The organism is Paraburkholderia sp. PAMB 6770, from assembly GCF_057748135.1.
Genome location: NZ_CM173239.1, coordinates 860,306 through 917,976, shown reverse-complemented (window position 1 = coordinate 917,976; position 57,671 = coordinate 860,306). Strand labels below are relative to the sequence as shown.

Below are 57,671 nucleotides of genomic sequence, written 5' to 3'. Positions count from 1 at the left end.
GGGCCGGGTCGTGCGCGACGCGCCCGTCGCACGCTCCAGCGAACCGCGCCCGTTGGGCGGTGCGCCGGCTGCGACGCCGGAACCGGGCCCATCCATTCGGGGATTACCGCTATGACACTCCTACGCGGGTCAGTGCTCGCGGCCTGTGCCGCGCTGACCTTCAGCCAGGCCGCGCACGCCGCGCTCGGCGGCAACACGCAGTCGGTCGAGGCCGACGTCCAGCAGATGAACGCCAGCACCGCGACGGCCGCCCAGGTGCTGGCCGCCGGCCAGCCCCAGTACACGACCCAGACCATGACGCTCGAACGCGGCACCGTGGTGCGCGAATACGTGTCGCCGTCGGACGTGGTCTTCGCTGTCACATGGCGCGGCCCGCAGATGCCCAACCTGGCGCAGCTTCTCGGCAGCAGCTATACGAACGCCAGCACGGCCGTGCAGAACTATCGCGCGCAGCACCCCGGGTTCGGCCCGCTGGCGGTGTCGGCGAACGGCCTCGTGATCGAATCCTCCGGCCACATGGGCTTCTACGTCGGGCGCGCGTATCTGCCCGCCGCCGTGCCTGCCGGCGTCAATGTCAGCGAACTTCAGTGAGGGCGCCGGGTATGCGTAGCACAATGATGCTGATGCTGGCCGCGCTGGCCATCGTGACGGCACTGGCCGGCTGCGGCGGAGGCGGCGGCTCGGGCAACACCACGCAGACGGCGGCCACGTCGCCGTCGACCTCGACGCCATCGTCGACGCCGGCCAGTTCCACCACGCTCGCGTCGAACCAGGTGCCGGTCACGGTCGACTACGGGCTGTACGGCACGCCGAACGTGCCCACCACCAGCGTGACAATCTGCGTGCCGGGCACCTCCACGTGCCAGACCATCAACAACGTGATGATCGACACCGGCTCGTACGGGCTGCGCCTGTTCGCATCGCAGGTCAGCCTGAGCCTGCCCACGCGCAGCGCGACGGCCGGCGGCACGCTGACCAACTGCGCGTACTTCGGCTCGGGCATCGCGTACGGCAGCGTGCGCACGGCCGACATCCACCTGAACGGCGAAGTCGCGAGCAGCACGCCGATCGAACTGATCCAGGACCCGGACTTCGCGACCGTGCCCAACACCTGTTCGTCCGCGGGCCTGAGCCAGATCACGCAGCCGAGCCAGCTGGGCGTCAACGGGATTCTCGGCATCGGCGTCGAGCCGATCGACTGCCCGGCCTGCGAAACCACCACGGCCGCGAGCGGCAACGTGTACTTCGGCTGCACCAGCAGTTCGTCGTGCACGCCGAGCACCGCGCCGGCGTCCGACCAGGTGACCAATCCGGTCGTGAACTTCCCGGCGGACAACAACGGCAGCGCGATCACGCTGCCCACGATCGCCACGACGGGCGCGGCGAGCGTCACCGGCACCCTGACGTTCGGCATCGGCACCGAGAGCGACAACACGCTCGCTGCCGCGACGATCTACACCGCGGTGCCGCAGGAAGCGCTATTCGCGACCACCTTCAACGGCACGGCCTATGATGCGCTGCTCGACAGCGGCTCGAACGGCCTGTTCTTCCCGGACGCGTCGCTCACCGGCTGCACTTACGACGTGGGGTTCTACTGCCCCGGCTCCACGACGTCGCTGAGCGCGCAGATGAGCGGAAGCGTCGGCACCAGCGTCGGCACCAGCACGCAAAGCTTCACGATTGCGAACGCGCAGTCGCAGTTCGCGACCGGCAACGTCGCATTCGACAACGTCGGCGGCTCGATCACCGGCCTGTTCGACTGGGGCTTGCCGTTCTTCTACGGACGCACGATCTACTTTGCGATCGACGGCCAGTCGACCTCCGGCGGCAGCGGGCCGTACTTCGCGTTCTGACGCGCGCCGACGCGGTGCGCGGCGCGTTTCGACGTACTGATGTGCGCCGATGTGCTCCGATGTGCGCTGACGTACTGATGTGCTGACGTACTGATGTGCTGACGTACTGATGTGCTGATGTGCTGATGTGCTGATGTGCTGATGTGCTGATGTGCTGATGTGCTGATGTGCTGATGTGCTGACGTACTGACGTACTGACGTACTGATGTGCTGATGTGCTGATGTGCGCTGACGTGCTCTGCCGTGCTCCGACCTTTCAACGCGCTCTGCCTCGAGCGCGCAGACCGCCGACAGCCGCCGCGCACGCCGCGCACGCCGCGGCCGCCGCGCACGCCGCGGCCGGCGCGGCCAGGCAACGGCGACGCGCCCCGCCGACGCCCCGCCTCCAGCCGCCCCGCCCCCTGCCCGCCTCAGACCGCCGTCGCCGGCAGCCACGCGACCCGGCTGCTAGCCGTCGCGCCCGGCGCGAGCACGCCGCCGCCCTTGTGCGCCGGCGCGGCATCCAGATTCAGCCAGTCGGTCGTGTTGCTGACCGGCTCCGCGCAGAAAAACGGCTCGCCGGCCGGCGTATACAGCACGAAGAAATCGAGCGGCGCATCCGCGCGCAGCGTCAGTTGCCGGTGCTCGTCCGGCCAGCGGATCACCGCCTCGCGGCTCCAGCCCACGAAGTTGTTGTCGAGCACATGATCGTGCGGCGCGAGTCCGCGCCGCAGCGCATCGACCGCCGCGGCGGCGCCGAGCGCGGCCGGCAGCAGATCCGCGTCGGCATGCCACATCGCCTGCACACGGGTTTCGATCAGCGTCTGCGGCGAGCGCGGGTAATACGGGTGATGGCCGAAGCCGAACGGCATCGGCTCGCGGCCGGTGTTGCGCACGTCGAGCCGGATCGAGAGGCCCTGCGGCGCGAGCTCGATGCGCTGGCGCGCCTCGTAGGCAAACGGCCAGCCCGGCTGCGCGGCGCTGCCCGCGCCCTGCGGCGGCGCGTAGCGCAGCACCAGATCCACCGCGCGCGCGCTGCGCCCGTCGACCTGCCACGGCGTACGCCACGCGTGCCCGTGCAGCGCGTGGCGCAGCGGGCCTTCGCCCATCGGCAGATGCCAGGTCCTGCCGCCAAACTGGAAGCGGCCGTCGCGAATCCGGTTGCAGTACGGCAGCAGCGGGAAGCTCGCCAGTTGCAGCGGATCGCCGGCGGCCAGCGCCGCGCGGCTGGTCGGGCGCAGCCAGTGCAGCGGGCCGCGCGGCGTATCGTCGTAGAAGGCCGCGAGCGAGCCGCCGAGCGCCGGCGCCACCACCGCGCAGCGTGCGCCGTCGCGCAGCACGACGAGCGCGGGGTCCGCCAGCACCGCGGGATCGTAGCCGCTTGCGGCCGCCGGCGCGCGGCCGTCGGCCGCGCCAGATGAAATCGCGATGTCCCGGTTCTTCAACACACTGGCTCCAGAAAGTTCGATCGGCGGCGCACGCTTCGGCCATTGCGCGGCAGGCGCCGCCAAATTATTAATAATATTACTCCTATTACCCGAATTATCGCTGAAATAACCGCTCACGAGAGGCGATATGTGCGGATTGCGGGGGTCGAATATTAGTGCTACCGTGACTCGGGCCCGCGCTCGCGTGACCCTCGCCTACCCGCTTATCCAATGAAAAAATCCACCCAGCGCCGCCCCACCATGACCGACATCGCCAAGGCCACCGGCGTGTCGCAGTCCACGGTTTCTCTCGTCCTGAACGGCGCCGTCGGCGCGAAGTTTTCCGAAGGCACCCGCAAGAAGGTGCTGAAGGCCGCCGAGGCGCTCGGCTACCAGTTGCCCACGCGCGCGAGCGCCCCGGCCGCGCCGGGCGAGCGCAACCTGATCGTGTACGTCGCCGACGAAATCTCGACGAGCCCGCACCCGGTCGTCAACATCGACGGCGCGCGCGACGCCGCATGGAACAACGGCTGCCTGCTCGCGGTGTACTCGACGCACGGCAACGCCGACATCGAGCGGCGCGTGCTGCAGCAGACGCTGGCGAATCCGGCCGTGCTCGGCGTCGTCTACGCCACCGTCTACACCCGCAAGGTGAGCGTGCCCGCCGCGCTGCTGAAGGTGCCCACGGTGCTGCTGAACTGCTACACGGCCGATCACGCGCTGTCCTCGGTGGTGCCCGCGGAGGTCGCGGGCGGGCTGACCGCCACGCAGCACCTGACCACCGCGGGCCACCGGCGGATCGGCTTCATCAATGGCGAAACCTGGCAGGACGCGGCCAAGGACCGGCTCAAGGGCTACCGCCAGGCGCTCGCCACCGCCGACCTGCTGTACGACGAACAGCTGGTGCGCGACGGCGACTGGAGCTCAGGCAAGGGCTTCGAACTGACGCTGTCGCTGATGCGCGAGCCGAACCCGCCCACCGCGATCTTCTGCGCGAACGACCTGACCGCGATCGGCGCGATCGAGGCGCTCAAGCAGCTCGGCCTGCGCGTGCCGGAGGACGTCTCGGTGATGGGCTACGACGACCAGGAAATCGCCCGCCACACCCACCCGCCGCTCACCACCGTCGTGCTGCCGAACTACGAGCTCGGCCGCTGGGCCGTCGAAACGCTGCTGCAGGAAGCGGAAAACCGCGGCGCCGGCGCGCCGTACAAGCGCCGCATGATCAAGCTCGACGGGCCGCTGATCGAGCGCGGCTCGGTGTGCGCGCCGCCGGTCGCCGGCGCGGGCGGCGGCAGCGCGCCCAGCCCGGCCGGCACCGGGGATACCCTAAGTAATATTTTTTGAGTATGACTGGTAATATTAACTGTGAAGCCGGCGTCAACGCGCGCGGCGGGACGGCGCAGCATGGAACGACGCAGTCGCCAGCACCAGCAGGTGTTCACAACTACGGAGACACGCATGTCATCAGCAAAGCTGCAGCACAAACTGGCCGCGCTCACGCTCTGCCTTGCGGGCGCATGGTCGCTCGGCGCGCACGCGCAGGACAACGGCGCGCAAAAGGTGCAGGACACCTCGTCGGCCACCTGTACCAATCCGAAGCCGGGCAACGTGAAAATGAGCGATCTGGTGGTCGGCTTTTCGCAATCGGAGAACGAGCAGAATCCGTTCCGCGCGACCGAGACCGCGTCGGTGCGCGCCGCCGCGAAGGCGGCCGGCGTGAAGCGCCTGCTCTACACGAACGCGAACGACAACCAGGCCAAGCAGGTCGCGGACATCGAGAGCATGATCAACCAGGGCGCGCAGGCGCTGATCGTCGCGCCGAATGATTCGACCGGCCTGCAGCCGGCGTTCGCGCAGGCGCGCGCGAAAGGCATCCCGGTCGTGACGATCGACCGGCAGACGGCGGGCACGTTCTGCGACGACTTCATCACGTTCCTCGGCTCCGACTTCTACGAGCAGGGCAAGCGCGCCGCGCAGGCGCTCGCCGACGCGACCGGCGGCCACGCGGTGATCGCCGAGATCCAGGGCGGCTACGGCAACACGGTCGAAAGCGAGCGCACCGACGGCTTTGCCGAGGTGCTGAAGAAGTACCCGGGCATGAAGCTGGTGGCGGCGCAAACCGCAAACTGGTCGACCACCGAGGCGCAGAAGGTGATGGAGCAGATGCTGCTGTCGCATCCCGACATCAACGCGGTCTACACGCACGCCGACGTGATGACGCTCGGCGCGATCACCGCGCTGCGCCAGGCCGGCAAGCTCAAGGGCGTGACGATCGTCTCGATCGACGGCACCAAGGACGTCGTGCAGGACATCGCGAACGGCACGGTGGCCGCCGACGTCGAGACCAACCCGCGCTTCGGTCCGCTCGCGTTCAAGTCGCTCGAAAACTGGTTCGCGGGCAAGCCGGTGCCGCAAAAGCAGATCATGAAGGACGCGCTGTACGACAAGCACAACGCGAAGCGCTCGCTGGCGGCGGGCGCCGTCTACTGATCCCGCGTCCCACCTCCACAGGGCTGCGCATGAGCGAACCGCATCACACCGCCCCGCCGCCGGATGCCGCCCGCGACACGGCGCATCCGGTCGTGCTCGAAACGCGCCGCGCGTCGAAGACGTTCGGCGTCGTGCGCGCGCTGCGCGACGTGTCGCTCGCGCTGCGCGCGGGCGAGGTGCACGGGCTCGTCGGCGAGAACGGCGCCGGCAAGTCCACGCTGATCAAGATCCTCACCGGCTTCCATCAGCCCGACGACGGCGGCGTGCTGCTCGACGGCGCGCCGGTGGCGTTCCCGAACCCGCGCGGCGCGCAGCAGAACGGCGTGTGCGCGGTGTATCAGGAGATCAACCTGATCGCCGAGCGCAGCGTCGCCGAAAACATCTTCATCGGCCACGAGCCGAAACGCTTCGGTGTCCTGATCGATCGGCCGCGCATGAACCGGATGGCCGGCGACATCCTGCGCCGCTACGGGCTCACGGTGGACCCCGCCGCGCGCCTCAGCGCGCTCGGGCTCGGCGCGCAGCAGATGGTGTCGATCGCGCGCGGCGTGTCGCTCGGCGCGCGCGTGCTGATTCTCGACGAACCGACCTCCGCGCTCTCCGGCGCCGAGGTCGAAGTGCTGTTCGGCGTGGTCGAGCGGCTGCGCGCCGACGGCATCGCGCTGCTGTTCGTGAGCCACCGTCTGTCCGAATGCTATCGCCTGTGCGACCGCTTCACCGTGATGCGCGACGGCGCCATCGTGAAGACCGGCACGCCCGCCGAACTGCCGCGCAACGCGCTGATCGCGGCGATGCTCGGCAACGACACGAAAGGGCTCGGCGGCCGCGCCGGCCCGCGCGCGCTCGACGATGCGCGCGCCGGCGGCCCCGCGCTGCAGGTCGAGGGGCTGCGCTGGCGCACGCGGGTGCGCAACGTCTCGATGCGCGTCGCGCCGCGCGAGATCGTCGGGCTCGCGGGCCTGCTCGGCTCGGGCCGCACCGAGACGCTGAAAACCGTGTTCGGCGCGCAAAAGGCCGATGCCGGCGCGGTCCACGTGAACGGCGCGCCGCTCGGCCATACCGTGCCGGCCCGCTCGATCCATCGCGGGCTCGCCTTTCTGTCCGAAGACCGCCGCTCGGAGGGCATCTTCCCGGGCCTGCCGGTGCGCGACAACATCGTCGCGTCCGCGCTGCCGCAGATCTCGCGCTTCGGCTTCATTTCGCGCCGCAAGCAGGACGCGCTCGTGCAGCACTACATCGAGCGGCTCGGCATCAAGACGGCCGGCCCCGGCGCGCTGATCTCGACGCTCTCCGGCGGCAACCAGCAGAAGGCGCTGATCGCGCGCTGCCTGTCGACGGACCCCGCGGTGCTGCTGCTCGACGATCCGACGCGCGGCATCGACGTGGGCGCGAAGGAAGAAGTGCACCGCGTCGTGCAGGCGCTCGCGGACGACGGGCTCGCGGTCGTCGTCACGTCGTCCGAGATGGAAGAGCTGCTCGAACTGACCGACCGGCTCGTCGTGCTCAACGAGGGCGCGAGCGCCGGCGAGGTCGCCACGCACGGCGCAAGCCCCGACGACGTGCTCGCCCTGCTCGCGAGCGCCGCGCCGCCGGCGTGACGCCGGCCCGCGCGCCCTGGCCGGCCACGCGCCGCCGCCCACCCTGAAAGAACGAGGATCGATTGAATCAGCCGAACTCTCCGGCCCAGCACCCGCAAGCGGGCGCATTCGCCGCGCGCGCCGGCCTCGCGTGGGTGCGCGAGCACAGCGTGTATGTCGCGTTCGTCGTGCTCGTGCTGTTCAACCTGGCCGTCACGCCCGGCTTCGCCAGTCCGCTCGCGGCGCGCAGCCTGCTGTTCGAAGCCGCGCCCGTGATCCTGATCGCGCTCGGCCAGAACCTCGCGATCGCGACGCGCGGCATCGACCTGTCGGTCGGCTCCGTGATGGCGCTGTCGAGCGCGGCGATCGCGGTCTGTCTCGGCTACGGCACCGGCGTCGCGATGCTCGCCGCCGTCGGCATCGGCCTCGCCGCCGGCATCTTCAACGGCGCGCTGGTGTCGATCGTGCGGATCGATCCGCTGATCTCCGGCCTCGCGCTGCTCGTCGCCGCGCGCGGTCTCGCACAGGCGCTGCTCGGCGGCTCGCGCGTGGACCTGCCGTCCTCCGACGCGTTCGACCTGCTCGGCATCGGCGCGGTGGGGCCGATTCCGGTCGTCGTGCTGATCGGCATCGCGCTCGCGCTGCTGACCGCGCTGATCGTGCGCCGCACGACGTTCGGCCGCTATACGATCCTGATCGGCGCGAGCCGCGATGCCGCGTATCTCGCCGGCGTCCCGGTGCGCCGCACGCTGTTTCTCGTCTACGCGGCAAGCGGCGCGCTCGCGGGCCTCGCCGGCCTGATCGCGTCGGCGCGCCTCGGCGCATCGGATCCGAACTACGTCGGGGTGAACTTCGAGCTCGACTCGATCGCCGCGTCGGTGATCGGCGGCACGCCGCTGTCGGGCGGGCGCATCTCGATCGTCGGCACGGTGTTCGGCGTGCTGCTGCTGCAGGTGCTCGACGCGAGCTTCATCATGAACAACATCAGCTTCACGTATGCGCAGATCCTGAAGGCGGTGTTCATCGTCGTGGCGCTGTATCTGCAGCGCCAGGGGGCGTAACGTGAGCACGGACACCCGCATGAACCCGCACGGCAACCGCCCCGCCCCTTCCGCCGGCGACACAGGCCACGCAGACCCCGCGGACCACGCAGGCAACGCGGACCACGCAGCCGGTGCGCGCGGCGGCGCGGCGCTGCGTTCGCGCAACGAGCGCCGCAACCGGATCGTGCAGCTCATCCAGGCGCGCGGCGCGATCGGCATCCTGATCCTCGTGTGCCTGACTGCCGGCGCAATCTTCCCGGACTTCCTGCATGCCGCGAATCTGGCCGACATCGTGTCCGCCGCGTCGTTTCTCGGCCTGATCGCGATCGGGCAAAGCCTCGTCATCATCCTCGGCGGCTTCGACCTGTCGGTCGGCTCGCTGGTCGGACTCGGCACCGTGATCGCCGCGTATGCGGCGCCGTTCGGCTGGCTCGCGGCGCTCGTCGCGCCGGTGGCGGTCGGGCTGCTGGTCGGCTTCGTCAACGGCGTGCTGATCGCGCGTGCGCGGATGGCGCCGTTCATCGTGACGCTCGCGGCGCTGCTCGGGCTGAAGGGCCTCGCGCTCGTGCTCGCCAGCGAGGACCTGCTGATTCCGAATGCGGCTGCGTTCACGCGCATCGCAAACGGTTCGCTGCTCGGCGTGAGCAACCTGATCTGGATTCTCGCGCTCGCCTATGCGCTCGGCGCGCTGGTGCTCAACTGCACGTCGTATGGCGCGTCGGTGTTCGCGATCGGCGGCAGCGAGGAAGCGGCGCGCATGCTCGGCGTGCGCGTCGAGCGCGTGAAGATCGTCACGTACGGCGTGAGCGGCGCGCTCGCCGGGCTCGCCGGCGCACTGCTCGCGGCGCACCTCGATTCGGGGCTGTCGGGCGCAGGCGCGGGGTACGAACTGCAATCGATCGCGGCCGCGGTGATCGGCGGCGTGCTGCTGACCGGCGGCGTCGGCACGATGCTCGGACCGCTAGCCGGCGTGATCCTGCTCGGCGTGATCCAGAACGTGATCAATCAGGTCGGAACCCTGAGCCCGTACTATCAGAATCTCGCGAGCGGCGGGTTCCTGCTCGTCGCGGTGATCGTGCAGACGCTGCTGACGAGCACGCGCAAGCATTAGCGGAGCGGCGCCGCGGCAGGCGCGACGGAGGGCAGGAAACGACCGGCAACCGCCGGAAAGCCGCCAGGCGCTGCCAGGCGCTGCGGAAGACAGGCAAAAAAATACCCGCCGCGAGGGCGGGTTCAATCCACATCAGGAGAAGACATGGAGGAGACGATTTGAGTATAGCCGCTCGCGCAACATCCGCAAGCCCTGTGAGCAGACGTTGTGCCGCGGCAACGTGTTTGCGCATACGTCACGCGATTGCATCGGTTATGCCGGTCGTCGACATAATCAGTAAAACTACATTATTCGCTTGACCCGACGATTGATGCGGATCACGCATGGACGGGATGACCCTCGTCCGTCGTCACGACCCCCGTGACATGATCGCGTCATCCGTCATGCTAGATTGGCGACTTCGTCGTGTGATCGAAACGGACAGGATGAACGATCCCGCCACCAGCCCTCACCTGCTCGGCCGCTACCTGAAAGACCGGCGCACCCGGCTCGACCCGGCCGCGTTCGGCTTTTCGTCACAGCGGCGCCGCACGCCGGGCCTGCGGCGCGAAGAAGTCGCGCAGCGGGCCCATATCAGCGCGGCATGGTACACGTGGCTCGAACAGGGCCGTGGCGGCGCCCCGTCCGCCGACGTCCTCGACCGGATTGCCGAAGCGCTGATGCTCACCGGCGCCGAGCGCGAGCACCTGTTCCTGCTGGGTCTCGGGCGCCCGCCCGAAGGCCGCTATCAGCAGAGCCAGGGCGTCACGCCGCGGCTGCAGCGCGTGCTCGACGCGCTGGATCCGAGCCCCGCGCTAATCCGCACCGCAACGTGGGATGTCGTTGCATGGAACCGCGCGGCCACCGTGATGCTGGTCGACTACGGCGCACTCGCGCCCGGGCAGCGCAACGTGCTGCGTACGATGTTCCTCGATCCGGACGCCCGCACGCTGCAGTACGACTGGGAGAGCGTCGCGCGCTTCGTCGTGGGCGCGTTCCGCGTGGACGTCGCGCGCGCGGGCGCGGCCAGCGCGGTGGCGGACCTGGTCGACGAGTTGCGCCGCACGAGCCCGGAGTTCGACGCGATGTGGCGCGACAACCCCGCGCCGGCGCATCACGAGGGCGTCAAGCGGATCCGTCATCCGCGCTTCGGCGCGTTTGCGTTCGAGTACTCCGCTTTCGCGGTGGACGGACGGCCGGACCTGACGATGGTCGTCTACAATCCGGCCACCGACGTGGAGCACGGCAAGATGCGCGCGGCCCTCGCGACAGCGTCGGATTGCGCGCCAGCGTAAGCGCGTGCATCCTCGGTCGACGGCCGCGCTCTTGATAGACTGGCGCGTCGAAAAAACAAACGGGAATCCCCTTGAGTCTCGACGAAAGTCTCGCCGAATACTACCGGCGGCTGGAACTGCCGGTGACGGCCTCCCCCGCCGACGTGAAGCGCGCCTACCGGCGGCTGCGCGCCAGGTATCATCCGGACCGCCACAAGGGCCGCGAGGCGAGCGTCGAACCGGTATTCAAGCGCATTCAGGAAGCGTTCGAGATTCTCGCCGGCAAGCGCGCGGCGCCCCCGCCGACGGTCTCCGGGTCGCCCGAGCCGTCCGCGCCGCCGGCGCGCGCCCGCCCCGACGACACTGCCGACACTGCCGACACTGCCGCCTCGCCCGTGCATCGCGGTCCGCCGCTGCGCGGGGCGAACTGCGCGGTCGAACTGTTCGTGCCGCTCGAAGCGGCGCTGCATGGCGGCGACGTCGAAGCGGGCTACGCGGTGAGGGGGCCGTGCCGCACGTGCCGGGGCCGCAGCGCATCCTGCGCGCGCTGCGGCGGCAGCGGCCGCACGCCCCCCGGCACACGCTGCGGCGCGTGTGCCGGAACCGGCCGGCCGGTGTCCAGGAGCGGCTGCGCGGACTGTCTCGGCAGCGGCATCGCCGCGGCGCGCGTCACGCGCAGCGTCGCCGTCGCGGCGGGCGCGTGGGACGGCCAGCGGCTCGTCGTCGAAGGCGCCGGCCATCCGGGCGTGAACGGCGGGCCGGCCGGCGACGCGATCTTCACGGTCGCCATTGTCTGCGGCCCCGGCGTGCGCCGCGACGGGCTGAATCTCGCATGCGAGCTGCCGGTCGATTTCGTCACCGCGACGCTGGGCGGCCAGTACGACGCGCAGGTGCTCGGCCGCGCGCGGCGCCTGACGATTGCGCCGAACGCGCAGCCTGGCAGCACGCTGCGCCTGATCGGCGCCGGGCTGGCCGATCGCAGCGGCGCGCGCGGCACGCTCACGCTGCACCTCGTGCTCGCGATGCCCGCCGGCGTTGCGCATCTGAGCGCAGACGAGCGGCATCAGTTGCGCGAGATGTTCGCGCAAGCGCAGCGGCGCGCCGCACGCGGCGATCGCGACGGCACGCCGCGTCAGCGCTGAACGTCAGACCGACTTCACCTCGCCGCCATCCATCCGCAGCGTCGCGCCGGTCATCCAGTGCGCGGCCGGCGACACGATGAACGCCATCAGTTCCGCGATTTCCTCCGGCGTGCCGTAACGCGCAATGCCCGCTTCGAGCGGAAACTTCGCGGTGGCCTCCTCGACGCTCATGTCGTGCAGCGGCGCCCAGTGCTCCAGGTAAGAACGCCGCCGGCCGGTCATCACCGCACCGGGCAGCACGCTGTTCACCTGCACGCCGTCCGCGATGCCGCGCTCGGAAAACGCCTTCGCCAGCGCAACGATCGCCGCGTTGATCGTGCCGACCGCCGCATAGGCGGGCTTCGGAAACAGCGCCGAGTTGCCGGACATCATCACGACCGAGCCCGAGGCCGCTTTCAGCGCCGGCCATGCGGCGACCGTCAGCCGCCGCGCGCCGTGCAGCTTCAGCGCGAGGCCTTGCTCCCACGCGTCGTCGCTCATCTCGAACACGTCGATCTGCGGGACCGCGCCCGCAATGTTCAGCAGCGCATCGATGCGCCCGAAGCGGGCGAGCGTCTGTTCGACGACCTGCTGGGCGAGCCCCGGTTCGGCGAGGTCTCCGTCGATCACGAGCGCCTGCGCGCCTGCATTCGTCACGTCTTCGGCGGTCTGCTTCAGGTTCTCGAGATTGCGCGCGACGAGCACCAGCGCGCCGAAATCGCGCGCCAGCCGCACGGCGGTCGCCCGCCCGATTCCCTGGCTTGCGCCGGTCACGATAGCCACTTTGCTGGACATCCTGCTTCTCCTGATGAAGTCGAGTGGGGTCGGTCAGTGTGCGAGAAACGCGCCGATTTCCGCCGCGATGTCGCGGGCGTGCGTTTCGAGCGCGAAGTGTCCGGTGTCGAACAGGCGCACCACCGCGTCCGGCATGTCGCGCCGGAACGCTTCCGCGCCGGCCGGCAGGAAGAACGGATCGTGCCTGCCCCACACCGCGAGAAACGGCGGCTGATGCGTGCGGAAATACTGCTGGAATGCCGGATACAACGCAACATTGCTGCGATAGTCGCCGAACAGGTCCAGTTGCACCTCGTCCGCGCCCGGCCGCTGCAGATAGAACGTGTCGAGCGAATAGCCGTCCGGCGACACCGACGCCGCATCCGGCACGCCATGCGTGTATTGCCACACGGTCGTCTCGTGCGTCAGGAACCCGCGCAGCGCCGCCCGATTCGCCGGCGACGGATCCTGCCAGTATGCGCGGATCGGATTCCAGCCCTCGCTCAGTCCTTCTTCGTATGCGTTGCCGTTCTGCGAGATGATCGCGGCAATTCGTTCAGGATGCCTAAGCGCAAGGCGAAATCCCGTCGGCGCGCCATAGTCGAACACATAGACTGCGTAACGATCGAAGCCGACTACTTCGGTGAAGCGCTCGATCACGTTCGCGATGCGGTCGAACGTATACGCGAACTGCTCGCGCGCCGGCATGTCGGACTGGCCGAATCCCGGCAGATCCGGTGCAACGAGATGAAAGCGCTCCGCCAGCAGCGGCATCAGGTCGCGAAACATGTGGCTCGCACTCGGAAAGCCGTGCAGCAGCAGCAGCTTCGGCGCGCCGACGCGACCCGCCTCGCGATAAAAAACCTTGAAACCGTCAACGTCCGCGTGACGATAGGCAATCGAGGTCATGATGTCTCTCCATGAAATGACAGATCCGGCCCGTGGCCCGGAGATGTGCACGCGCCGCACGCCTCGCGCGCGGCGCCTGTTCAGCCCGCCGCGACCGCGCGCGCCGCTTCGACGATCACGTCGGTCACCGCCTGCGCGGCTGTCACGATCGGCGTGTGATCGACGTCGTGCGCGCGCACCTGCGCCCGCATGCGTTCGGCCATGAAATGCTGCGTCGCCGGGTTGATCATCCGGTCGCGCGCGGCCACCAGGAACCAGGCCGGCCGGTCCTTCCAGAGCGGACGGCCGACCGCTTCGCCGATGCTCGCCACCGCGATCGGCCGCTGCGCCGCCGCGAGCGCCGTCAGCTCGGCCGGCGTCGCGTCCTGCGCAAACGCCGCGGCGAACGCCGCATCCGGCAGCCAGATCAGCCCGTGCCGGTCCGGCGCCAGTTGCGGCGCCTGCGGGTGTGCGTCGCCGCGATAGAACACGTCGGCGACCGTTTCGCCCTCGTCCGGCGCGAGCGCCGCCACGTACACCAGCGCCTTCGCCGCCTCCGCGCGCGTCGCACCGATCACCGCCCCCGCATAGGCGTGCCCGGCGAGGACGACCGGACCCTCGATCCGTTCGAGCGTGCGCTCGAGCGCCGCCACGTCGTCGCGCAGCGAACTCAGCGGCAGCGGCGCCGCGACGGCGCGCACGCCCTGCGCGTCCAGTTGCGCGATCACCTTGCGCCAGCTCGACCCGTCCGCCCACGCACCGTGCGCCAGCACCACGCTCACCTTGCCTGCAGCCATGTCCCGCTCCTAAGAAGTGTGTGAATGCCTCGTATCGCGATCCAGGCCGGCACGACCTGACAATCTGAGTAACCGTTTAGAAGCATTCGTGAAGGTTAGTTATTCATGATGTAACTTGTCAAGAAGTTTTTTGATGGTTACACTTCCCTCACGTCATTCCTCATAGGCGACGCGCAATGGACTACCGTCAGATGCCCGCGATCCTGATAGCCGATGCCCCGGGGCTCGATTTCCTGAATTCGGTCGCCACGCCGGTCGATCAGCCGGTCGACTGGATCGGCGACGGCGCCGGCTTGCTCGACTGGCTGGATCAGGCGCGGCTGGTGCCGCACGAGGCGCTCGCGGCGATCCGCGCGCGCGCCACGCCCGCCGAACTGGACGCGACCGCCGCCGAAGCGCGGGCACTGCGCGAATGGTTCCGGGGCTTCGTCCAGCAGCACAAGGGACGGCCGCTCGCGGCGGCCGATCTCGGCGCGCTCGATCGGCTAAACGAACTGCTCGGACACGACGAACGGCATGCGCAGATCGGGCCCGCGCCGGCGGACGCGACGATCCCGTTCGAGTTGCGCGCGCAGCGGCGCTGGAGTTCGCCCGCCGCGTTGCTGATGCCGCTCGCCGAGGCGCTGGCGCAACTGGTGTGCAGCGAAGATTTCACGCAGGTGAAAGCATGCGAAGGGCCGCGCTGCACGCTGCTGTTTGCCGACCACACGCGCGGCCATGCGCGCCGCTGGTGCAGCATGGCAATCTGCGGCAACCGGGCGAAGGTCGCCGCGCACCGCAAGCGGCTGAAGGAGCGTGCGCAGGCGTGAGCGCGCAGCACGCGTGAACGCGCGCGTCGCGGGGCCACCCGGATGACGACGCGCGCAAGCGCTCAGGTCGGTGTGCCCCTGCGCTCAGGTCGACGCGCACCTGCGCTCAGGTCGACGTGCCCCTGCGCTCAGGTCGATGCGCGCAAGCGCTCAGGTCGGCGCGCGGGCGCTTAGCGCCGCCGTGCGCCCGCGCGCGGCGGCGCCTGCGCTCCGCGCGCTTCGCCGAGTTCCCCGGCCAGAAAATCGACGAAAGCGCGAATGCGCGTGGACAACTGATGCCGCTGCGCGTAGACCGCGTAGATGTCCGCGCCGGGCGTGTCGTAATCGGGCAGCACGAGCACGAGCCGCCCGTCGGCCAGATACTCGCGGATGTCCCACTCGGCGCGCATCAGGATGCCGTGCCCGTCGAGCGCCCATTTCACCGCGATCTCGCCGTCATTGGTGGTCAGGTTGCCGCGGATGCGCACCGACTCGGTCGCCCTCGCCGCGCCGCGCTCGCTGGTGAGCCGCCACACGCCATACGCCTCGTCGCCCTGGCGGATGCCGATGCAGTCGTGCCGCACGAGGTCGTGCGGGGTCGCCGGCACGCCGCGGCGCGCGAGATACGCGGGCGCCGCGCACAGCAGACGCCGGTTCGGCGCGAGCCGGCGCGCGACGACGCGCGCATCAGGCGGCTCGCCAAAACGCACGCAGACGTCGAACGAATCGTCGGTGAGCGGCGGCGGCGTGGCCGATAGTTGCAGTTGCACCGACACCTGCGGATAACGCACGACGAACCGCGAAATCACCGGCCCGATGTGACTGCGCCCGAAGCCAAGCGTCGCATTCACGCGCAGCAGCCCCTTCGGATGCTGCTTCGCGCCGCCGAGCAGTTCGCCGAGCGCATCGATTTCGTCGAGGATGCGGCGCGCGCGCTCCAGATAGACGTCGCCTTCGGGCGTGAGCATCATCCGCCGCGTGGTGCGGTTGACGAGCGGCACGCCCGCGCGCTGCTCCATCTGCGCGAGCCGCTTGCTGACCGCGGCCGGCGTGAGCCCCAGCTCGCGGGCCGCCGCGCTCAGGCTGCCGGACGCGGCCAGCGTCGAGAAAAAGCCCAGGTCGGCGGGAAGAACGGCGTCGGTCACGGCGCTATTTGTGAATTCAGGTTAAAGATGCTTTGAGTCTAGCACCGGTTTCTGAACCCGTGGTTCGGTAAAGTGCGTCCACACCCAGAATCAAGGAGGCAGACATGAAGACGTGGCGCATCGCAACCATTCCCGGCGACGGCATCGGCAAGGAAGTCGTGCCCGCGGGCCGCGCGGTGCTGGAGGCCGTCGCGCGGACGACCCGGCAATGCGCGTTCGAGTTCGAGAATTTCGACTGGGGCGCCGACTACTACCGCGCGCACGGCGCGATGATGCCGGCGGACGGCCTCGACGCGCTGCGCGGCAAGGACGCGATCCTGTTCGGCTCGGCCGGCGACCCGGACGTGCCCGATCACATCACGCTGTGGGGCCTGCGCCTGAAGATCTGCCAGGGCTTCGACCAGTACGCGAACGTGCGGCCGACCCGCATCCTGCCCGGCATCGACGCGCCGCTCAAGCGCTGCCGGCGCGAGGATCTGGACTGGGTCATCGTGCGCGAGAACTCCGAAGGCGAGTATGCGGGGGTGGGCGGGCGCGTGCATCAGGGCCATCCGCTCGAAGCGGCCACCGACGTGTCGATCCTCACGCGTGCCGGCGTCGAGCGCATCATGCGCTTCGCGTTCCGGCTCGCGCAGTCGCGGCCGCGCAAGCAGCTGACCGTCATCACGAAGAGCAATGCGCAGCGCCACGCGATGGTCATGTGGGACGAGATCGCGCAGCAGATCGCGCGCGAGTTCCCGGACGTCGCGTGGGACAAGGAACTGGTCGACGCGGCCACCGCGCGCATGGTCAACCGCCCGGCCTCGCTCGACACGATCGTCGCGACCAACCTGCACGCGGACATCCTCAGCGATCTGGCGGCCGCGCTCGCGGGCAGCCTCGGCATCGCGCCGACCGGCAACATCGACCCCGAGCGGCGCTATCCGTCGATGTTCGAGCCGATCCACGGCTCGGCATTCGACATCATGGGCAAGGGCCTCGCGAATCCGGTCGGCACGTTCTGGTCGGTCGCGATGCTGCTCGACCATCTCGGCGAAACGGCCGCCGCGGCACGCGTGATGCACGCGATCGAAACCGTGACCGCCGACCCCGCGCTGCACACCGGCGACCTCGGCGGCAGCGCGACCACCGCGCAGGTGACGGCCGCCGTCTGCGCGCTCGTCGAGCGGGCGGAGATCGCCGCGTAGGCGCGCGGCGCCGCGCACAGAACCACGGGCGGCGCATGGCGCACGCGGGCCGCGCACGCAGGTCGCGCGCCGCGCGCGGCCACGGGAGACGGCCGCGCGACGACCAGGCGCGCGCGACGGACCCTGTCCCGCATCGCACGCCACGGCTGCGCGCCGCACGCACCCGCTTGCACCCGCTCGCACCCGCTTGCACCCCGCTCGTGTCCCGAACGCCGGACGCCTCCGTTTGCGTCCGGCGGGAACGCTTCACCTCCACGGAGGAGACCATGCCTACCGACATCGCATCCCGCGTCACGCGCAAGCTGATGTGGCGCATCATTCCGTTCGTCATGCTGCTTTACTTCGTCAGCTTCCTCGACCGCGTCAACGTCGGCTTCGCCGCGCTGACGATGAACCGGGCGATCGGGCTGTCGCCCGCGGCCTTCGGGTTCGGCGGCGGGCTGTTCTTCATCGGCTATCTGCTGTTCGAGGTGCCGTCGAATCTCATCCTGCATCGCGTCGGCGCGCGCATCTGGATCGCGCGCGTGATGTTCACGTGGGGCATCGTGTCGGCAGCCTCCGCGTTCGTGAGCGGACCCGCCAGCTTCTACACGCTGCGCTTTCTGCTCGGCGTCGCGGAAGCCGGCTTCTTCCCCGGCATCATCCTGTACCTGAGCCTGTGGTTTCCGGCGCGCCAGCGTGCCGCCGCCGCCGCGTGGTTCATGGCCGCCGCCCCGATCTCGACCGCGCTCGGCTCGCCGATGTCGGGCGCGCTGATGCAGTTGCCGCCGATGCTCGGCCTCGCGAACTGGCAGTGGCTCTACGTGATCGAGGCGCTGCCGGCGATCGTGCTCGGCTTCGCGGTGCTGCGCCTGCTCACCGACCGGCCGGCCGAGGCCCGCTGGCTGCGGCAGGACGAGCGCGACTGGCTGCTCGCGACGCTGCGCGACGAGGCGCAGGCGCGCTCGGCCCACGCGGGCCACACGGCGGCCGCGCTGCGCGCGCTGCGCGATCCGCGCGTGCTCGCGCTCGCGCTGATCTACTTCGGCACGTCGGCGGGCCTCTACACGCTCGGGCTGTGGGCGCCGCTCATCATCCGGCAATTCGGCTTCGACGCGCTGCAGACCGGTCTCATCAACGCGATTCCGAGCATCGTCGCGGTCGTCGCGATGATCCTGTGGGCGCGGCATTCGGATCGCACCGCGGAGCGCACATGGCACATCGTGATTCCGTGCGTGCTCGCCTGCGCCGGCTTCGTGTTCGCGGGACAGGCGGGCACCGCGCTGTTCGTCGTGCTCGCGCTCGTGGTGGTCAATGTCGGCATCAGCGCGTCGAAGGCGCCGCTCTGGGCCATGCCGGGGATGTTCCTGTCGGGAGCCGGGGCGGCCGCGGGTATCGCGATGATCAATTCGATCGGCAATCTGGGCGGCTTCGTCGGCCCGGTCGCGATCGGCTGGCTGAAGAGCCGCACCGGGAGCTACGCGGCGGGGCTTTACGTCGTCGGCGCGACGCTCGCGCTCTCCGCGATCGTCACGCTGCTGCTGAGCCGCAAGGCGACCCGGCCGGTGCTGCCGCGCGTCACCCCCGATCATTGAGCGGCGTCTGCGCGGGATGCACCCTCGCGCGCCCTCTCGCACGCAACCATCAAGAATGCCGGCGATGCGCCGATAACCCGAACGTATCGGGCGTTCTGACCCGGTTGTCCTGTTCCGGCGAGAGGTGTACATGTTCAGACGTTGTATCGCGTTGCTGTTGCTGATGGGTTCACTGCTTGCACTGGCAGGCTGCAATACGATCGCCGGTCTCGGCGAAGACATCACCGGCTCCGCGCGGACCGTGCAGCGCGCGCTGTAAGCGCGCTGAAAACACACGGGCCTCGCGTTCGGGCGGGGATGCGGCACGGACGCCGTCGGGCGCGCGACGATGCGATGCGCGCGGCCGCGCATCAGCCAGGCGTTAGCCACGCGCAGCCATGCATCGGCCGCGCGCCATGCGCTACGATGGCGGCTGCCGTTCGTGCGCTGCCGCGCGCACGACATCCTCGCCCCTTCCGAGCCGCCCCATGCCCCGTTCTTCGCTCGCGCCCGCCCTGCTGTGCTGCTCGACACTCGCGCTGACGCTGTGCGCGTGCGCGCCGCTGGCCACATCCGTCACCTCGCCCGCGCGGCTCGCAGCGGCCGCCTCTTCGGCCGCTCCTTCCTCCGCCTCTTCGCCCGCTCCTTCGGCCGCCGCGCCGGCGCGCGGCGGCGACGGCTTCCCCGGCGCCGCGTGGACCCGCGCCGATCCCGCCACGCAGGGCTTCTCGCCCGCGGGGCTTGCGCGCGCGGTCGCCTACGCGCAGCGCGCGGGATCGACGTCCGGGATGATCGTCCATGACGGTTTCGTGGTGGCGGAATGGGGCGACGTCGCGCGCAAGTCCAACCTGCATTCCGCGCGCAAAAGCTTCCTGAGCGCGCTGATCGGCATCGCGGTCGCACGCGGCCAGATCCACCCCGACGACACGCTGCAGGCGCTCGGCATCGACGACGACCCGCCGTCGCTGTCGCCCGCCGAGCAGCAGGCGACCGTGCGCATGCTGCTCGAAGCGCGCTCGGGCGTCTATCACCCGACGGTCTACGAGACCGCCGCGATGCAGGCATCGAAGCCGCCTCGCTACAGCCATCCGCCCGGCACGTTCTGGTACTACAACAACTGGGACTTCAACACGCTCGGTGCGATCTACGAGAAAGCGACCGGCAGGGACATTTTCGACGCGCTCGAAACGGACATCGCCGCGCCGCTCGGCATGCAGGACTACCGGCCCTCGGACGGCCACTATGTATCGGGCGGCCGCGTGACGCGCTATCCGGCCTACCCGTTCGACATGAGCACGCGCGACCTCGCCCGTTTCGCGCTGCTCTATCTGCACGACGGCCGCTGGCGCGGCCGCCAGGTCGTGCCGGCCGGCTGGGTCGCCGCATCGACGCGCCCGTATTCCGACACGCGCACCGGCGGCTACGGCTACCTGTGGTGGACGAGCACGCCCGCGAGCGGCACGCGCGGCCCGCACGCGACGCTGCTGCGGCCCGCCTTCTGGGCGGACGGCCATCTGGGCCAGTATGCGGTGGTCGTCCCGTCGCTCGATCTGGTCGTCGCGAGCCTTGTCGATGCGCGCCTCACGCGCGCGCACATGGGCCAGGAAAAAATGGAGAAATTCATCTGGCTCGTCGAATCCGCCGCAGGGGCCACCGGCATCGGCCCCGAGCCGCGCGGCTGACGGCGGTGCGCGCCGCACGCCGTCATTTGCTTCGGACACCGAACGGAGCGATTTTTCTTCGCCTGCTTACGGCGCGCGGTTCACGGCGACCGGCGCAGACACGAACGAAGACTCGCGCATCACGAGCGACGGCTCCGGGGGCGCAACCGAGCGCGCGCCGTCGGTCCCGGCGAGATGCTCGAACAGCAGCCCCACCGCCTGCGACGCGACATCGTCGAGGTGCAGGTCCACCGCGGTGAGCGGCGGCTGGCAACTGCGCGCGCGAATGCCGTCGTAGCGGGTCACGACCCGCACGTCGTCGGGCACGCGCCGCCCCGCGTCGGCGAGCGCCTGCATCGCGCCGACCGCGAAGGCGTCGACGAGCGCGCACAGTCCGTCGAGCTCCGGATGCGCGCGCAACAGTTCGGCGCACGCGTCGCGCCCGGCCGCCTCGCCGCCCGATTCGTCGGCCACCGCGATCACCGGCGTGATGCCGGACGCCGCGCAAAACTGCTCGTAACGCTCGCGCGATTCGATGTACGAGTTGCGCCGCTGCGCGCCGATCAGCAGTGCGATATGCCGGCTGCCCTGCTGCGTCAGATGCTGCAGCAGCAAGCCGGTGGTGGCGGACGAATGGAGGTCCACATAGGGCACCGCGTCGTTGCCGGGCTGCCGCCCGAGGCACACGACCGGCAAGCCGCGCTCCTGCAGATGCTTCACGTTCGCGTCGTCGGCGGCCGGTTCGAGCACGATCGCGCCGTCGATGTCGAGCTGTTCGAGCGGCAGCCGCCCGGCCATCACCGGCGGCACGAGGACCAGCGCGAGGCCGCGCGTGAGCGCCGCGGCCGCGGCGACGGCCGCGACCTCCATCAGGAACCCGAGACGCGACGCGCCGCCGGCAATCTCGAACGGCATCGCCGAGATCAGCGCGATCGTGCGCGCCTCGCCGGTGCGCAGCCGCTGCGCGCGCACGCTCGGCCGGTAGCCGAGCGCGCGCGCGGTCGCTTTCACGCGCTCGCGCGTCTGCGGATCGACATAGCCCTTGTCGTTGAGCGCATGCGACACGGTCGTCGTGGATACGCCGGCCGCGCGCGCGACGTCGGCAATGGTCGGCCGCGGCTTCGGCGGCACGGTGTTTTGCATGCTGTCTCTCTCGCTTCGGATGCGGAATTTTCTCATACCCGCCGGACCGGCACGCGCGGCCGCCGCGTGCGCCGACCGTGGCTATCGCGACCCACCGGTCAATAAAAAATACCGCTTGACAGTCCGTCTTCGGTACACGATTCTACTACCCAAATCGATTTGGGTTATCCGCCCATTTTTTTGATCGCAGCCCCAAATCGATTTGGGACACAACATGACCGCTCCGGACACCGGAGCCCTCTCGCCGGGCGCATGGCCGCCCCGGCGGGTCACAGGAGACGCCACGCCATGACGAATATCCCCTCGGTTCACGCTGTCGACGAGCGTCTGCCGCTTCTGAAGCTGGTCCTGTTCGGACTGCAGCACGTGCTGGTGGTGGCGGCCTCGCCGATCACCGCCGTGTTCCTGGTCGCGCGCGCGCTCGGCCTGTCGTCCGCGCTGACGGTCGACCTGATCAGCGCGACCTTCCTCGTCTGCGGCGTCGGCACGCTGCTGCAGTCGTTCGGCCCGCTGCGCATCGGCGCGCGCATGCCGTTCATCATGGTGCCCGGCGGCGCGCCGGTGGTGCTGTTCGTGCTCGTCGCGCAGCAGACGAACCTGCAGACGGCGTGCGGCGCGGTGATCCTGACCGGCCTGTTCTACTTCCTGCTGCTGCCGGTGTTCGCGCGTTGCCTGCGCTTCTTCCCGCGCATCGTGATCGGCACGATGCTGATACTCGTCGCGATCAACCTGATCAAGATCTACGGCGTCGTGATCGTCGGGCGGCCCGGCACGGCCGAGTTCGCGAGCCCGGCGGGCATCGGCCTCGCGCTGGCGACGGTCGCGTTCACGGTGCTGTTCGCACGGCTCTTCAAGGGCATGCTCGGCCAGCTCGCGGTGCTGCTCGGGCTGCTGGCGGGCGCGGCGCTCGCCGCACTGCTCGGCTACGCGCACTTCGGCGGCGTCTGGTCCGGCGCGCTCGTCGTGCTGCCGACGCCGCTGCCCTTCGGCCTGCCGCATTTCGATCTCGTCGCCGCGCTTCCGCTGATGATCTTCAGCGTGATCTCGATGGCCGAGGCGACCGGCCAGACCGTCGCGATCGCCGAAGTGGTCGGCAAGCCGATCGACCCGCGCGACACGGTACCGCGCACGATCCGCGCCGACGCGCTGATGTCGGTGCTCGGCGGCCTGTTCGGCACGTCGCTCATCATCACGAGCAGCGAGAACATCGGCATCGTGCAGGCCACCGGCATCCGCTCGCGCTTCGTCACCGCCACGGCCGGCGTGATCCTGCTCGTGATCGCGCTGTTCGCGCCGCTCGGCCGGCTCGCCAACGCGATTCCGGCGGCCGTGGTCGGCGGCACCGCGCTGATCGTGTTCTCGATCATCGGCGTGATGGGCGTCAATCTGCTGCGCCAGGTCGAGCTGCGCTCGCGCGCGAACATGTACACGCTCGCCGCCGCGCTGACGATGGGCATCCTGCCGATCGTCGTGCCCGACGCGTACAGCCGCTTCCCCGCGACGCTGCAGATCGTGCTCGGCAACGGCCTCGCAATGGGCGCGCTGACCGCGGTGATCGTCAACTTCGTATTCGAGCACCTGCATCCGCGCTGGGCCGGGCGCCGCCGCGCCGAAGCCGCCGCGCAGCCGGACGCCGCCGGCAGCGAAAGCCCGTCTTTTCACTAACTTCATCATTTCGCACTCCATATGAAAAACCCCGCTCCCCTGCCCTTGCCCAATGGTCCGAGCCACACCGCGCTGTGCGCCGACGAGCTGCTGCTGCTGCCCGAGCACCTGCTGCTCGCCGGCGGATTCGTGCGCGATCACGGCGTCGTCGTCGCGGGCGGCGCGTTTACCGATGTCGGCCCCGCACAGGCGCTGATCGCGCGCCACCCGCATCTGCGGCCGGTGCATCTGCCGGACCGGCTGATCATGCCCGGCTTCATCGACGCGCACCATCACCTCACGCAATCGTTCGGCAAGGCGCTGGCGTTCGGCGAGCCGTCGGAGATTTTCCGCCGCATCTGGGTGCCGCTCGAAAACTGCCTCGACGAGAACCTGCTGTATCTGTCCGCGCGGCTCGCGGCGCTCGAAGCGCTGCGCGGCGGCTTCACGACCGTCTGCGACGCCGGCACGCGTTCGAGCGGCGACGTCGCGACGATCGCGGCCGCCACGCAGCAGGTCGGCGTGCGCTGCGTGCTCGGTCTCATCTGCAACGATCTCGGCGAGGACATCGACACACGCGCGCGCGCCGCGCTCGTCGAGCGCGCGCACCAGCATCTCGCGCGCTGGGACGGGCATGCGCTCGTGCATCCGTCGCTCGCGATCTCGGTGCCCGAGGCCGGCTCGGACCTGATGCTGCACACCGCCGCCGCGCTGTGCGCCGAAGCCGGCGTCGCGTTCCAGACGCACGCGAACGAGCACCTTGCATCGGTCGAGCGCTCGATCGTGCGGCGCAAGATGCGCCCGATCGAGCATCTGCATTACGCGGGCGCGCTCGGTCCGCAGACGCTGATCGCGCACGCGACGCTCGTCACGCCGTCCGAGCTGAACCTGCTGCGCGACACCGGCGCCGCGGTCAGCTACAACCCGGTCGCGAGCGCGTGGAAAGGCAACGCGGTGGCGCCGGCGCTGCAGATGGCCGCGCTCGGCATCCGCTTCGGTCTCGGCACCGACGGCACGCGCAGCGACGCGTTCCGGCTGATCGACGCGGCCGAAAGCGCGCAACGCTACGCGTTCGGTCTCGCGACGGGCGACTCCTCGTGCGGCGCGGGCGCGCTGTGGCTCGACCACGCGCTGCGCGGCGGCGCCGACGCGCTGCGGCTGGGCGCGCGCATCGGCGCGATCGCACCCGGCAAGGCCGCCGACTTCCTGCTGGTGGATCTCGACGTGCCCGAAATGCGCCCGTCGTGGAGCCTCGACTGGGAACTGGTGCGGTTTGCGAACCGCAGCCAGATCGATGCGGTGTTCGTCGCCGGCCAGTTGCGCCTGTGGCAAGGCTGGCCGCTCGACTGGGACGCCCGCGCGTTCCTGAAGGAGGTCGACGCAGCAGCGGCCGAAGTCGTTGCGCGCGCACCGATCCAGCGGGTGCATACGGCGCCGCCGTCCGTGCGCCGCGCCGGCTCCCCTGAATCCGCCGAATCCGGCCCGCCGGCCCCGCACTTCGCCGCCGCCGCGGGTCGCTGAGCGCGCGGCTCATGCCCTCTCTTTTTCTTCCCGAGCGAGTCTGCCCGTGACCTTGAGCATCTTTGTCCTGCTTGCCGCGACCGCGGCGATTGCATCGTTCATCCAGGGCGCCGTCGGCGTGGGCTTCGCCCTCGTCTGCGCGCCTGTCATCGGGCTGATCGAGCCCGGCCTGCTGCCCGTGTCGCTGCTGATCCTGATGTTGCCGCTGAACGTCTATCTGGCGTGGCGCGAGCGCCCCGCGCTCGATTCGAAAGGCGCGCTGTGGATCACGGTCGGCCGCACCGCCGGCGCGGTCGCGGGCGCGTGGATCATCTCGCGCATCTCGGCCCACGACCTGAACCTGTTCATCGGCGCATCGACGGTCGCCGCGGCCGTCGCCACGCTGTGCGCGCCCGCCTTCGCCCCGGGACGCCATGCGCTGATGGCCGCCGGCGCGGTGACGGGCATCACCGAGACGGCCACCGGCATCGGCGGCCCCGCGCTCGCGATGGTGTTCCAGCATCACCGCGCGCCCGCGCTGCGCTCGACGATCGCGCTGTGCTTCGCGATCGGCGAGGCCGTCTCGCTCGCGACGCTGAGCGTGACCGGCCAGATCACCGCCGGGCGCTTCGTGTCCGCGCTGCTGCTCGTGCCGCCGGTGATTCTCGGCGCGTTCGTGAGCCATCACGTTCACCACCGCCTGAACGGCCGCGTGTTGCGCATCAGCGTGATGGCGTTCGCGATCGTCTCGGGCGCGGCGATTCTTTATCAGACGTTGAAATAGGCACGGGTTCAGCCCGCGCCATCCCTTCGGAGGAGACACCATGCATAAAAAACCGTTGTCCATGCTCGCGCTGCCGCTGCTCGGCCTCGCGGCCGCCGCCCACGCGCAGAGCAGCGTCACGCTCTATGGCAGCCTCGATGCCGGCGTCGGCTACGTCAGCAACCTGCGCGGCGGCGCGGCGTTCATCGCCGAACAGGGCACCACGCAGGCCGACCGCTGGGGCCTCGTCGGCACCGAGGATCTCGGCGGAGGACTGAAGGCGCTCTTCAGACTCGAAGCGGGCTTCTCGACGATCAGCGGCGCGATGTCGAGCGCAGGCAATCTGTTCAACCGCGATGCGTATGTCGGCCTGTCGAAGAACGGCGTCGGCACGCTCACGCTCGGCCGCCAGATGGACTTTCACTTCGAGATGCTCGGACCGTTGTCGACCGCGCAATCGCTCGGCGACTTCTCGGCGTTCCACGTCGGCAATCTCGACGGGCTCGGCGGCACGGTGCCGGTCGAATTGTCGGACACGGTCAAGTTCCGCAGCGCGACGATCGGCGGCCTCACGTTCGGCGCGCTGTACGGCTTTCCGAACACGACGAGCAGCACCGCGGGACGCACCTACAGCTTCGGCGCGACCTATGCGTACGGTCCGCTCAGTCTCGCGGCCGCCTACTCCGGCTATCACGACCGCACGCTGAACCTCGCGAACGGGCTCGGGCTCGATGCGTTCGAAGGCGTGAATCTCGCGGGCGGCACGTCGTTCGTCGCACAAAGCGTGAGCAACGCGGGCGTCGGCGGCAGCTACCGGTTCGGCCGGCTGCAACTGCATGCGCTCGCCACCACCGCGCAGATCGATCACGCGGGCGACAAGCGCCGCTACGTCGCCTTCGACGGCGGCGCGAACTATCAGGTCACTCCCGCGTACCTGCTCGGCGCGGGCGCATGGACCGCGACGCTCGCCGGCCAGCGCTGGACCCAGTTGACGGTGGCCAACGTCTATTCGCTGTCGAAGCAGACGCAGCTGTATGTCGACGTGATGGTCGAGCAGGCGTCGCCGGGCGCGCTCGCCGATACGCTCGGCATCGGCGCATCGTCGTCGAACCGGCAGGTCGTCACGCTCGCGGGCCTCCACCACCTGTTCTGAGAACGGCGCGCGCCGCGCCCCTCCCCGCTGTCTCGTCAGTGCCCCATCGCCTCGAGCGGGCACTGTTCGGCCCTTTCACAAGGGCCTTTTTTGTTGCAGCGGGTTTTGTACAATCGCATGCATCGTCCTCCACTTCCCGCCAGAGGCCCCGCATGAGCCAGCGGCCATCGCACCGGCACCTGCGCCCGCGCAAGGCGCCGACCCAGACGCGCGCCGAAGAGACCGTCGCCTCGATCGTCGAGGCCGCGGCCCAGGTGCTGGAGGCCGACGGCTTCGCGGGCTTCAACACGAATGCGGTGGCGCGCCGCGCCGGCGTCAGTATCGGCTCGCTGTACCAGTACTTTCCGGGCAAGGACGCGTTGACTGTCGCGCTGATCCAGCGCGAGACCCAGCGCTTCCATGACGACATGGCGGTCGCGCTCACGCTGCGCAGCGGCCGCAAGGCGCTCGAATATCTGATCGGCGCGGCCGTGCGCCAGCAACTGCAGCGGCCGATGCTCGCGCGTCTGCTCGATATCGAAGAGGGCCGGCCCGCGCTGCGCGGCGAAACCGCCAAAGCGGACATGCAGACGCTGGTCGCGACGGTCATCCGGCGCGCGGCACCAGCGCATCCGCATCCGGAGATCGCCGCCGGCGACGTGATCGCGATGACTCGCGGCATGGTCGACGCCGCGGGCGAGCGCGGCGAGCACGACATGGCGCACCTCGAACACCGGCTGAAAGCCGCCGTGTTCGGCTATCTGGCGCGCACCCGCGCGGGCTGAACGTCGCGCGCGCCCGCGCGGAATGCGAGCAGGCGCGCACCGGTCATGGCGGTAAATTCACGAAAAATGCCTTGCAGCAAGGGAGTTGGGCCCAATCGGGCGGGGCCGCCAATGCGAGTTGTTGAATGTGAGCTTTTACTTATATTCTGACGTCGTCATGCGGGCTGGCATCCGCCCCCGCCCCTCACCTGGAGAACGACGATGACCGCCTTGTTCCAAAGCATGAAGCTCAATCACCTGAGCTTTCCTTCCGCCGATACGCGTGCAACCGCCGCGTTTTTCGAACAGTACCTCGGCTTTACCGTGTCCAGCACGTGGCAGCAGTCGATCATCCTGAAGCGTCCCGGCTTCGACGTCGTGATCGACCACGCAGGCGACGCGGCGCCCGCGTGGCCCCGCGCGTTCCACGTCGGCTTCGAACTGCCGTGCCTCGAAGACGTCGAGGCGCTTTACGCGCGCTTCAAGGCGGACGGCGTCGAGATGGAGACGGCCATCTTCAACAACGGCCGCGGTTCGCGCTTCTTCTGCCGCGCGCCGGGCGGCGTGATGTTCGAAATCAACACGCGCCGCGACGCGGCCGCCGACTATCGCGGCACGTTCGACAACTGAACCCGGATACGTGCGCGGCGGCCGGCCCATGCCCCGCTACGCAGGGTCGCCCGGAACAGCCGCCGCCGCGCGCGACGGCCGCCGCCGTTACATCGTCGAGGCCGTCTGGATCGACAGGCTCGGGCAGTAGTGCGTCGCGCTCAGGTAGGCCGCCTGCTGCGAGCGCACGCCGGCCGCGCTCGACGTCGGCGGATCGATGAAGATCGATGCATTCGTCGATCCCGCCGGCGCGGTGAAGTTCATCGTCACCTTCCACCAGTTGCCGACCTTCACCGCCGACAGCGCGCTCGCCTGGCCCGCGCCCCACGTTCCGCGCACGATGCTGCCGGTATTCGTATTGAGCACCCAGGCGAACTCGGTGCCGGACGGATCGTCGGTCTGGATCGAGCCGCCCGGGAACACGGTGGCGCCGGTCGTCGCCATCACGTAATCGGTGAAGCTATAGCTCTGCTGGCCCTGAACCCGGATGACTTCGTGGATGTTCGCGACCGGCGAGCCGTTCGTGCCGGTCACGAGGGCCGCGCGCGGCCGCGTGCCGTAGAGGTCGATGGCAGGCTGCGCGGTGCCGCCGTTGCTTTGCGACCAGGCGTCCGGGACGGCGAGGCTCAGCGGCGAGTTGACCAGATTGCCCGCGTAGCAGGCGGCGAGTTGCGGATCCTTCGGCGGTCCGTAGAAGCTTGCGATGCTCGCCTGGATCGCGTTGTCCGTCGCATCCGAGGTGGCCTTCGTGATCACCGCGCCTTCGAAGAACTGCACCGGCGCGGCGCTGCCGTCGCCGCCCTCGCCGAGCGACAGGCCGCCTTGCCACTGGCCGTCGAACGCGTGGCCGGCGTCGTTGCTGAAGTTGTACGCCTCGGGCGGCGCCGCATCGTAGAGCGCGGTCAGCACGCTCTGCGATGCCGAGCCGCCCTTCACCGCAAAGATGTTCGACGCGCTGGACGGCGAATACTTCGCGAGCACCGTGACGAACTTCTCCTTCGCCGGCTGCTGCGGCCCGTACAGGTACACGCCGGCTTCCGCGTCGACTCCCGGCCAGTTCACGTCGAGCCCGTTGCAGACCGGGTCCTTGACGGTCGGCGCCTGGTTCGAGTCGCCGTCGCAATAGCCGAACACGGCTGCCGCGCCGTCGGAGTACGCGAGCGCGAACATCATGCCTTCGGTCTCGCCGTGCGGATAGGTCGCGGAATTCGCGCTGTTTTCCATGTTGCCGTAAGTGCCGCAACATGACGACGACTGGCCGTAGTGCGCGCCGGCCACCATGTACTCCGCGATGTCGGTATCGCCGATCGACTGGTTCACCGTGCCGAAGCGGTTGCGATACGCCTCGCCGGCGAGCGTCGACAGCGCGGGAACCTCGATGCCGTTGAGCGGCATCATCGTGAGCTTCGCGGGCGCGCCGGCGAGCGCGGGCAGGTCGTTGCCGACGCTCAGTGCCTGCGTGGGCGCCTGGGTCGTCAGCGCGACCGGCGGCTGCGATACCTGGACCGTCAGTTCGCCCTCGCTGCCCGGCAGCGTGATGGTCGCCAGGCCGTTGAGCACCGGCACCGTGACCGGATTCTGCGAACCGGGTCCGCTGCTGGGCAAGGTCAGCGATTCGGTGCCGTTCGGGCTCAGCGTGAGCGTGGCGGGAACGTTGCCGAATGCGCCGCCCTTCAGCGTCGCGACACGATCGATCTGGTCATAGATCGTCGCAACCGAACAGGACGTGTTCCGGCAGAACGCTTCGATGCTGTTGACGTTGGCCGTGCCGACCAGCGCGCGCGGCGCCCCGCCGGGCAAGGTGGCCCGCGTATAGGGATAGATGTCCTGGGTGGTATTGTCCGACGCGCGCACGAGCTGGAACAGCGGCCCCGAGTAGTTCTGCGTCAGCAGCCGGGTCACGCTGTGCGCCGCCGAGCATGGCGTGCCGGCGCCCGCAGCCGCATCGCACGGAAGCGGCGTCGAGGTGCCCACCTCGGCGGGCGCATTGGCGTTCGCCTGGGCGGCAACGGCGGGCGAGGTGGCGGCATTCGACACACCCGCGGCCTGCGCGCCGGGCGTCGAGTCGCCGTTGCATGCGCTCAGCGCGAGCGCGGCCGACAGCAACAGAGAAACCAGTCCAACTGCTCGAAACGTCATGATCCCCTCCAGTGAGCCTGCGTCCAGTGACATCTGATTCAGACAGGATTCCTAATCAGTGACGGGTAATGCCGATGAAGCGATACGAATGCCGGGGCGCGCGCGGGATGTGCCGCCGCTGGCCCCTGGCCGGGGCGCTGCGGCGCGTGGTAATAATATTAATCATTATTACCACGCGTAAGACTCGGTACATTCCCGTATACAAATACTGGAATGCCCATTCCATGCTGCCACGCTGTTCATCGTGCAGCGCGGCAATTGTAAAAAATATTATTACTAATAATTGAAAGGCATCGAAGCCGGTCGCTGCTTCATTGCCCCGGATGAATCGCGCGCGTCGCGTCCCGCAGGCAATCGAGAAACAGCGCGACGGCCGGCGTGCTCTCGACTTCCTTGCGCCAGACCACGCCCACCGGTCCGAGGACGTCGCCGAGCGCGAGCGGCGCGATCCACAGCAGGCCGTCGCGCGCCAGTTCGCGCGCGCGCGAGCGCGGTTCGAGGCAAAGCCGCGCGCTGTCGCGCAGCAGCGGCAGATTGCCGACGCTCGTATTCGACTCGATCACGTCGGTCGGCGCGCCGAGCCCATGATCGGCCAGCACCGCGAGCAGACGGCGATGCATCGGCGCGCCGAGCGGCGGCAGGATCCACGGGAGCCCGTCCAGATCGCGCCACTGGAGCGCGCGGCGCCGCGCGAGCGGATGCGTGGCCGCGGCGACGATCACCGGCGGATCGTCGAACAGCGGGTCGAAGGCGAGCGTCGCCTCGTCCGCCATGTCCTTCGGGATGCGCCCGACCACGAGGTCGAGCCGACCGGACTGCAGCGCCGGCATCAACTGGTCCAGCGTGCCCTCGTGCAGCGCCACCGTGGTCGCGTGCGCCTGCGTCTTGAAGCGCAGCGTCGCCTGCGGCACCAGCACCGCCGCGGCGACGGTGAGCAGCCCCACTTCGAGCCGTCCGCCGATCCCGTTGGCGATCGCGTCGAGCTCCTCGCTCGCGCGCTGCGCCTGCGCGAGCATGTCGCGCGCGTGGCGGATCAGGCTCGCGCCGGCGGGCGTCGGCCGGATGCGCCGCCCATTGCGCTCGAACAGGGCGAGACCCATCCCGCGTTCGAGGTCGGCGATCATCCGCGAGATCGCGGGCTGCGTCACGTGCAGCAGTTCCGCGACCTTGCCGACCGTGGGCAGATCGGCCAGCGCCACCAGCAGATGGAGGTGCCGCAGCTTCAGCTGGCGGAACACGTATTGGTCGACGGCACGCATCATCCGATAACAGAAACGTTATGAGTAGTCGATCATATCTCATTGGACGGTGATGAATTGGCTACGCAGAATGAATCCGTTCGCACCGACCGCGCCGCCTCATGGAACCCCCTCCCCGATACCAACGCGCGGCGCCCCTTGAGGAGACCCGTCAGATGACCCTACCCGCCGCCCATCGGCGCGCCATTGTGTCCGCCATCATCGGCAACGCGTTCGAGTGGTACGACTTCATCGTGTTCGGCTTCCTGTCGGTCGTGATCGCGCGCCAGTTCTTTCCCGCCACCGATCCCACCATGTCCGCGCTGCTCGCCACCGCGACCTTCGGCAGCGCGTTTCTGGTGCGGCCGGCCGGCGGCATCCTGCTGGGCATCTACGCGGACCGCGCGGGCCGCAAGGCGGCGCTCGCGCTGGTGATCCTGCTGATGACGCTCGCCTCCGCGATCATGGCGTTCACGCCGAGCTATCGCGCGATCGGCCTCGCCGCGCCGCTGCTGATCGTGTTCGCGCGGCTGCTGCAAGGCATATCGGCCGGCGGCGAGTTCGGCAGTTCGACCTCGATGCTGATCGAGTACGCGCCGCCGCTGCGGCGCGGCTTTTACGGCAGCTGGCAAAACTTCGGGCAGTTCTGCGCGGCGGTCGTCGCGGCCGGCATGGGCGCGCTGGTCACGCGCGGGCTGCCGGCGTCGGCGCTCGACGCATGGGGCTGGCGCATCCCGTTCCTGTTCGGCCTGCTGATCGGGCCGGTCGGCTTCTACATCCGCACCCGGCTGCACGAGGCGCCCGCGTTCGCCGAGGCGGCCGCGCGCGGCGACACGCGCGCGGGCGGACTGCTGCGCGACGTGTGGCGGCATCACCGCGCGTCGCTCGTCATCGCCTTCGGCCTCACGGTGTTCGGCTCGGTCGCGCAATACGTGCTGAACGTCTATTTGCCGATCTACTCGGTGCAGCAACTGAAGCTGCGCGTCGACGCGCCGTTCATCGTGCTGATGTTCACCGGCACCGCGCGCATGATCCTGATTCCGCTGTTCGGACTGCTGTCCGACCGCATCGGGCGCAAGCCGGTGATGGGCGCGTCGATGGTCGGCTACGTGCTCACGCTGTACCCGCTCTTCAGCTGGCTGATCGCGGGGCCGAGCCTCATGCGGCTGCTCGCAGTCGAAACAGTGTTCGCCGTCCTGATGGCTGCCGCGCTCGGACCCGCATCGACCGCGCTGGCCGAACTGTTTCCGACCCGCACGCGCGCCACGGGCCTGTCGATCTCGTACAACCTCGCGACCACGCTGTTCGGCGGGATCGCGCCGTTCGTCGTCACGTGGCTCATCGGCCTCACCGGCGACAAGATGATGCCGTCGCACTTCGTCACCGCGGCGGCGGTGATCGGCCTCGTCGCATTGCTGGCGATGCCGGAGACCGCGCCGCGCGCCGGCGGCGCGGAGCCGGACGACCTGCCGCGCAACGACGCGGCGCAGCCCGAGGCGGCGCCGCGTTGAGCGGCGCACGGGGTGCCCCCTGAGCGGCTCATCGAGCGGCACACTGGGGCCCGCGCTGCGCACCACACCGGGCGCGGCGCGTCCCCTTTTCCGGCTTCACGTACTTCACGTACTTCACGTACTTCACGTACTTCACGTACTTCACGTACTTCACGTACTTCACGTACTTCACGTACTTCACGTACTTCACGCATCCCAGGTACGCCCGACATGACCCGCAACGTTCTCTTCATCATGTGCGACCAGCTGCGCGCCGACCATCTGTCGTGCTATGGCCACCCGTATCTGCACACGCCGAACATCGATCTGCTCGCGCAGCGCGGCAACCGCTTCGCGAACGCATTCGTGCAGTCGGGCGTATGCGGACCGTCGCGCATGTCTTTCTACACGGGGCGCTACGTGTCGAGTCACGGCGCGAGCTGGAACGGCGTGCCGCTCGCCGCGAGCGAAATGACGCTCGGCGCGTTGCTCGCCGACGCGGGCCGGCGCCTCGCGCTGTGCGGCAAGAGTCATTTCTCGTCCGATCAGGCCGCCTACCGGCGTCTGGGCATCGACGGCGACAGCGAACTCGGCGCGCTGCTGCGCGAAGGCTACTTCACGCTCGTCGACCGCTATGACGGACATCGCGCCGAACCGGTCGGCAGCTACGCGCAGTACCTGCGCGCGCGCGGCTACGACAGCGACGACCCGTGGAGCGATTTCGTCATCTCCGCACTCGACGCGCAAGGCCAGGTCGTGAGCGGCTGGCAGATGCGCCACGCGCATCTGCCAGCGCGCGTCGCCGAGCGGGATTCGGAAACCGCATACACGACGAACCAGGCGATCGACTTCATCGAGCGGCATCGCGACGCGCCGTGGGTGCTGCATCTGTCGTACGTGAAGCCGCACTGGCCGTATATGGCGCCCGCGCCGTATCACCGCCGCTACACGGCGGACCAGTGCCTGCCGGTCGTGCGCCGCGACGACGAACTGCGCGACGCGCATCCGGTGCTCGCCGCATACCGGCGTCAGGAAGAGAACCTGAACTTCGCGCGCGACGAAACGATCCGCGTCGTGCGGCCCGCGTACCAGGGGCTCATCCGCCAGCTCGACGATCACCTCGGACGCCTGTGGGAAGCGCTCGATCGCGTGGACGGCTGGCGCGACACGCTGATCGTCTTCACGTCCGACCACGGCGACTTTCTCGGCGACCACTGGCTCGGCGAAAAGGAACTGTTCTACGACACCGTGCAGCGCGTGCCGTACCTCGTCTACGATCCGTCGCCGCAGGCCGACGCGCAGCGCGGCCGGGTCCGCGACGAATTCGTCGAAGCCATCGACACGGTGCCGACGGTGCTCGACGCGCTCGGCCTGCCGCTGCCCGCCGAGCGCCTCGAAGGCCGCTCGCTGCTCGCGCTCACGCGCGCGCGCGGCACGCCCGTGCAGTGGCGCGACGCCGTGTTCTCCGAGCTCGATTACGCGTATCGCGAGGCGCGCCTGCTGCTCGGCCGCGCACCCGACGCGTGCCGCGCATGGATGGTGCGGACCGCGCGCTGGAAGTACATTCACTGGCAGGGCTTCGCGCCGCAGCTGTTCGATCTCGAACGCGATCCGCACGAGTTCCGCGACTGCGCGGGCGACGCCGCGTCGGCGCCCGTCATCGACGCCATGCGCGCGCGCCTGCTGGACTGGTTCTGCGCGCGGCACACGCGCACCACGGTGTCGCCCGCCGCGGTCGAGGCGCAGACGCATCGCGACCGCGAAGGCGGCGTCTTCTACGGACTCTGGTAGGCCGGCCCGCCGCGCACCCGTCAAACGGGCGCGCTACGCGCGACGACGCTTGCCGAGCCGTTCAAAGACGCCCATCCCGACGAGCATCGCCGCGACAAACCCGAACACCTTCGCGGCGCCCGTGCCGAGCGCAACCAGCGCAGGCCCCGGACAGAAGCCCGCGATGCCCCAGCCGATGCCGAACGCCGCGCTGCCGAGCACGAGCCGCAGCGTCACCGGCGCGTTGCCCGGAATCTGCATCGGCAGGCCCAGCAGCGAGCGCGTGCGCCGCTTCGCGAAGGCAAACGCAACGGACGCCACCGCGATGGCGCCCGCCATCACGAACGCGAGCGACGGATCCCACGCGCCGGCCAGATCGAGAAAGCCTTGCACCTTGGCCGGATTCGCCATGCCGGAGACGATCAGGCCGATGCCGAACAGCAGCCCCGCTCCCCACGCGACGAGCACGTTCATGTCAGCCTCCGAGCACGTGACGCACGACGAAGGTCGCGGCGAATCCGCTCGCCATGAACGTCAGCGTGGCGACCAGCGAGCGCCGCGCGCCGCGCGACAGTCCGCAGACCCCGTGACCGCTGGTGCAGCCGCTCGCGAAGCGCGTGCCGACGCCGACCAGAAAGCCGGCGACGAGCACGCTGCCCCAGCCGGCCTCGATCCGGATGACGGCCGGCCGGCCGAGCGCCGCGGCGAGCAGCGCTGCCCCGATCAGACCGAGCACGAACGCGACGCGCCACGCGGTATCGCCGCGCGCGGGCCGCAGCAGGCCGCCGACGATGCCGCTGATTCCGGCGATCCGGCCGTCGAGCAGCACCAGCAGGCCGGCCGCGCCGCCGATCAGCAGGCCGCCGCCGAACGACGCGGCGGGGGTAAAGTGAGTCAGGTCGATCATCATGGTTTCCGGCGAGACACGAGAGACACGAGAGACACGAGCAGCACGAGCAGCACGGGCCGCACGCGCGGCCGATGGCGCGCGGCGTCAGGCAAGCGCGGCTTTCGCAAGCAACCCGAGCGCGACACAGATCAGGATGGACGCGAAGCCCAGCTGGACATGCCGCGCCGACAGCCGATGCGATGCAATCCGGCCGCCGAGCATGCCGGCCGCCGTCGCGACGCTGAACCAGAGCAGCACGCCGGGCGGGGGCAATGCGCCGTGCCGCAGCGTCGCGGCCACACCCGCCGCGCCGACGAGCGTGATCACCATCAGCGACGTCGCGACAATGCCGTGCATCGACACGTTCGTCAGCTTGCGCATCATCGGCACGATGATGAAGCCGCCGCCGACCCCGAGCAAGCCCGTCATCAGACCGGTGAGCGCGCCGGTCGCGCCCAGCGCGGTGGCGCTCCCCCAGGTCCACGCGAGACGGCCCGTGCGCGGATCGATGCGCGCGACGTACCGCGCCGGGTCCTCGGCCTGCCCGGCGTGACGACGCAGGGTCTGGCGCAGCAGCCGCGCCGCGACAACCAGCATGACCGCGGCGAACAGCGCGAGCAGCAGCCGCTCGGGCAGCACGCGCGCGCCGTACGCGCCGAGCGGCGTAGCCGGTATCCCGCACAGCGCCATGAAGCACGCCGCGCGATAGCGTACGAGTCGTTTGCGAAATGCCTCGAGCGCCCCGACCGCCGCGCTGCCCGACACGGCGACGAGCGCGACCGGCGTCGCCGCCTGCATCGGCCAGCCCATGCCGAAGACGAGCGCGGGCACCGCGAGAATGCCCCCGCCCGCGCCGGTCAGGCCCAGCACCGCGCCGACGCACGCGCCAAGAACGAGTGAAATGAACATCGGTGCGTACCCCGCCTGCCGTCAACGCGCTTTCTTCACGAGCCGCGGATTCGCGAGCCACTCGTGCCCCTTCAGCATGCCGCGCCAGTAGAGCGGCGGCAGGATGCGCTCCTTGAGCAGCCACGCGAGCCGCGACGGATGCGTGCCGTCGATCAGCCAGCGCGGGAAGGTCGGCGCCACCTTGCCGCCGTACAGGAACTCGGCGAGCACGATCTTGCCGCGCTCGACGGTCAGCGGGCACGAGCCGTAGCCGTCGTACGACGCGCTCTCCGACAGTCCGCGCAGCGCCGCCAGCACGTTGTGCGCGACCACCGGCGCCTGCTTGCGCGCCGCCGCGGCGGTCTTCGCGTTCGGCGTGCCGGTCACGTCGCCGAGCCCGTGGATGTTGTCGAAGCGCTTGTGGCGCAGCGTCGTCTGGTCGACTTCGACCCAGCCGGCCGCGTCGGCGAGCGGACTCGCGCGGACGAAGTCGGGGGCCTTTTGCGGCGGCACCACGTGAATCATGTCGAATGACGTCTCGACGCGCTCGGTCTTGCCGTCCGCCAGCGTGCGCGCGAAGGTCGCGCGCCGCGCCGGGCCGTCGATCGCGATCAGGTTGTGGCTGAAATTCAGCCCGATGCCATAGCGCTCGACATACGCCATCAGCGCCGGCACGTAGTCCGCGACGCCGAACAGCACCGCGCCTGCATTGAAGAACCCGATGTCGATCTGCGCGAGGCTGCCGGTACGGCGCCAGTGGTCGGCGGACAGGTACATCGCCTTCTGCGGCGCGCCGGCGCACTTGATCGGCATCGGCGGCTGCGTGAAGAGCGCGCGGCCGCTGCGCAGCGTCTGCACGAGCTGCCATGTGTACGGCGCGAGATCGTACCGGTAGTTCGACGTGACGCCGTGTTGGCCGAGCGTCTGCGGCAAGCCCTCGACCGCGTTCCAGTCGAGCTTCAGCCCCGCGCAGACGACGAGCTGCCGGTACCGGACCACCCGGCACCCTTCGAGCACGACCGCGTTGCGATCGGGTTCGAAGGCGGCGACCGCGGCCCGGATCCAGCGCACGTTGGCGGGCAGCACGTCGGTCATCGCGCGCAGGGTCGTCTCGGGACGGAACACGCCTGCGCCGACCATCGTCCAGCCCGGCTGGTAGTAATGAACCTCCGCCGGATCGATCACCGCGATGTCGAGATTCGGTGCGCGCGCAAGCAGACTCGACGCGGTCGCGATCCCCGCCGCGCCGCCGCCGACGATCACGATCTCGTGCGTTTCCTCGGAGACCGCAAGCGGCGCGTGCATGCGCGTGGCGAGCGCGCTCAGATCGTAGCCTGCGGCCTTCGCGGTCGCGAGGATCTCGCTGAAATCCTGCTCGCCGGCGCGCGACAGCGCCCACAGCGTCGCCGAGCGCATGCCGCTGCGGCAATACGCGAGCACCGGGCCGGGCAGACTCGCGAGCGCCGCCTTGAACTGCGCGACATCGGCGTCCGAGACCTTGCCCGACTCGACGGGCAGATAGCGCGCGTCGAGCCCTTGCGCGCGCGCCGCCGCTTCGATCTCAACGAAGGTCGGCTGGTCGGGCCCCTCGCCGTCGGGACGGTTGCAGATCACCGCGCGAAAACCGGCGGCGCGCAGCGCGGGCAAGTCCGATGCGCGAATCTGCGGCGAGACGATGACCGTGTCGGTCAGCTTCCTGGTATCCATGGTCTGTCCTGATTCCTGATTCCTGATTCCTGATTCCTGATTCCTGATTCCTGATTCCTGATTCCTGATTCCTGATTCCTGATTCCTGATTCCTGATTCCTGGGTCGTGATTCCTGGGGCGCGCTTCCCGTTGCCCGGCTGGCGGCCGGCAGCGAGCGCGCTACAGCGCGTTCACCGGGATCTTGATGTACGAAATGCCGTTGCTTTCGGGCTCCGGCAGATGTCCCGCGCGCATGTTCACCTGCACCGACGGCAGGATCAGCACCGGCATCTCCAGCGTGGCGTCGCGCGCGTTGCGCATCTCGACGAAGGCATGCTCGGGCGTGCCGTCGTGAATGTGGATGTTGTGCGCGCGCTGCGCCTCGACGGTGCTGACGAACTGCACCGGACGGCCGCCCGGCGGGTAGTCGTGACACAGGTAGAGGCGCGTCTGCGGCGGCAGGCTCAGCACGCGGTTGATCGAGTGGTAGAGCGTGGCCGCGTCGCCGCCGGGGAAGTCGCAGCGGGCGGTCCCGTAGTCGGGCATGAACAGCGTATCGCCGACGAACGCGGCCTGCTGGTCGCCCGTGCCCGCGACATAGGTCACGCAGGCGGGCGTGTGGCCGGGCGTGTGCATCACGCGCAGGGGGAGCGCGCCCACGCTGAAGGTGTCGCCGTCGGCGAACAGGTGATCGAACTGCGAGCCGTCGGTCGCGAAGCCGCTGCCTGCGTTGAAGAGCTTGCCGAACACCTGCTGCACGCGCGTCACCTGATCGCCGATCGCGATCCGCCCGCCGAGGCGCGCCTTCAGGTACGGCGCGGCCGACAGATGGTCCGCGTGCACGTGGGTTTCGAGCAGCCACTGCACGCGCGCGCCGAGCGCCTCGACGCGCGCGGCGAGACGCTCGGCCGACGCGGTGCGCGTGCGGCCCGATTTCGGATCGTAGTCGAGCACGCTGTCGATCAGCGCGCACTGCATCGTCAGCGGATCCAGCAGCAGGTAGCTGATGGTCCCGGTAGCCGGATCGAAAAAGCCTTCGACGACGAATCGGTCGGTACTCATGGCGCGCGCTCCTGTCGCAAAGCGGTCAGTGGATGGGGCAAATAGGGCAGATTTGACCGGAATCAAATCAAGTACCGTGCCAGCGCGGCCGCCGTCCCCGCGCGGCCCAGGCAAGTTCATGATTTGTTTCGGTTTTGGGAAGCACGAAGAAGGAGCGCGGGCGCGCATCGGCGACGCGATGCGCCTGCTTCTGAAGGGCGACGACTGCCATCGACTGCCATATGGCAGTTATGGCAGTCGTGGCAGATAGGGCAGTCGGGTGATGGCGGTTACATGGCAGTACGCCGATCGCGACGCCGTCGCGGGGCGCCGCCGGGCGACATCGCATGCACCCGGCCGTACTCGTTAATCCAGCCCGTCACGCGACGGCGCCGACACGGATGCGGCCCGATGCCGGTTCGCACGTCCTGGTATGCGCGGCACGCCTCACCCGATCCGTTCATAGGTGGCTTCGAAGCGGGCGTTGTCCATCGGCCATGCACACCCGGACGCGTCCGTGATGATCCAGTCGCCCGGCACAACATTGAACCAGCCGTCTGGGGTCGCGATCACCCATCCTGTTTCATGCTCGACCACCCACGGATGATCGCCGCGTCCAAACCAGCGGACCGCGTCAACCACTGCCGAGCGCCGGACATAAGGCATTTCGTTGCCTGCTTTCGGTGAGGGTCCGGCTCGCACTCTTCCATGCGAGCGCTCAGAACCGGTGCCTGATCCCAGCGATAACCGACGTTTGCGACCCGCCTTCACGCGGATCGACAACCGGGATGATCGTGCTCGCGGCAAGCGCGAGCGTGCCGCTATTCTTCATGTGCTCAGCCGTCACGTACAGCGCCGTGCTATCCGATAACGTGTACACCCCGCGCAGGACAAGCATGATTGCCTTGTTGGGCGACTGATCGTATTTGAGTTCCGCCAGTTCGCTGTCGAACGAGAGAAACCGGTTCACCGGCACCGTGCCCGTCAACCACACCAGATTGCTCTTCGGTGTCGCGATGCCCTCGTCGTCGCGCCTGATCCAGCCCATTCCGAACCGCGCGTCACGTACGTTGAAGTAGGCCCCGAGGATGAAGCGGCTGTCCGTCAGCCCGGGCGACGTCAAACCGCCCCAGGTGGCCGGCGTACCGCCGTAATTGCGCTCGTAGGCGCTGGCAACGCCCCACTGCGGATTTTCATACTTCAGTAGTGCAGACCATTCTCGGCATTCGGGTGAAGGGGTAGATTCGCCCGGACAGTTGGTGGCCACCGCCGTGCCGCCGTCTACCGCATCGCGGCCGAAGCTGTAATTCACGCCGGTTTCGAATCCGCCGATGTGGTACAGGTAGCTGATCGCGTTGTCGGCGCGCGGATTGGCGATGCCGTTGTCCAGGGTGGTGAGACCTTGCGCGCCGAATCCGAACGGATTGACGGGCTTGACCGCGTACGCCCGCATCGTGTACTGCCGGCCGAACGTCAGGCGACCGAAGTCTCCGCTCAACCCGACATACGACTGCCGGCCGAACAGGCGCCCCCCCTGGCTCGACGATCCGTTACTCGCCTGAAACCCGCCTTGCAGATCCCATATGGCCCGCAGTCCTTCGCCCAGATCCTCGTTGCCGCGCAATCCGAAGTACGAGGTGTCCGTGCCCCAACCCATGCGGACACTGCTATGGGTCGTCGTGCCCGTCGCCTGGTTGTCGATGTACTCGATACCCTGATCGACGGAGCCATACAGCGTGACCGTGCCCGGGCCGTCCTGACTCCATTGGGGCGTCTCCCCGGCCCACGCTGGTGCAGCGGCGATCAACACCGCGCAAAGGCCTATCGCCGCCTTGTATTTCATGGCAGTCCCTGTCTCCCTGTAGTAGTAATGGTTCGTACTCCGCCATCGCGGCATGCCGCGATGGCGGAGTACGTTGCCCGTCTGCTGGAAGATTCTGCCCGCGCATCGCCATGCCGCGATTGAGAAAAACTGCGGCTGAATTGAGTGAAAGGTTAACCTGACCGCTTGACGCAAACGGATAGCGCGCGGCAGCAGGCGGGGGGGTGCGCCCGTTAGCGGATACTTCGGTGGTCCACACCAGAGGAGCTAACGCGCATCGTCTGCGATTGACGATGCGCCGACGGGACACCGCCTGCGTCATCCGCACAACGGCATGTCATGATCCTGAATTAGCAGGACTACTTATTTATTTGAGTCATTCTTTTAGGGATTGATCGGGTGGTGCAGCACCCTGTGGCGCTGCAGCCTGTCGCTTTTCAGGGGCGGCATGGCATCGCGCGCCGCGGCCGCCCCTCGTTTCCCGACACGATTGGTGTACCAGCTGCCGGAGACGGCCAACCGCCCCCTACGCCCCCGCCTGCCCCTCGATCACCGCGAGCAGCTTGCGCAATCCGCGCCACGCGAGGCTCGCCGGCAGCGCGCCGAGCGTCGCGGTGCCGACCACCTGGCGCTGCAGCGCCGCGTTCCCCGCGCACGCGCCCACGCGCACCCGGTACGTCGCGGCGAGCGGCACCAGCTGCCGCGTTCCCTGTTGCAGCGTGGCCGGTATCGGGCCGCCGTAAGGGCTCGCGACGTAGGGTTCGTCCAGCGTCGCGAGATTCACGCGGTCGATCGCCGTCACCCGGCAATGCAGCGCGTGCGCTTCCGGCCGCGCCGCAATAAAGGTCGCGGCATCGCCGACCGCGAGGCGCCCCACGTCGTCCTCGCCGACAAACGCTTCGCCCTTGATGCGCCCGTCCGCCACACTCGCCGCACTCGCCGCACTCGCCGCACCCGCCGCACTCGCCGCACCCGCCCCGCCCGCGGGCGACACCACGTCGAACAGCCGCTCGCCGCGCGGCACCCATTCGCCGGCGGCCAGCCCTTCGTCCGCGACGCTTTCGACCACGCCGGCGAACGGCGCGCGCACCGTCAGTTGCGCGATCTGGGCCGCAAGCCCCGCCACGGTCTGATGCGCGGCATCGCGCCGTCGCGCGAGCGCCACGCCCAGTTGCAGCAGCCGGTCGTCGAACGGCTGCTGCGCGACCTCCCAGTCGAGCAGGTCCGCTTCGGCCTGTGCGCGCTTGAGCCGGTAGTCGAGCTCCGGCGAGCTCAACACCGCCAGCACCGTGCCCGCCGCAACGTGCTGGCCGTCGCGCGCGGGCGCGACCGCATCGGACACGTAGGCCGCCGCCGGCGCGTACAGCCCTTGCGCGAGGCTCGGCCCGAACACCGCGGGCGCACTCACGCCGCGCTGCCACGGCAGCACGAAAAAGCCGAACAGCGCGGCGCCGGCGAGCGCGCTGCGCACGGTCTGCCGCCGCCAGCGCAATTCGCCGCGCCGCCGCCAGCACGCGCCGAACTCGCGCGTGACGGGCCGCACGATGAACCAGCCGAACTCCACGCAGAAAAGCGCGGTGCCGAGCGCCTTGAAAAAGGTGTGATAGACGACCAGCGCGATCGAGAAGAACACGGTCAGCCGGTAGAGCCACGTGACGAACGCGAAGGCGATCAGGAAGCGCCGCCGGCGCGGCGCGCACGGCTCCGGCTGCGGATCGCCCAGTCCGAACAGCCACTCGCGCAGCCCCCAGCGGCCGAACGCGAACGCGCGATCGTGCAGGTTCGGCATGTCGAGCCAGTCCGACAGCAGGAAGTAGCCGTCGAAGCGCATGAACGGACTCGCGTTGATCGCAAGCGTGCCGATCCACGTGGTCGTCGCCAGCAGGAATGCGCCGGCGCGCAGCGGACCGTCCGGCAGCAGGTTCCACGCGACCGTCGCCAGCACGGCCAGCACCAGTTCGGCCAGCATGCCGGCCGCGCCGATGCGCAGCCGGCGGCGCCGGTCGGATACCTGCCACGCCTCGGTCGTATCGGTGTAGAGCACCGGCAGCATCACCAGCAGCGCGATCCCCATCGTCGGCACGCGGCAGCCGTAGCGGTACGCGGTGAACGCGTGGCCGAACTCGTGCAGCACCTTCGCGAAGCCGATCGCGAGCGCGAGCGCCGCGAGGCCTTGCCAGTCCGCATAGCGGTGGAACGTGTGGACGAACTCGTCCCAGCGCCGCGACACCATGAAGAGGCCCACCAGCGCGCATCCCGCGACGCCGGCCCAGAACGCCGGCCGGTACGCGAAGCCGGCATAGCGGCTGAAGCGCCGCAGGAACGGCATCGGCTGCCACAGCGGGACGCGGATCAGCAGATAGTGCTTGAGCAGCCACATCGCATGCGAAAGCCGGCTGGCTTCGGCGCTCGCGGACAGCCGGCCGGTATCGGCCGCGCAGCGCGCGACGAGCAGATGCTGCTGGCGCAGCGTCGCGAGCAACGCGTCGAAGTCCGCGAGGCCGACCGTCAGCGTGGTTTCGCGGTTGACCGCGGCGACGATCGCGGCGGCGTCGTCGAGCGCCCAACGCGACAGCAGTTCGAACGCGGGCCAGCCGAGCTGGAAAAAGCGGTTCGCGGCCGGGTCGTGCAGCATCCAGGTCGGCGCGCCTTCGGGCGTCGGCGCGCCGCGCGAGAGCGTGAGCTCCTGGCGAAGCTGGGGCAACTGGAGCATGGCGGAACGTCGATCGGGCATACCTGACGGCATCGCGGCCTTTACCAGCCCAGCCATTGCCGCGCGGTCGCGAGCGGGCGGCGCAGCACGTAGTAGACGAGCGGCACCCAGCCGCCGCGAATGCGCGCGGTGCCCATCATGCCGAGCACGGGCCGCACGCCGTCGCCGCTGAAAGCGGCCTTGATGCGGTAAGCGAGCACGCCCTCGGGCGTCGGCTCGGCGCGATAGGCGATGGTCTCGATGCGCGCGTCGTACGACGCGAGCGGCGAGCTCTGCGGATAGAGCGTGAGGCGCGCGCCGGGCCGCACGTCGATGTCGTCCGCGACCGGCAGCCAGGCCGTCAGTTCGACGTGCGCGGGATCGGCGAGCAGCATCACCTTCTCGCCGACCGCGACCGCCCGGCCGGTCCAGTCGTTCGTGTCGGCGAACACCGCGACGCCCGCGCGCGTGGCGCTCACGCGCACGCGCGCGAGCTGCGCGGCCGTGTAGTCGAGATCGATCGCGCTTTCGTCGAGCTTGCCCTTGCGCAGCGCCATGTCGAGCCGGTCCTTGTCGTCGGTGACGGCGAGCTGCGCGGTCTGCCGGTACTCTTCCTGCGCGGTGTCGTAGTCCTTGCGGGCGACCGCGTAGCGCGACTGCAGCGTCGTCGGATCGAGCCCGAGCAGCGCCTCGCCGACCGTCACGCGCTGATTCGGCTGCACGTAGAGCCGGTCGATCACGCCGTCGAGCGGCGCGCGCACGACGAACGGATCCTTCGCGGTGACTTCCGCCGGCGCCAGCACCGTGAGCCGCACCGGCACGATGCAGAGAACGGCCGCGCCGATCAGCAGCCGGCGCCGCGTGCGGCCGGGCTTCAGCGCCGCGCGCACGCGGGCGGTCCACGACGGCAGCGGATGCAGCGCGGCGAACGCATGCGACCACGCCTGCGCCAGTTCGGACAGCAGCGCGAGATCGACCGGCGCCCAGGCCTCGTCGCGCGCGAACAGCACGGCGCCGAGCAGACGCCCCGAGCGGTCCGTCAACGTCAGCCAGAGACCGTGCGCCGGCCACCACGCGCTCCATTCGGCGGCGAGCGCGGCGGCGTCGGCCGGCAGGTCGGCCGCCCCGAACGGCCGCACGACGCGCGCGCCGTCCGCAGCCGGCGACGCCTCGCGCGCGAGCACGCGGCACACTGCGCCGAGCCATTGCACATACGGTGCGCCGGGGTCGCTTTGCGGCAGCCCCGACACGGCGCCGACCGCCCCCGGCAACGGCGCGCGCCACCAGGCAGCCTGCCGGTACGGCAGCAGCGCAAGCGTTTCGTTGACGATGGTGAACGCGAGCGTCTGCTCGCTCGCCGCGTCGCGCGCGCGTGCGGCGAGTTGCCAGAGCAGCGCGATCTGGGCCGGCTCGATGCGGATCGTCGTGCCGCTCATGCCCGCCGCGCCGCCCGGGCGCGCGCCGTCATCGGGGGACATCGAACAGCGCCCAGCCGCTCATGCCCGGCAGCAGCTCCGGCGCGCTGCCCGTCAGCGCGGCGGTGACGTCGACGGTCTGCGTCACGGGATCGACGCTCGCGCCGATGCGCGCGACGCGCGCCGGATAGCGGCGGCCGACCTCGTCCACCTGCACCGTCAGCGGCCGGCCGGGCTTGAGCCACGCGAGCCACTTCGACGGCACGATCATTTTCAGTTCGAGATGGCCGGTGTCGACGATCGTCAGCAGCGTCTTGCCGGCTTCGGCAAACTGCTGCGGCGACGCGTCGCGCGTGACCACGCGGCCGGCGAACGGGGCCGTGATCGTGCACTGGCGCACGGTGGCCTGCATGAACGCGACCTGTGCGGCGTCGGACTTCGCCTTGCCTTGCGCCTGCGCGACGTCGAGCTCGCCGATCGAATGCAGTTGCGCGAGCCGCTCGTCGACGCCCAGCAGATCGTGCGACGCGCCGGCTTCCGCCTGCGCCTTGTGCAATTGCGCCACGTACAGCGCGCAGTCGAGCGACACCAGCACCTGGCCGGTACGGAACGCATCGCCGTCGCGAAACGGCAGCGACGCGATCTTCGCATTGATCTCGCTGGAAATATCGACCTTGTCTCGCGATACGAGCTGGATGCGGATGCGGCCGTCGTCGGCCGACGGCACCGACGAAGCCGGCACCGCCGCCGCGAGTTGCGGCAGCGGCTGGGGCGGCGTCGCGCATCGGCCTTGGGGCGCCCAGAACAGGGCACAACACCACGCCAGCGACGCGCATGACGCGCGCCATCCCTGCGTCATCCTCATTGCTCCGCCCCGCTGTGCACGACGTCGGCCCGCGCGCTCGTCTGCACGACCGACGCGGCGACCGGCAGCGGCCGCGCTTGAGGCTGAGCTTGTGCCTGCGTTTGGGCTTGCGTTTGGGCTTGCGTTTGGGCTTGCGTTTGGGCTTGCGTTCGAGCCTGCGCCGGCGCGTGTGCGGCTGCCGCCGCCAGCGTCGGCCCCGGCGCGGGCTGCTGCGCCGCCGCGACCGGCGCCGCGCCCGCCTGCCCCAGGGCGCGCCAGCGCTGCTGCTCCTGACCGATTGCCTGCTCGATCGACGCGAGATCGTCGCCCTTGAGGGTATCGGGCACCGGATCGAGACCGAGCGTGGCCAGCAACTGGCCGTAGGCGCCTTCCATTTCGCCGTAGCTTTCGAACAGGCGCAGCTCCGACATCATCGCGGTCGCCGCCGCGCGAATCTCGGCGAGCTTGCCTTCGGCGCTCGCCTGTTCGGCGTTGCGCGTGTGGACGAGAATCTGCTGGTCGACGTCGTCGAGCTGGCGCGCGAGATCGAACTGCCGCTCCTTCGCGTCGAGCTCGATGCGCGCGACGTGCACCTGCGTCAGCACGGCCATGCTCAGCGCGAGCCGCTGGGCCTTCGCCACATCGAGTTTCGCGTTCGCGACACCGCGGATGTTCTTCGCGTTCAGCACGTTGAGCAGGTTCCAGCTCACCTGGAGACCCGCGTCGCGCCACGAGTGGAAGGTCAGGAAACTGTTGCTGTCGTAGTGCGTGCCGAGTTCGATCTCGATGCCCGGCAGCAGCTTCGCGAGCGCCTCGCGCGTCTGGTTCACGCCGATGCGCGCGTTGTAGTCGGCTTCCACCAGTTCGGGCCGCCGTTCGAGCGCGGTCTCCTCCATTTTCGCCATCGGCATGTCGAAGGTCGGGATCGCGAAGCCGGCCGGCGGCGCGAGCGTGTAATCCTCGCCCGGTTCGAGATTCATCAGCGCCGCGAGCTTCGGCTTCGCTTCGTCGAGCTGGTAGCGGATCGCCTCGAGCTGACGGATCATGTCGAGCAGTTCGCGCTGATAGGTCAGCGTGTTCAGCGGCGAACTCAACTGCTCCTGCTGCGCCTTGCGCGAATCGTCGAGCGCCGCTTCGGCCTGCTTCAGCAGCGGCGCGATGTGCCCGCTCAGCCGTTGCGCGCCCGCTGCCTGCCAGTACGCCTCGCGCACCTGCTGCATCATCAGCTGCACGACCTTGCGGCGGCGCTGTTCGAGCACCAGCACGCGGTCGGCCTGCTGCTTCGCCTCGAAATAGCTGACGCCGAAATCGAGGATGTTCCAGGTGAACGCCAGATCGAAGGTCTTGTCCGTCTTGTCGGCCGAATACGACGGCGGCAGCGACGGGCCGCCGGTCAGGTAGTCCTCGGAGCTGGACACGAGGTAATGGTTGCGCGCCGTGTAGCCGGCATCGGTCGTCAGCTTCGGCAGCATGTCGAAATTCGACACGTCGAGCTGCCGCTGGCCGAGTGCTTCCTCCATCATCTTCTGCCGGTGATCGAGGTTGTAGCGCAGCGCGCGCGCCATCGCCTCGTCGAGCGTGATCGGCCCCTTCACCGGCGCCTCGTTGCTGAACATCGCCGTGCGGTCGGCCTGCGCCTGCCGGGTCAGTTCGCTGCCGGTCAGCGGCGTCGGTCGCACCGCGCAGCCGGATAGCCACAGCGCGGCGACCGCCAGCGCGCACAACGACAGCCGCGGGACAAAGCGGGACATGGAAGCGTCTTTCACTATTTCGCTCTCTTGATCTTGAAGGTAGGGATAGCGTGTCGATCGAACGTCATGCGTTCGCCGGATGAGAAGAGGACGGCGCGAGCGGCACCACGTGCAGCAGGCCGCGCTGCCGCGCAAACTGCGCGGCGAGCGACGGCTTGCCGGCCGGCAGCGCCGCCTGCGGGACCGGGTGGGGAGCGGCGTGCGGCGCGGGATGGGCGGGATGCGTCGGATGGGCGGGCTGTCCTGAATGCGCGGGATGCGCGTGCGCATGGGCCAGTTCGACGATCACCTCGCGCCGCGCCCGATGCCCGTTCGCGTCGCGCACCACCACGATCAGCCGCAATTCGCGCGGTCCGTTCGCCGGCGCGACGCCGGACAGACGTCCGGTTGCGGGGTCGTAATGCAGCCAGGCCGGCAGCGCATGGCCGTCGGGTGACTCGAGCGCGACAATCGCGCCGCCTGCGCCGCCGTTCGCCGCGTCGACGACGCCCGTCAGCACCACCGAGAACGCGCGGTCCGGCGCGATATCGATCCGCTCCACGGCGGCCGGCGTCGCGAACGACGGCACCGGTCCGAACGACGGCGGCGCGAGCGTCGGCCCGCTCGCGACCGTGGTGGTGTTGATTCCGGCGAACGGACGGCCGCTGCCGTTCGAGAACGTGATCGTCCGGACCACCGGCGTCGTATTGATCGGGTTGTTCGGCGTGTCGAGCGCGGTCAGCACGAACGGCGCGGGCGACAGCACGTCGCCGAACCCGCTCGCGCCGGACGTCCCGGGGGCCGGCATCTCCATGCCGGGCGGCATCGCCGGCTGCACCACGGCAGGCGGCTCCGCGGCAACCACCACCGTCGTCGTGACGGGCGCGCTCGTCTGCGTGCCGTCGCTGATGACGAAGCTCACGGTGCGCGTGCCGCTCACCATGTCGCCCGGGCCCTGTGCATAGCGAACCGCGTTCAGCGCGGCCTGCCACTGCGCGAGCGTCGCCGTCGAGCCGGCCGACGTCAGCGTCAGCACGCCGGTGCTCGCGTCGTACGTGCCGGCGATGTTGCCCATCGTCGCGCCGTCTTGCGTGAACACCAGCGTATCGCCGCTGGCAAACCCGCCGGTGATCGATACCGTCGCCGACGCCTGCGTCGCATTGTCCCGATCGGACACGGTCAGCCCCGGCGCGAGATCGACCGACGTCCCCGCGCCGGTCGCCGCATAGGCCACGCTGTGGCCGCCGCCGCTCAGCACCGGCGTCTGGTCCGTGTCGGCGACCGTCACCGTGCGCGTCGCCATGTTGCTGGTCGCCGCGTTGTCGTCGGTCACGGTGAAGCTGATCGTGCGCGTCGCATTGTTCGGCGTGATCGCCGTGTCCGTGTACGTCACCGCCTGCAGCGCGGCCTGCCATTGCGCGACGCTCGCCGTGCCGCCCGACGAGGTCAGCGTCAGCACGCCGGTGCTCGCGTCATAGGAAGCCGCGATGTTGCCGTAGGTCGTGCCGTTCGTGTTCGCGAACGACAGCACGTCCTCGCCGCCGTGGAAGTTGCCCGTGACCGCCACCGTGGCCGATTGCAGCTCGCCGCTGCCCGGGTCCGTCAACGTCAGACCCGGATCGATTGCAACCGGCGTCGACGCCACGTTGTCGCCCGCGACGAACGCGGCCGACCCCGCATCCGTCGTGACGGTCGGCGGACCCAGCACGTCGACCGTCTTCGTCGCGGCCACGCTGTTTTCCGCGCCGTCGTTGACGACGAACGACACCGTGCGGTCGCCCGGCGTCGCGGATGACGATGCCGAGAACGTCACCGCGTCGAAGGCGCTCGCCCATTGCGCGTCGGTTGCGGTTGCACCCGACGAACTCAGCGTCAGCACGCCCGTGCCCGCGTTGTACGATGCCGTGATGTTGCCGTACGTCGCGCTGCCCGTATTCGTGAACGACAGCGTATCGCCGCTCTGGAAGCCGCCCGTGATCGACACTGTGCCCGACGCCTGCGTCGTGTTGTCGAGGTCGCTGACCGCTGCGCCGCCGTCCACCGCGGCGCCCGTCGTGCCCGCAACGTAGCGCGTCGCGCCGGCCGTCGTCGTGACGATCGGCGTCTGGTCCGTGTCGGCCACGGTCACCGTGCGCGTCGCCATCGCGCTGGTATGGCTGTTGTCGTCGGTCACGCTGAAGCTGATCGTACGCGTCGCATTGTTCGGCGTGACCGCGATGTCCGTGTACGTCACCGCCTGCAGCGCGGCCTGCCATTGCGCGACGCTCGCCGTGCCGCCCGACGACGTCAGCGTCAGCACGCCGGTGCCCGCGTCATAGGAGGCCGCGATGTTGCCGTAGGTCGTGCCGTTCGTGTTCGCGAACGACAGCAGGTCTTCGCCGCTATGGAAGTTGCCCGTGACCGCCACCGTGGCCGATTGCAGCTCGCTGCTGCTTCCATCGGTCAGCGTGAGCCCCGGATCGATCGCGACCGGCGTCGACGCCACGTTGTCGCCCGCGACGAACGCGGCCGACCCCGCATCCGTCGTGACGGTCGGCGGACCCAGCACGTCGACCGTCTTCGTCGCGGCCGCGCTGTTTTCCGTGCCGTCGTTCACGACGAACGACACCGTGCGGTCGCCATAGGTCGCGCTCGTGCTGGAGAACGTCACCGCGTCGAACGCGTTCGACCATTGCGCGTCGGTCGCGGTCGCGCCCGACGAACTCAGCGTCAGCACGCCCGTGCCCGCGTTGTACGACGCCGTGATGTTGCCGTACGTCGCGCTGCTCGTGTTCGTAAACGACAGCGTATCGCCGCTCTGGAAGCCGCCTGTGATCGACACCGCACCCGACGCCTGCGTCGTGTTGTCCAGATCGCTGACGGCGGCGCCACTATCGACGCGCACCGCCGACGTGTCGCCCACGTAGTCCGTCGTGCCCGACGATGTCGTGACGATCGGCGTCTGGTCCGTATCGGTCACCGTCACCGTGCGCGTCGCGGTATTGCTGATGCTGCTGTTGTCGTCCGTGACGGAGAAGCTGATCGTGCGCGTCGCATTGTTCGGCGTGATCGCGGTGTCCGTGTACGTCACCGCCTGCAGCGCGGCCTGCCATTGCGCGATGCTCGCCGTGCCGCCCGACGAGGTCAGCGTCAGCACCCCGGTGCTCGCGTCATAGGAAGCCGCAATGTTGCCGTAGGTCGTGCCGTTCGTGTTCGTGAACGACAGCACGTCTTCACCGGCGTGGAAGTTGCCCGTGATCGCGACCGTGGCCGATTGCAGCTCGCCGCTGCTTCCATCGGTCAGCGTGAGCCCCGAATCGATCGTGACCGGCGTCGACGCCGTGTTGTCGCCCGCGACGAATGCGGCCGACCCCGCATCCGTCGTGATGGTCGGCGGCCCCAGTACGTCGACCGTCTTCGTCGCGGCCGCGCTGTTTTCCGCGCCGTCGTTCACGACGAACGACACCGTGCGGTCGCCCGGCGTCGCGGATGACGATGCCGAGAACGTCACCGCGTCGAACGCGTTCGACCATTGCGCATCGGTCGCGGTTGCGCCCGACGAACTCAGCGTCAGCACGCCCGTGCCCGCGTTGTACGATGCCGTGATGTTGCCGTATGTCGCGCTGCCCGTGTTCGTGAACGACAGCGTATCGCCGCTATGGAAGCCGCCCGTGATCGACACCGTGCCCGACGCCTGCGTCGTGTTGTCGAGGTCGCTGACCGTCGCGCTGCCGTCGACGGCCGTCGCCGACGAGCCGCCCACATAGCCCGTCGTGCCGGACGATGTCGTGACGATCGGCGTCTGGTCCGTATCCGCCACCGTCACCGTGCGCGTCGCGGTATTGCTGGTATTGCTGTTGTCGTCCGTGACGGAGAAGCTGATCGTACGCGTCGCATTGTTCGGCGTGACCGCGATGTCCGTGTACGTCACCGCCTGCAGCGCGGCCTGCCATTGCGCGGTGCTCGCCGTGCCGCCCGACGACGTCAGCGTCAGCACGCCGGTGCTTGCGTTATAGGAAGCCGCGATGTTGCCGTAGGTCGTGCCGTTCGTGTTCGTGAACGACAGCACGTCTTCACCGGCGTGGAAGTTGCCCGTGATCGCGACCGTCGCCGCCTGCAGTTCGCCGCTGCCCGGGTCCGTCAACGTCAGACCCGGATCGATCGCGACCGGCGTCGACGCCACGTTGTCGCCCGCGACGAACGCCGCCGAGCCCGCGTCGGTCGTCACGACCGGATCCGGATTCGTCACGTCGACGGTCTTCGTCGCGGCCGTGCTGTTTTCCGTGCCGTCGTTGACGACGAACGACACCGTGCGGTCGCCATAGGTCGTACTGGTGCTGGAGAACGTCACCGCGCTGAAAGCGTTCGCCCATTGCGCGTCGGTCGCGGTCGCGCCCGACGAACTCAGCGTCAGCACGCCCGTGCCCGCGTTGTACGACGCCGTGATGTTGCCGTACGTCGCGCTGGCCGTGTTCGTGAACGACAGCGTATCGCCAATCTGGAAGCCGCCGCTGACCGACACCGTGCCCGACGCCTGCGTCGTGTTGTCCAGATCGCTGAGCGATACGCCGTTATCCACGGTGACCGCGCCCGTGCCGCCAAGGTAATTCGTCGTGCCGGACGATGTCGTGACGATCGGCGTCTGGTCCGTGTCGGCCACCGTCACCGTGCGCGTCGCGGTGTTGCTGGCGACGCCGCTATCGTCCGTCACCGTGACGCTGATCGTGCGCGTCGCATTGTTCGGCGTGACCGCCGTGTCGGTGTACGTCACCGCCTGCAGCGCCGCTTCCCATTGCGCGGTGGTCGCCGTGCCGCCCGACGAGGTCAGCGTCAGCACCCCGGTGCCCGCGCTGTACGCCGCCGCGATGTTGCCGTAGGTCGTGCTGTTCGTGTTCGTGAACGACAGCATGTCTTCGCCGCTCTGGAAGTTGCCCGTGATCGCGACCGTCGCCGACTGCGATTCGCCGATGCTGCCGTCCGTGAACGTCAGCCCCGAATCGACCGCCACCGGCGTCGAACTCGTGTTGTCGCCCGCGACGAATGCGGCCGACCCCGAGTCCATCGTGACGGTCGGCGGCGCGGTCACCGCGACCGTGTCGGTCGCCGCGAGGCTGTTGCCGGTGCCGTCGTTGACGACGAACGACACCGTGCGGTCGCCGGTCGTGGTGCTGGTGCTCGAAAACGACACCGCGTCGAGCGCGGCCGTCCATTGTGCCTTGGTTGCCGTGGCGCTCGACGAGTTCAGCGTCAGCTCGCCCGTGCCCGCGTTGTACGATGCCGTGATGTTGCCGTACGTCGTGCTGTTTGTATTCGTGAACGACAGCGTATCGCCGCTGTGAAAGCCGCTGCTGATCGTGACCGTCGCCGACGCTTCGGTGGCGTTGTCGCTGTCCGTCACCGACACGCCGCTGTCGATCGTGACGGGGTTGGCCGACGTCGCCTCGTAATTCGTCGTGCCGCCGGTCGTCGTCACGACCGGAATCTGATCGGTCGTGGAGACCGACACCTGCTTCGTCACCGTGTTGCTCGACCCCGCGTCGCCCTCGCCGTCGTTCAGGGAGAAGCTGATCGTGCGCGTCGACGTGTTCGGCGCGATCGCGGTGTCGGTATACGTGACCGCTTCGAGCGCCGCCTGCCACTGGGCGATGGTCGCGGTGCCGCTTGCCGACGTCAGCGTCAATACGCCGGTGGCCGCGGTATACGACGCCGTGATGTTGCCGTACGTCGCGCTGCTCGTATTCGTGAACGACAGCACGTCCTGCCCGCTATGGAAATTGCCGGTGATCGAGACGGTCGCCGAGACGGCCGTGCCCGAATCGCCGTCGGTGAGCGTGATACCGCTGTCCACCGCGACCGGCGTCGACGGCGTGTGCACGACATTGTCGCCCTCGACGAACGACGTGGTGCCGCCGCTCGCGGTGAGGTTCGGCGGCGAACTGAGGTCGGTGTAGGTGAAATTGTTCAGCGTCGGCGTGAAAGGGCCGCTGTCGCCGGAATCGAGAATCTCGATCGACGTGATGCCCTTGAAGTTCGCGTTGCCGGACAGATTGACGAGACCGCTCAGTTGCGAGCCCGACAGCGCGATTTCCTTGCTGGTGTTGCCGTCCGGAATCAGATAGATCGTGCCGCTGCTCAACCCCTCGTCGAAGTCGAAACTGCTCACCGCCATCGGATCGCCGTCCGAGAGGGTGATCGTGACCTCGGTCATCGGCGCGTTGCCGTTGTCGTTGATCATCAGCACGCCGTCCGTCGCGCCGGTCGACAGCGGTGCGCCGTCCACCGTCCCGTTGTTCGTCGTGCTCGTGTAGACGCCCGACTCCACCGCGTTGTCGGTCGTATAGGTGATGCCGTCGAGCGTAAACGACGACGCGTTCGACGCGATCACTTCCCCCGCGCCGCCGTTCGCGTACGCGTCGTAGGTTTCGACCGTCTGCCCGAGCACGTAGGCGTACTGCTGTTCGGACGCCGCGGAAAAAATCACCGGCGTATGCACGTCGCCGACCTGGTATTCGAGCGTCCAGTCGCCGCCGAGCGACGCCGCGCCGGTGGCGTCGCTCGATGCCGCGACGTTCAGGCCGGTCAGCGCCGCGACCTGCTGCACGAGCGCCTGCCCGTCCGCGTTCTGCGCGACGTCGCAGCCGTAGATCAGGAAGTCGCCGCCGGGCTTCATCGCCGCGCCGATCTGCGCAAGCTCGGCGCTGTATGCCGACAGGTCGCCTTCGTTCAGCCAGGTCGAACCGACCTGGATCTCGCCATCCGCGCCATGCGACACGAGGTGAATCGCATCGACGCCCGGATGGGCCTCCAGGTACTGCGCGATCTGTTCGAGACCGTCGGTGTCGGGATTCAGAACGACGTAGCGCGTGCCGGGCGGCAAGCCGCTCACCAGTTCCTGATAGTCGCTCACGCTCGGGTCGACGAACACGACCTGATTTTCCTGCCCCGCGGCCGTCTCGCCGGGCGTGCGGTGCACGTTGAATTCGCGCAGTGCCTGCGCATCCGCGCCCGCGGACCCGCCGGGGTGCGACGCCGGATTCGCCGCCGTCGCGCCGACGGCTTCCGACGTGCCGACGCGTGCCGACGCATTCGCGACCGCATTTTCAGCTGCATGCTCCGCCCTGCCGGCATGGCTCGCGGCGTTGCCGGCGCTCTCTTCGGTGTGGTGATGCACGGCCGCGCCGATCACCGCGACCGACGCGTCATAGACAATCCGGGGTTCGAGCGGCAGCAGCAGCGGCGCCGGCCTGACCGGCCGCGCGCCCGCCGGCCGGCGCGGCGCGAGGAGATGCTTGAGCAGTTGCGTGACGACTTTCATGCTTCAGGTTCCTGTGCTGCGGTGCCGCCGATCGAAGCCTCGCCGCTTACGAGCGCGACGGGAACATCCCTTGCAGGGCGATGACGAAGGTAATGCCCAGATAGGGGTTGCGGATGTCGACCGGCATGCTGTTGCCGGTTGCGCTGTTCTGGATCAGCGGCGCGCTGCCCTGCAGCGACACCGGCACCGGCGCGAGCGTCGTATTCGGCGGGTTGGTGCTGTACAGATTCACCGGATGACCGGCTGCGACGGGCGTCCCGAGGACCGCGGACGGGCCGGGCGTGTTCGATGCATTCGTCGTGAGCGTGCTCGCCGGAATCGAGACGTTGCCCGTCACCGTCGAGCCGCCGGTAGCGGTCGCCGTGTGCGTATGCGACGGCAGGTTGTCGATCGTCATCGAGACGCTTTCCGTGCCGCCGATGTCGCCCGGATTGACCGGCGCGAGGCCGGCCCCGGTGCCGGTGCCGACCGGGCTGCGGCCGGCGAAGTTCGGCAACTGGAACGTGCTGGTGCCGTTGCCGCCGTACACGGTGCCGAGCAGCGAGAACAGCGCGGTGTTCTGCGCGATCGGCAAGGTCTGGCCCTGGCAAAGCGCCCAGCCATAGGGTGCGTACGTGAAGCCCACCATGCGGATTTCACCGAGAAACGGATCGCTCATTCTTATCTCCTTGTTATCGAGGCTTGTGCTTGTGACATGCGGGTTGCGGAAGAAAACGGCTGCCTGAAACGCCGCGTGCGGCGAGCGGCGCCTTATGCGGCGCAGGCGGGATCGGCCGCCCGCACCCGGCAATGGAAAACCGCGCCCATCACCGGGTTGCCTTCGGGCGTCGGCCGATACGGCGTGACGAGCACGTCCCACGCGTCGCCGCCCGGCGACGCGACGCGATAGACGCCCTGCGGCAGGCTGGCGCCTGCCGGCATTTCGAATAGCGCGGTATAGCAGGTGTAATGCGCACTCATCGGCACGCCCGTGCCGACTTCGATCAGCCGGCCTGAGAGCGACCCGTCGCCCTGCCCCGAAAACACGAAAATATTTCCGAGCGATGCGGACAGTTCCGCCTGGGTTGGAATCTCCGCCATAAGCCCCCCGGTTCAGGCGATGATTGATCGAATTCCGGTCGAAAATGGATGGGAAATCCGGTATGCATCACGGATAATCCTGTTCTTTTAATTTCTTCCGAAGAATTACAATCGTAACGTGTCAATAGTGACGAGGCAATCTGTTATTTGTATGACGTTGCCAGGAATTACCCTTTGAATACCCTTCGGGCGGCGTTCCATTGTGCTTCTGTGCTTCTGTGCGTTTGCGCCGCCGCAATCCGCGTCAGCCGTGCGTTGCCGGCGCCGCGCGCCGCCCCTGTTTGCCGGCCTCGAGTTGCGCGAGCGAAAGCGTGGGCGCGATGCCCGCTTCGAGACCGCCCGGCGCGCGCCGCATCAGTTCGTAGACGCCGTTCTCGCCGGCGCGCACGAACCCGAGCCGGCCATACAGCGCCCGCACCGGATTGTCCGCTTCGACATAGAGCCGCGCGGCAAGCCCGCGCCGGGCAGCCTCGGCGACGAGCGCGCGCATCAGCAGCGTGCCGACGCCGGCGCCGCGCCGCTCGGGCATCAGCGCGATATCGACCAGCTGGAGTTCGGTGTCGGTCCAGGCGTGATAGAGACGGCCGATCCGCGTGTCGCCCTGCATGACGACGTCGAAATGCGCGTCGGGATAATGCTCGCGGTAATAGGCATGCTGCATCGCAAACTGCCCGGCGAGCAGCGCGGCGATGCGCCCGGAATCCCAGCCGGAGCGCGCGAATTCGCCGCTGCGCGTCGCGACGAACACGTCTCGCAGGAAACCGGTGTCGCTGTCTTCGGCCGCGCGCAGCGCGAGCGCGCGGCAGGCGGGATCGGCGAAATCGGCGGAATCGGTGGGAAAAGAAGCCATCGGTCTTTGAACAGGCGCGCGTGGAAAAGAGTCTGCGGATATCAGACCGGCAACGGCTGGCGAATATCCGGGCGGGGGCCATTGTAGCCCGGCGCCCCGAACCCGGGATATCGCTTCAATCGCCCCTCGTGGTCACGATATTCATGACGCCGTTTCTTAAACGGCATAGTGAGGCATGAAATCGCCGTCTGAATCGGCGGTTTGCACGAGATTAAAAATCAGCATGCCGAATAATGCCCGGTTATCGCGGCAGCCATACCGGCGCGATCGGCATGTTTCCTGCCGGATTGCCATTCCTTACGAAAAAATTCACGGCATTTCCATTCGGAATCCCGATCGGCTCGCATGCGCGACGCGCCACGCCGCGCGTGCGCACCGCGTACCTCAGTGGCTGATCTGCTCCAGCGCGAGACCCCGGGTCTTCGGGCCGAGCAGGATCATCGCGATCCCCACGACCAGCGACACGCCGATGAAGATCGCCACGCCCGGCACGCCGTAGCGATGCAGCAGCACGCCGATGGCGAGCCCCGCGAACGCCGCCGCGATCCGGCTCCACGAGTACACGAAACCCACCGCGCGGGCGCGCACGCGGGTCGG

General features: G+C 69.1%; 47 protein-coding genes (1 of these 47 cut by a window edge). 22 read left to right on the top strand and 25 right to left on the bottom strand.

The window, feature by feature from the left end:
- Positions 1 to 111: 111 nt before the first annotated feature.
- Both AC3AP7_RS21470 and AC3AP7_RS21465 read left to right on the top strand, forming a co-directional pair.
- Complete coding sequence (locus tag AC3AP7_RS21470; RefSeq protein WP_487364575.1) at positions 112 to 591, top strand: DUF2844 domain-containing protein; 480 nt, start codon at positions 112 to 114, stop codon at positions 589 to 591.
- Between the two features lie 11 nt (positions 592 to 602).
- On the top strand, positions 603 to 1,853 hold the full coding sequence (locus AC3AP7_RS21465; protein ID WP_487364574.1) for a DUF3443 family protein: 1,251 nt from the start codon (positions 603 to 605) through the stop codon (positions 1,851 to 1,853).
- A gap of 410 nt (positions 1,854 to 2,263) precedes the next feature.
- Here AC3AP7_RS21465 and AC3AP7_RS21460 read toward each other — a convergent pair whose 3' ends face one another.
- Entirely contained in the window at positions 2,264 to 3,280 is a 1,017-nt protein-coding gene (locus AC3AP7_RS21460; RefSeq protein ID WP_487364573.1) for an aldose 1-epimerase, read from the bottom strand.
- A 240-nt stretch (positions 3,281 to 3,520) separates the two neighbouring features.
- On the opposite strand from AC3AP7_RS21460, the gene AC3AP7_RS21455 reads away from it, so the two are divergent.
- The 7 genes from AC3AP7_RS21455 to AC3AP7_RS21425 all read left to right on the top strand — a co-directional run bounded on the left by AC3AP7_RS21455 (position 3,521) and on the right by AC3AP7_RS21425 (position 11,878).
- Complete coding sequence (locus AC3AP7_RS21455) at positions 3,521 to 4,606, top strand: LacI family DNA-binding transcriptional regulator (RefSeq protein WP_488324863.1); 1,086 nt, start codon at positions 3,521 to 3,523, stop codon at positions 4,604 to 4,606.
- 114 nt (positions 4,607 to 4,720) lie between these two features.
- On the top strand, positions 4,721 to 5,752 hold the full coding sequence (locus AC3AP7_RS21450; RefSeq protein ID WP_487364571.1) for an ABC transporter substrate-binding protein: 1,032 nt from the start codon (positions 4,721 to 4,723) through the stop codon (positions 5,750 to 5,752).
- Positions 5,753 to 5,781: 29 nt separating this feature from the next.
- The gene (locus AC3AP7_RS21445; RefSeq protein WP_487364570.1) at positions 5,782 to 7,350 is read left to right on the top strand and encodes a sugar ABC transporter ATP-binding protein; all 1,569 of its coding nucleotides are present in this window, start codon (positions 5,782 to 5,784) and stop codon (positions 7,348 to 7,350) included.
- Between the two features lie 62 nt (positions 7,351 to 7,412).
- Positions 7,413 to 8,390, top strand: coding sequence for an ABC transporter permease (locus AC3AP7_RS21440; RefSeq protein WP_487364569.1), 978 nt, complete (start codon positions 7,413 to 7,415; stop codon positions 8,388 to 8,390).
- A gap of 1 nt (position 8,391) precedes the next feature.
- On the top strand, positions 8,392 to 9,483 hold the full coding sequence (locus tag AC3AP7_RS21435; protein WP_487364568.1) for an ABC transporter permease: 1,092 nt from the start codon (positions 8,392 to 8,394) through the stop codon (positions 9,481 to 9,483).
- Positions 9,484 to 9,908: 425 nt separating this feature from the next.
- Entirely contained in the window at positions 9,909 to 10,757 is an 849-nt protein-coding gene (locus AC3AP7_RS21430) for a helix-turn-helix transcriptional regulator (protein ID WP_487364567.1), read from the top strand.
- Between the two features lie 71 nt (positions 10,758 to 10,828).
- A complete protein-coding gene (locus tag AC3AP7_RS21425; RefSeq protein ID WP_487364566.1) occupies positions 10,829 to 11,878 on the top strand; it encodes a DnaJ C-terminal domain-containing protein in 1,050 nt (349 codons plus the stop codon).
- Positions 11,879 to 11,881: 3 nt separating this feature from the next.
- Here the strand turns inward: AC3AP7_RS21425 and AC3AP7_RS21420 are convergent, their stop codons facing one another.
- The 3 genes from AC3AP7_RS21420 to AC3AP7_RS21410 form a co-directional block, all read right to left on the bottom strand.
- Positions 11,882 to 12,652, bottom strand: coding sequence for an SDR family oxidoreductase (locus AC3AP7_RS21420; RefSeq protein ID WP_487364565.1), 771 nt, complete (start codon positions 12,650 to 12,652; stop codon positions 11,882 to 11,884).
- Between the two features lie 33 nt (positions 12,653 to 12,685).
- A complete protein-coding gene (locus AC3AP7_RS21415; protein ID WP_487364564.1) occupies positions 12,686 to 13,540 on the bottom strand; it encodes an alpha/beta fold hydrolase in 855 nt (284 codons plus the stop codon).
- Between the two features lie 80 nt (positions 13,541 to 13,620).
- On the bottom strand, positions 13,621 to 14,316 hold the full coding sequence (locus AC3AP7_RS21410) for an alpha/beta fold hydrolase (RefSeq protein WP_487364563.1): 696 nt from the start codon (positions 14,314 to 14,316) through the stop codon (positions 13,621 to 13,623).
- Positions 14,317 to 14,492: 176 nt separating this feature from the next.
- On the opposite strand from AC3AP7_RS21410, the gene AC3AP7_RS21405 reads away from it, so the two are divergent.
- Positions 14,493 to 15,125, top strand: a complete 633-nt coding sequence (locus AC3AP7_RS21405; RefSeq protein WP_487364562.1) for a CGNR zinc finger domain-containing protein — start codon at positions 14,493 to 14,495, stop codon at positions 15,123 to 15,125.
- A 170-nt stretch (positions 15,126 to 15,295) separates the two neighbouring features.
- Here AC3AP7_RS21405 and AC3AP7_RS21400 read toward each other — a convergent pair whose 3' ends face one another.
- The gene (locus tag AC3AP7_RS21400) at positions 15,296 to 16,249 is read right to left on the bottom strand and encodes a LysR substrate-binding domain-containing protein (RefSeq protein ID WP_487364561.1); all 954 of its coding nucleotides are present in this window, start codon (positions 16,247 to 16,249) and stop codon (positions 15,296 to 15,298) included.
- Positions 16,250 to 16,353: 104 nt separating this feature from the next.
- On the opposite strand from AC3AP7_RS21400, the gene AC3AP7_RS21395 reads away from it, so the two are divergent.
- The 4 genes from AC3AP7_RS21395 to AC3AP7_RS21380 all read left to right on the top strand — a co-directional run bounded on the left by AC3AP7_RS21395 (position 16,354) and on the right by AC3AP7_RS21380 (position 20,671).
- Positions 16,354 to 17,436 (top strand): tartrate dehydrogenase, encoded by a 1,083-nt coding sequence (locus AC3AP7_RS21395; RefSeq protein ID WP_487364560.1) that lies wholly within the window; start codon positions 16,354 to 16,356, stop codon positions 17,434 to 17,436.
- A gap of 266 nt (positions 17,437 to 17,702) precedes the next feature.
- Entirely contained in the window at positions 17,703 to 19,010 is a 1,308-nt protein-coding gene (locus AC3AP7_RS21390) for an MFS transporter (protein ID WP_487364559.1), read from the top strand.
- A 130-nt stretch (positions 19,011 to 19,140) separates the two neighbouring features.
- Positions 19,141 to 19,269 carry a hypothetical protein gene (locus tag AC3AP7_RS21385; RefSeq protein ID WP_487364558.1) on the top strand — a complete coding sequence of 43 codons (129 nt, stop codon included), beginning with the start codon at positions 19,141 to 19,143 and terminating at the stop codon, positions 19,267 to 19,269.
- A 208-nt stretch (positions 19,270 to 19,477) separates the two neighbouring features.
- Positions 19,478 to 20,671 (top strand): serine hydrolase domain-containing protein, encoded by a 1,194-nt coding sequence (locus AC3AP7_RS21380; protein WP_487364557.1) that lies wholly within the window; start codon positions 19,478 to 19,480, stop codon positions 20,669 to 20,671.
- Between the two features lie 66 nt (positions 20,672 to 20,737).
- Here AC3AP7_RS21380 and AC3AP7_RS21375 read toward each other — a convergent pair whose 3' ends face one another.
- Positions 20,738 to 21,793, bottom strand: a complete 1,056-nt coding sequence (locus AC3AP7_RS21375) for a LacI family DNA-binding transcriptional regulator (protein WP_487364556.1) — start codon at positions 21,791 to 21,793, stop codon at positions 20,738 to 20,740.
- 288 nt (positions 21,794 to 22,081) lie between these two features.
- Here AC3AP7_RS21375 and AC3AP7_RS21370 point away from each other — a divergent pair, with 288 nt between their 5' ends.
- The 6 genes from AC3AP7_RS21370 (at position 22,082) to AC3AP7_RS21345 (ending at position 28,226) form a co-directional block, all read left to right on the top strand.
- The gene (locus tag AC3AP7_RS21370) at positions 22,082 to 23,458 is read left to right on the top strand and encodes a uracil-xanthine permease family protein (RefSeq protein WP_487364555.1); all 1,377 of its coding nucleotides are present in this window, start codon (positions 22,082 to 22,084) and stop codon (positions 23,456 to 23,458) included.
- A gap of 21 nt (positions 23,459 to 23,479) precedes the next feature.
- Positions 23,480 to 24,958, top strand: coding sequence for an amidohydrolase family protein (locus AC3AP7_RS21365; protein ID WP_487364554.1), 1,479 nt, complete (start codon positions 23,480 to 23,482; stop codon positions 24,956 to 24,958).
- A 46-nt stretch (positions 24,959 to 25,004) separates the two neighbouring features.
- The gene (locus AC3AP7_RS21360; protein ID WP_487364553.1) at positions 25,005 to 25,721 is read left to right on the top strand and encodes a sulfite exporter TauE/SafE family protein; all 717 of its coding nucleotides are present in this window, start codon (positions 25,005 to 25,007) and stop codon (positions 25,719 to 25,721) included.
- 40 nt (positions 25,722 to 25,761) lie between these two features.
- Positions 25,762 to 26,853: a porin gene (locus tag AC3AP7_RS21355; protein WP_487364552.1), complete on the top strand. Its 1,092-nt coding sequence runs from the start codon at positions 25,762 to 25,764 to the stop codon at positions 26,851 to 26,853.
- A gap of 152 nt (positions 26,854 to 27,005) precedes the next feature.
- The gene (locus AC3AP7_RS21350) at positions 27,006 to 27,617 is read left to right on the top strand and encodes a TetR/AcrR family transcriptional regulator (RefSeq protein ID WP_487364551.1); all 612 of its coding nucleotides are present in this window, start codon (positions 27,006 to 27,008) and stop codon (positions 27,615 to 27,617) included.
- A 201-nt stretch (positions 27,618 to 27,818) separates the two neighbouring features.
- Positions 27,819 to 28,226, top strand: a complete 408-nt coding sequence (locus AC3AP7_RS21345) for a VOC family protein (RefSeq protein WP_487364550.1) — start codon at positions 27,819 to 27,821, stop codon at positions 28,224 to 28,226.
- Positions 28,227 to 28,313: 87 nt separating this feature from the next.
- Here the strand turns inward: AC3AP7_RS21345 and AC3AP7_RS21340 are convergent, their stop codons facing one another.
- The gene (locus AC3AP7_RS21340) at positions 28,314 to 30,344 is read right to left on the bottom strand and encodes an arabinofuranosidase catalytic domain-containing protein (RefSeq protein WP_487364549.1); all 2,031 of its coding nucleotides are present in this window, start codon (positions 30,342 to 30,344) and stop codon (positions 28,314 to 28,316) included.
- A 311-nt stretch (positions 30,345 to 30,655) separates the two neighbouring features.
- The gene (locus tag AC3AP7_RS21335) at positions 30,656 to 31,606 is read right to left on the bottom strand and encodes a LysR family transcriptional regulator (RefSeq protein ID WP_487364548.1); all 951 of its coding nucleotides are present in this window, start codon (positions 31,604 to 31,606) and stop codon (positions 30,656 to 30,658) included.
- 152 nt (positions 31,607 to 31,758) lie between these two features.
- On the opposite strand from AC3AP7_RS21335, the gene AC3AP7_RS21330 reads away from it, so the two are divergent.
- Complete coding sequence (locus tag AC3AP7_RS21330) at positions 31,759 to 33,093, top strand: MFS transporter (protein ID WP_487364547.1); 1,335 nt, start codon at positions 31,759 to 31,761, stop codon at positions 33,091 to 33,093.
- 28 nt (positions 33,094 to 33,121) lie between these two features.
- On the opposite strand, the gene AC3AP7_RS21325 is transcribed toward AC3AP7_RS21330, so the two are convergent.
- Positions 33,122 to 33,283, bottom strand: coding sequence for a hypothetical protein (locus AC3AP7_RS21325; RefSeq protein ID WP_487364546.1), 162 nt, complete (start codon positions 33,281 to 33,283; stop codon positions 33,122 to 33,124).
- A 20-nt stretch (positions 33,284 to 33,303) separates the two neighbouring features.
- On the opposite strand from AC3AP7_RS21325, the gene AC3AP7_RS21320 reads away from it, so the two are divergent.
- On the top strand, positions 33,304 to 34,863 hold the full coding sequence (locus AC3AP7_RS21320; RefSeq protein WP_487364545.1) for a sulfatase-like hydrolase/transferase: 1,560 nt from the start codon (positions 33,304 to 33,306) through the stop codon (positions 34,861 to 34,863).
- A 33-nt stretch (positions 34,864 to 34,896) separates the two neighbouring features.
- On the opposite strand, the gene AC3AP7_RS21315 is transcribed toward AC3AP7_RS21320, so the two are convergent.
- From AC3AP7_RS21315 to AC3AP7_RS21240, 16 genes are all read right to left on the bottom strand, one after another.
- Positions 34,897 to 35,316, bottom strand: coding sequence for a DUF6691 family protein (locus AC3AP7_RS21315; RefSeq protein ID WP_487364544.1), 420 nt, complete (start codon positions 35,314 to 35,316; stop codon positions 34,897 to 34,899).
- Position 35,317: 1 nt separating this feature from the next.
- Positions 35,318 to 35,752: a YeeE/YedE family protein gene (locus AC3AP7_RS21310; protein WP_487364543.1), complete on the bottom strand. Its 435-nt coding sequence runs from the start codon at positions 35,750 to 35,752 to the stop codon at positions 35,318 to 35,320.
- Positions 35,753 to 35,836: 84 nt separating this feature from the next.
- Entirely contained in the window at positions 35,837 to 36,640 is an 804-nt protein-coding gene (locus AC3AP7_RS21305; protein WP_487364542.1) for a sulfite exporter TauE/SafE family protein, read from the bottom strand.
- Between the two features lie 21 nt (positions 36,641 to 36,661).
- Entirely contained in the window at positions 36,662 to 38,326 is a 1,665-nt protein-coding gene (locus AC3AP7_RS21300; RefSeq protein WP_487364541.1) for a bifunctional protein tyrosine phosphatase family protein/NAD(P)/FAD-dependent oxidoreductase, read from the bottom strand.
- A gap of 160 nt (positions 38,327 to 38,486) precedes the next feature.
- The gene (locus AC3AP7_RS21295; protein ID WP_487364540.1) at positions 38,487 to 39,368 is read right to left on the bottom strand and encodes an MBL fold metallo-hydrolase; all 882 of its coding nucleotides are present in this window, start codon (positions 39,366 to 39,368) and stop codon (positions 38,487 to 38,489) included.
- A gap of 426 nt (positions 39,369 to 39,794) precedes the next feature.
- A complete protein-coding gene (locus tag AC3AP7_RS21290) occupies positions 39,795 to 40,013 on the bottom strand; it encodes a hypothetical protein (protein WP_487364539.1) in 219 nt (72 codons plus the stop codon).
- A gap of 52 nt (positions 40,014 to 40,065) precedes the next feature.
- Positions 40,066 to 41,190 (bottom strand): porin, encoded by a 1,125-nt coding sequence (locus tag AC3AP7_RS21285; RefSeq protein ID WP_487364538.1) that lies wholly within the window; start codon positions 41,188 to 41,190, stop codon positions 40,066 to 40,068.
- A 505-nt stretch (positions 41,191 to 41,695) separates the two neighbouring features.
- Positions 41,696 to 43,882 (bottom strand): site-2 protease family protein, encoded by a 2,187-nt coding sequence (locus tag AC3AP7_RS21280; RefSeq protein WP_487364537.1) that lies wholly within the window; start codon positions 43,880 to 43,882, stop codon positions 41,696 to 41,698.
- Between the two features lie 41 nt (positions 43,883 to 43,923).
- The gene (locus AC3AP7_RS21275; protein ID WP_487364536.1) at positions 43,924 to 45,339 is read right to left on the bottom strand and encodes an efflux RND transporter periplasmic adaptor subunit; all 1,416 of its coding nucleotides are present in this window, start codon (positions 45,337 to 45,339) and stop codon (positions 43,924 to 43,926) included.
- Complete coding sequence (locus AC3AP7_RS21270) at positions 45,326 to 46,135, bottom strand: efflux RND transporter periplasmic adaptor subunit (RefSeq protein ID WP_487364535.1); 810 nt, start codon at positions 46,133 to 46,135, stop codon at positions 45,326 to 45,328. The genes AC3AP7_RS21275 and AC3AP7_RS21270 overlap by 14 nt, the downstream gene beginning before the upstream one ends.
- Before the next feature lie 2 nt (positions 46,136 to 46,137).
- On the bottom strand, positions 46,138 to 47,871 hold the full coding sequence (locus tag AC3AP7_RS21265) for a TolC family protein (protein WP_487364534.1): 1,734 nt from the start codon (positions 47,869 to 47,871) through the stop codon (positions 46,138 to 46,140).
- Positions 47,872 to 47,935: 64 nt separating this feature from the next.
- The gene (locus AC3AP7_RS21260) at positions 47,936 to 55,144 is read right to left on the bottom strand and encodes a DUF4347 domain-containing protein (RefSeq protein WP_487364533.1); all 7,209 of its coding nucleotides are present in this window, start codon (positions 55,142 to 55,144) and stop codon (positions 47,936 to 47,938) included.
- A 46-nt stretch (positions 55,145 to 55,190) separates the two neighbouring features.
- Entirely contained in the window at positions 55,191 to 55,802 is a 612-nt protein-coding gene (locus AC3AP7_RS21255; RefSeq protein ID WP_487364532.1) for a phage tail protein, read from the bottom strand.
- 92 nt (positions 55,803 to 55,894) lie between these two features.
- Positions 55,895 to 56,224, bottom strand: a complete 330-nt coding sequence (locus AC3AP7_RS21250; protein WP_487364531.1) for a DUF6916 family protein — start codon at positions 56,222 to 56,224, stop codon at positions 55,895 to 55,897.
- A gap of 244 nt (positions 56,225 to 56,468) precedes the next feature.
- Positions 56,469 to 57,074 (bottom strand): GNAT family N-acetyltransferase, encoded by a 606-nt coding sequence (locus AC3AP7_RS21245; protein ID WP_487364530.1) that lies wholly within the window; start codon positions 57,072 to 57,074, stop codon positions 56,469 to 56,471.
- A gap of 384 nt (positions 57,075 to 57,458) precedes the next feature.
- A protein-coding gene (locus tag AC3AP7_RS21240; RefSeq protein WP_487364529.1) for an MFS transporter crosses the window boundary here: on the bottom strand, positions 57,459 to 57,671 show its end. 996 nt of this gene lie beyond the right edge of the window; only the last 213 of its 1,209 coding nucleotides appear in the window; its start codon lies beyond the right edge, outside the window; its stop codon occupies positions 57,459 to 57,461.

Bases quoted from the DNA above. Each gene is read 5' to 3' on its own strand.
- AC3AP7_RS21470 (WP_487364575.1), top strand. From the start codon at position 112: ATGACACTCCTACGCGGGTCAGTGCTCGCGGCCTGTGCCGCGCTGACC.
- AC3AP7_RS21465 (WP_487364574.1), top strand. From the start codon at position 603: ATGCGTAGCACAATGATGCTGATGCTGGCCGCGCTGGCCATCGTGACG.
- AC3AP7_RS21455 (WP_488324863.1), top strand. From the start codon at position 3,521: ATGACCGACATCGCCAAGGCCACCGGCGTGTCGCAGTCCACGGTTTCT.
- AC3AP7_RS21450 (WP_487364571.1), top strand. From the start codon at position 4,721: ATGTCATCAGCAAAGCTGCAGCACAAACTGGCCGCGCTCACGCTCTGC.
- AC3AP7_RS21445 (WP_487364570.1), top strand. From the start codon at position 5,782: ATGAGCGAACCGCATCACACCGCCCCGCCGCCGGATGCCGCCCGCGAC.
- AC3AP7_RS21430 (WP_487364567.1), top strand. From the start codon at position 9,909: ATGAACGATCCCGCCACCAGCCCTCACCTGCTCGGCCGCTACCTGAAA.
- AC3AP7_RS21420 (WP_487364565.1), bottom strand. From the start codon at position 12,652: ATGTCCAGCAAAGTGGCTATCGTGACCGGCGCAAGCCAGGGAATCGGG.
- AC3AP7_RS21415 (WP_487364564.1), bottom strand. From the start codon at position 13,540: ATGACCTCGATTGCCTATCGTCACGCGGACGTTGACGGTTTCAAGGTT.
- AC3AP7_RS21410 (WP_487364563.1), bottom strand. From the start codon at position 14,316: ATGGCTGCAGGCAAGGTGAGCGTGGTGCTGGCGCACGGTGCGTGGGCG.
- AC3AP7_RS21405 (WP_487364562.1), top strand. From the start codon at position 14,493: ATGGACTACCGTCAGATGCCCGCGATCCTGATAGCCGATGCCCCGGGG.
- AC3AP7_RS21395 (WP_487364560.1), top strand. From the start codon at position 16,354: ATGAAGACGTGGCGCATCGCAACCATTCCCGGCGACGGCATCGGCAAG.
- AC3AP7_RS21390 (WP_487364559.1), top strand. From the start codon at position 17,703: ATGCCTACCGACATCGCATCCCGCGTCACGCGCAAGCTGATGTGGCGC.
- AC3AP7_RS21385 (WP_487364558.1), top strand. From the start codon at position 19,141: ATGTTCAGACGTTGTATCGCGTTGCTGTTGCTGATGGGTTCACTGCTT.
- AC3AP7_RS21380 (WP_487364557.1), top strand. From the start codon at position 19,478: ATGCCCCGTTCTTCGCTCGCGCCCGCCCTGCTGTGCTGCTCGACACTC.
- AC3AP7_RS21375 (WP_487364556.1), bottom strand. From the start codon at position 21,793: ATGCAAAACACCGTGCCGCCGAAGCCGCGGCCGACCATTGCCGACGTC.
- AC3AP7_RS21370 (WP_487364555.1), top strand. From the start codon at position 22,082: ATGACGAATATCCCCTCGGTTCACGCTGTCGACGAGCGTCTGCCGCTT.
- AC3AP7_RS21365 (WP_487364554.1), top strand. From the start codon at position 23,480: ATGAAAAACCCCGCTCCCCTGCCCTTGCCCAATGGTCCGAGCCACACC.
- AC3AP7_RS21355 (WP_487364552.1), top strand. From the start codon at position 25,762: ATGCATAAAAAACCGTTGTCCATGCTCGCGCTGCCGCTGCTCGGCCTC.
- AC3AP7_RS21350 (WP_487364551.1), top strand. From the start codon at position 27,006: ATGAGCCAGCGGCCATCGCACCGGCACCTGCGCCCGCGCAAGGCGCCG.
- AC3AP7_RS21345 (WP_487364550.1), top strand. From the start codon at position 27,819: ATGACCGCCTTGTTCCAAAGCATGAAGCTCAATCACCTGAGCTTTCCT.
- AC3AP7_RS21340 (WP_487364549.1), bottom strand. From the start codon at position 30,344: ATGACGTTTCGAGCAGTTGGACTGGTTTCTCTGTTGCTGTCGGCCGCG.
- AC3AP7_RS21335 (WP_487364548.1), bottom strand. From the start codon at position 31,606: ATGATGCGTGCCGTCGACCAATACGTGTTCCGCCAGCTGAAGCTGCGG.
- AC3AP7_RS21330 (WP_487364547.1), top strand. From the start codon at position 31,759: ATGACCCTACCCGCCGCCCATCGGCGCGCCATTGTGTCCGCCATCATC.
- AC3AP7_RS21320 (WP_487364545.1), top strand. From the start codon at position 33,304: ATGACCCGCAACGTTCTCTTCATCATGTGCGACCAGCTGCGCGCCGAC.
- AC3AP7_RS21315 (WP_487364544.1), bottom strand. From the start codon at position 35,316: ATGAACGTGCTCGTCGCGTGGGGAGCGGGGCTGCTGTTCGGCATCGGC.
- AC3AP7_RS21310 (WP_487364543.1), bottom strand. From the start codon at position 35,752: ATGATGATCGACCTGACTCACTTTACCCCCGCCGCGTCGTTCGGCGGC.
- AC3AP7_RS21305 (WP_487364542.1), bottom strand. From the start codon at position 36,640: ATGTTCATTTCACTCGTTCTTGGCGCGTGCGTCGGCGCGGTGCTGGGC.
- AC3AP7_RS21300 (WP_487364541.1), bottom strand. From the start codon at position 38,326: ATGGATACCAGGAAGCTGACCGACACGGTCATCGTCTCGCCGCAGATT.
- AC3AP7_RS21295 (WP_487364540.1), bottom strand. From the start codon at position 39,368: ATGAGTACCGACCGATTCGTCGTCGAAGGCTTTTTCGATCCGGCTACC.
- AC3AP7_RS21290 (WP_487364539.1), bottom strand. From the start codon at position 40,013: ATGCCTTATGTCCGGCGCTCGGCAGTGGTTGACGCGGTCCGCTGGTTT.
- AC3AP7_RS21285 (WP_487364538.1), bottom strand. From the start codon at position 41,190: ATGAAATACAAGGCGGCGATAGGCCTTTGCGCGGTGTTGATCGCCGCT.
- AC3AP7_RS21280 (WP_487364537.1), bottom strand. From the start codon at position 43,882: ATGCTCCAGTTGCCCCAGCTTCGCCAGGAGCTCACGCTCTCGCGCGGC.
- AC3AP7_RS21275 (WP_487364536.1), bottom strand. From the start codon at position 45,339: ATGTCCCCCGATGACGGCGCGCGCCCGGGCGGCGCGGCGGGCATGAGC.
- AC3AP7_RS21270 (WP_487364535.1), bottom strand. From the start codon at position 46,135: ATGACGCAGGGATGGCGCGCGTCATGCGCGTCGCTGGCGTGGTGTTGT.
- AC3AP7_RS21265 (WP_487364534.1), bottom strand. From the start codon at position 47,871: ATGTCCCGCTTTGTCCCGCGGCTGTCGTTGTGCGCGCTGGCGGTCGCC.
- AC3AP7_RS21260 (WP_487364533.1), bottom strand. From the start codon at position 55,144: ATGAAAGTCGTCACGCAACTGCTCAAGCATCTCCTCGCGCCGCGCCGG.
- AC3AP7_RS21255 (WP_487364532.1), bottom strand. From the start codon at position 55,802: ATGAGCGATCCGTTTCTCGGTGAAATCCGCATGGTGGGCTTCACGTAC.
- AC3AP7_RS21250 (WP_487364531.1), bottom strand. From the start codon at position 56,224: ATGGCGGAGATTCCAACCCAGGCGGAACTGTCCGCATCGCTCGGAAAT.
- AC3AP7_RS21245 (WP_487364530.1), bottom strand. From the start codon at position 57,074: ATGGCTTCTTTTCCCACCGATTCCGCCGATTTCGCCGATCCCGCCTGC.